This window comes from Pseudomonas sp. P1.8, assembly GCF_001269805.1.
Taxonomy (GTDB): Bacteria; Pseudomonadota; Gammaproteobacteria; order Pseudomonadales; family Pseudomonadaceae; genus Aquipseudomonas.
In genome coordinates this window covers 115344-173014 of the sequence record NZ_LHVM01000004.1, presented here as the reverse complement: position 1 = coordinate 173014, position 57671 = coordinate 115344, and the positions used below count along the sequence as shown (strand labels likewise).

Sequence of the window (57671 nt, the reverse complement as noted above, 5' to 3'; positions counted from 1 at the left end):
CCGTGGCGCTGACCAGCGCGACACGCGGATCGTCGACCAACGCCTCACCGGCATCGCGACCACCGATGATCACCTGACTCAGGTGTGGCGGCGCATCGCTGAAATTCTTCAGCACGCGGTCGAACAGCGCCTGGCAGGCCAGGGCGGTGAGCGGGGTTTTCTCCGACGGCTTCCAGATCACCGGGTTGCCGCAGACCAGCGCCAGCGTGGCGTTCCACGCCCAGACCGCGACCGGGAAATTGAACGCGCTGATCACGCCGACAACGCCCAGCGGATGCCAGGTTTCGCGCATGTGGTGACCAGGACGCTCGGAGGCAATGGTCAAGCCGTACAACTGGCGGGACAGGCCGACGGCGAAGTCGCAGATGTCGATCATTTCCTGAACTTCACCCAAGCCCTCCTGGGTGATTTTGCCGGCTTCCCACGACACCAGCTCGCCAAGGTCAGCCTTGTATTCACGCAGAATGTCCCCCAGTTGCCGGACCAGTTCGCCACGGCGCGGTGCCGGAACCTTGCGCCACAGCTCGAACGCATGATCTGCGCGACTGATGTGCTGCTCGACTTCAGCGGCGCCTTCCCAGTTCACGGCGGCGATCCTGCTGCCATCGATCGGCGAATGCACCGGCACTTTGCCGTTCTGGTACAGGGCCGGGTTCACACCAAGACGATCAAGCAATGCGGCAACCATGGGTCACTCCTCAAGCAAAAAACGGAACAGGTGCAGCCGGAATATCACGGCTGATCAGACCTGTAGTTTTAGCTCCCCGGAGGTTACTCAACAAACGACCTTTAAGAGAGATATCATTCCGTTTATTCATGCTGTGCATTGCTGGCAATAAAGAGACAAGAACAAAGGACCGCCCATGCTCAATAAACGCTACTTGCCATCGATCGCTGCGTTGCAGTGTTTCGAAGCCGTGACCCGGCATTTGAGCTTCACCCGGGCCGCCGAAGAACTGAACCTGACCCAGAGCGCTGTCAGCAAGCAGGTCGCGCAACTCGAAGAGCTGCTACAACACCTGCTGTTTCGCCGGGTACGCCGTCGCCTGCAAATGACTCCGGCCGGGGATTTGTATCTGGTTGAAGTACGAAAAATACTCACACAGGTCGAGATGTCGACCCATTACCTTCGCTCCTATGGCGGAGAGACCGAAGTCCTGCGTGTCTCGACGCCACCCACGTTCGGCGCACGGTGGCTGGTGCCGCGCTTGAAAGGCTGGCGCCTGCGTCATCCATCGATTCACCTGGACCTGTGCAGCGAGCAGGAAGCGGATGATCTGCTGCAAGGGCGCAGCGACCTGGCGTTCTACTTCGGTCAGGGTTCACGGCCGGGCACCGAATGCCTGAAACTGTTCGGCGAAGAGCTTGTTCCGGTATGCGCCCCGGGCAGCTTGCCAACCCAACCGTTTACCGATCCGACGCAATTGGCCGACCTCGTACTGCTGCAGAACGCCTCCCGCCCCCAGGCCTGGCACGACTGGTTCGAACATCAGGGCTACCACACCGAACACAGCTATCACGGTCCGCGCTTCGAAACCTTTTACATGTGCATCCGCGCCGCTCAGGTCGGCTGTGGCGTGGCGTTGCTGCCCCGCTTCCTGGTGGAAGAAGAACTCGCTGACGGCAAGTTGGTCATTCCCTGGCAGCATGCAATGCCCAGCAGCGACGCCTATTTCCTGGCGTATCCGGAGCACTCGGCGGAAGTGCCAAAGGTGCGCGATTTTGTGAAATGGATGCTGGAGCAGATCGATAGCCCGGAAGCAACCTGATGGGCGCCATCACCTTGTAAGAGCTGGCTTGCCAGCGAAGGCGGTCTTTCAATCGACATTCATATTGGATGTGCCTGCCTCTTCGCTGGCAAGCCAGCTCCTACAAGGGTCTGCGTTTGTCGAAAAAATGCTGGTAATCCCTGTCTGGGATATGCGCCACTAGCGCCACTGATCAATACCGCTGCAACGCTGGAGATTCCCGTTATGAGCGAGAGTGTATTTGCCGATCGCATCGTGCAGAACCTGCTCGACACCGACTTCTACAAATTGACGATGATGCAGGCGGTGCTGCACAACTACCCGAACGTGGAAGTCGAATGGGAGTTTCGTTGCCGTAACAGTGAGGATTTGCGTCCATACCTTGCGCAAATCCGTTTTCAGATCGAGCGCCTCGCCGAACTGAGCCTTAGCGCTGACCAGTTGAACTTTCTGGAGCGCATCAGCTTTCTCAAACCAGATTTCCTGCGCTTTCTCGGGCTGTTTCGCTTCAACCTGCGCTACATCCACACGGGCATCGAAAACGGTGAATTGTTCATCCGCCTGCGTGGCCCGTGGCTGCATGTAATCCTGTTCGAAGTACCACTGCTGGCGATCGTCAGCGAAGTGCGCAATCGCTATCGCTACCGTGAAATTGTCCTGGAGCAGGCTCGCGAACAGCTCTATCGCAAGTTCGACTGGCTGAACGCCAACGCCAGCAGCGATGAATTGGCGGAACTGCAGGTAGCCGACTTCGGTACGCGCCGTCGCTTTTCGTATCGCGTACAGGAAGAAGTGGTCAACGTGCTCAAGCACGACTTTCCCGGCCGCTTCGTCGGCACCAGCAACGTGCACCTGTCCCGGGAGCTGGACATGAAGCCGCTGGGGACCATGGCCCACGAATGGATCATGGCGCATCAGCAACTTGGCCCGCGTCTGATCGACAGCCAGATTGCCGCCCTCGATTGCTGGGTTCGCGAATACCGTGGCTTGCTGGGGATCGCTCTGACCGACTGCATCACCATGGATGCATTTCTCGGCGATTTCGATCTGTTTTTCGCCAAGCTTTTCGACGGTTTGCGCCATGACTCTGGTGATCCGGTGGTGTGGGCGGAAAAAGCCATCGCGCACTATCACAGGCTCGGCATCGAACCGATGAGCAAGACGCTGACTTTTTCCGACAGCCTGACTCTGCCCAAGGCGCTGGAGATATTCCGCGCGCTGCGTGGTCGCATCAATGTCAGCTTCGGCATCGGCACCAACCTGACGTGTGACATTCCGGGTGTCGAACCGATGAGCATCGTGCTTAAAATGGCCGCCTGCAATGGCCAACCGGTAGCGAAAATCTCCGACGAGCCCGGCAAGACTCACTGCAAGGACCCGAATTTCGTCGCTTACTTGCGACACGTTTTCCAGGTTCCTGCCGCCCTTTCCAGTCCATCAAGCAAGGAGTGAATTCATGCAAGCCGTACAGCGTGAGATTGCTGAACAGCTCAAGGTCCAGCCGCCGTTCGCCGATGAGGCCGCCCTTGAGGTCGAAATCGCTCGCCGAGTGACCTTTATCCAGGATTGTCTGGTCAATTCCGGATTGAAAACCCTGGTGCTGGGCATCAGTGGCGGCGTCGACTCCCTGACCGCTGGCCTGCTGGCCCAACGTGCCATGCGCGAATTGCGCCAACGCACGGGCGAAGAAGGCTACAAGTTCATTGCCGTGCGCCTGCCCTACGAAACCCAGTTCGATGAACACGACGCCCAAGCTTCGGTTGATTTCATCAAGCCGGATGAGCGTCACACCGTGAACATCGGCCCGGCAGTCAAATCCCTGGCCAATGAAGTAGCGGCGTTTGAAGGCAAGCATGCCGTCTCGGTGGACTTCGTCCTCGGCAACACCAAGGCGCGGATGCGCATGGTTGCCCAATACACCATCGCTGGTGCGGCTCATGGCCTGGTGATCGGCACCGATCATGCGGCAGAAGCGGTGATGGGGTTCTTTACCAAGTTCGGTGATGGCGCTTGCGACTTGGCGCCACTGAGTGGCCTGGTGAAAAACCAGGTGCGGGCTATTGCTCGCAGCTTCGGTGCGCCTGAATCCCTGGTGGAGAAAATCCCGACGGCGGACCTTGAAGACCTGTCCCCCGGTAAACCGGACGAAGCGTCCCACGGCGTGACCTACACCGAGATCGATGCGTTCCTGCACGGCGAAACGGTGCGTGAGGAAGCATTCAGGATCATCGTCGACACGTACAACAAGACGCACCACAAGCGTGTGATGCCGTTTGCGCCTTGAGGCGTGAATGAATGAAAAAGCCCGCTGAAGTGTTGAGCTTCAGCGGGCTTTTTCTTTGGCCAAAACATGCGTTGATGCTTTTGGCCCATTCGCTGGCGAGCCAGCTCCTACAGTGACTTGTGTCGTTCACAAAACCTGTGGGAGCTGGCCTGCCAGCGATGAACGATGACGCGGTGTGCCTGATTACTTCAGGGTCACAGTGCCTTTCATCATCGAGATGTGGCCTGGGAACGAGCAGAAGAAACCGTATTTTTCAGCGGCATCCAGCTTGGATACATCGAAGGTCACCGAATCGGTTTCCTTGGCGCCGATGACCTTGGTGTGGGCAATGACGCGGGCATCACCTTCTTTCAGGTAGTTCTTGTCGATGCCGGCGCTCAGGCCATCCGTCGCGATTGGCTGCATGTCGGCTTCTTTGCTCAGCACCCAGTTATGACCCATGACGTTTTTCGGCAGGCTGCCGGAGTGGGTCAGTTCGACGGTGAACGTCTTGCAGCTCTTGTCGATTTCAATGGCCTTGGTGTTGAAGGTCATTTGGTCGGTGGAGTCGATAGTAGTCTTGCACTCGGCAGCCATCAGTTGGCTGCTCGCCAGTGTCAGCAGGGATACCGCAACAAGTTTGGCAAACATGGTGAATCTCCAAGGCAGGGTTTAAGAAAACGCTAATGGACAGAAGACTGCCTGAAAACTTCGCAAGTTCATATGACTTGAATCAAAAATTGTATACAACTTTTGGGCTATGACACCTATCGAAAGAATCTACCAGCCAGGCGTCTAATCCGGCCCTATGATCCGACGGACATCATTTATCGGAGCATCTGCCATGTCCGTCAATAGCCTGTTGTGCAGTTTGCTGGCCGCCTACGCCTGCGGTGCCAGCGGAACGTACGAAACGTTCAATCGCGAAGTTTAGCGCTTGGAGCGTTGCACGCCTGCCTTTACTCTGTGGCCCTGATCTAGCATGGAGTAAGGCATGTCTTTAGCATCCGTTTGTGTATTTTGCGGTGCCAGCACCGGCACCAATCCGGCATATCGTGAAGCCGCCATTGCCTTGGGCCAGGCATTGGCCCAGCGCAAGCTGACCCTGGTGTACGGCGGCGGTGCCGTAGGACTGATGGGTATCGTCGCCGATGCAGCCTTGGCGGCCGGCGGTGAAGTGATCGGCATCATTCCGCAAAGCCTCAAGGACAAGGAGATCGGTCACAGCGGTCTGACTCGCCTGGAAGTCGTCGATGGCATGCACGCACGCAAAGCGCGAATGGCAGAACTCAGCGACGCCTTTATCGCCCTGCCCGGCGGACTTGGCACGCTGGAAGAGCTATTCGAAGTCTGGACCTGGGGTCAGCTCGGTTACCACGGCAAACCACTGGGATTGCTGGAAGTGAACGGTTTCTACGACAAATTGACGTCTTTTCTCGATCATATCGTCGGCGAAGGCTTCGTTCGCGGGCAGCACCGTGACATGCTGCAAATGAGCGAATCACCGCAAACCCTGCTCGACGCCCTGAATGCCTGGCAACCTTCTGTAGCGCCTAAATGGGCCGAGCAAAAACCCAGCTAACGGCTCGGCACCGATACAGGGCAGAATATGCGCCGCTCAACCTCACCTTCGACCCCAGAGGATCGCCCATGGCTAAACCCAATTATTCCTTCGCCAAACGTCAGAGAGACTTGGCCAAGGAGCAGAAGAAAGAGGAAAAGCTTCAGCGCAAGAAAGCTACAGCTGAAGAAACGGCACTGAACCCAGAGGGTGAAGTGGCAGCGGAAGATGATGTTGATGCACCGAAAGATCAGGCGCCCGACGCCTGAGACCCTCCGGGCCCGATAACCTGATCAGGCCCACCGGATCTGTGTCCAGGGTTGGCAGTTTTGCTGCCGGCCCTCTTCTGTAGGAGCGAGCTTGCTCGCGATGGTCGTTAACGATAACGCTGCAAGCCTGACACCCCGGCGCTCTCGGGTTTTTCGCGAGCAAGCTCGCTGCTACAGGGGACCAGCGTTAATTCAGTGGCATCACGGTGACGCGGACTTCCGGGTCATGATTCCCTCCTCCCAGAATGACGCCCCGCAACGGCGACACATCGGAAAAATCCCGCCCCCACGCCAAAGTGATGTGCTCCAGCGCCGGCTGCACGTTGTTGGTCGGATCAAAGTCCACCCAGCCCAACTCGGGGCAAAAAACCGACACCCAGGCATGCGACGCATCGGCCCCGATCAAGCGTGGCTGACCGGGTGGCGGCTGCGTCAGCAAGTAACCACTGATGTACCGCGCAGCCAAACCACGAGAGCGTACGCAGGCGAGCATCAGGTGGGCGAAGTCCTGACAGACACCACGCCGACGCTCCAGCACTTCAACCAGCGGCGTCGCCACCTGAGTCGCTTCGGCATCAAAGGTAAACTCGCTGAAGATTTTCTCCATCAAGGCCTGAACGCCCAGTAGCAGCGGCCGCCCCTCCGGGAAACAACTTTCGGAAAACTCGACGAAGTTACGTTTCAGGTGCACATAAGGTGATTCAAACCGATAACGGCAAGCTTCTAGCCGTTCGGGCGACAGAGGCTGACTGTTGTAAGTCAATGTACTGCAGGTGTCTTCCCATGCTGGAGACTGGCTGAAATCCAACGCCGGCCGAGGCAACACTTCGATCGTGAGACTCGCATTGACCAGCAGCTCATCATGCGGACGCTCGAACGCCAGCCGCGTCAGCGGGTTACCAAAGACATCCAGCTCATCGCGGCGCGACGTCGGCTGCGGGCTGATCTGCAATTGCCGGTCGGTGCAGCGCTGCCACGCACACTCACGTGGCCACAAATGGGCCAGTTGTTGGGCAAGGGAAACCGGCGTGTCGTAGTGGTAGTGAGTGTCGTGAAAAATCTGATAATGAGCACTCATCAGACGGACACCGTACGTTGGCTGACATCATCGACATGGGCGAAATGCCGCAGCGCAAGGCGATCCGAGACCTGGCTGCTGGCGTCGGCGATTTCTTGCAGCAGTTCGGCCAGCCCTTCGATGGCAGCGTGAACGCTCGCTTCACCAAACAGCGAGTTCTCAAGACAGCCCAGGTCGAACCGCGCCAGGCGTTCAGCCAAATGCGGCAACACCGTTTCACGCGGTGCGCCGAAATCGTCGTTCAGGCGCTTGACGGTTCGGGTCACCAGTTTCAATTGAAACAGCACGGCGTGTGGGTTCTGTTCGTCGAGCAACAACAGGTCAAGCACCGGGATCAATTGCGCCACCGCCAGATACCGTGAGCGGTAGGTGATGCTACTGTTCCCCAGCTCCAGCAGCCACTCCAGCCCAACCTGATCGAAGGTTTCGGTCCCACGAAGGAACGCCGCCAGACTGCCGCTGAGAAATTGCAGGCGCTCGATCCGCCGACCAATCATCAGGAATCGCCACCCCTCATCCCGAGTCATGTCATCCAGCGCAAACCCGGACAGTGCAGCCAGTGACATCACCAATCGATTGAGAAAATCCAGCAACTCGCCGAAATCCGGCTCTTCGGTTTCCAGCTCCATGGCCTCGCGTTGCAACTCCACCAGTGCCTGCCAGTTTTCCCTGGAAAGTTTGCCGCGCACCTGGGACGCCGCCCACTGCAAGCGTTGCAGATTGGAACGCAGGCTGAACGGCCAGTCATCGCCAAGCAACGCCGCCAGCAGTCGTTCAGGAAGCTCGCCTTCATCCGGCAACAACATCAGTCGCTCGCCGAGATCGACCGCGGCTTGCAGGGCTTGCGGGTCATCACCATCCACATAGCGCGCGAGCATGATGCGCAACAAACGGGCACTGTCATCGCAGCGTTCGCAGTAGCGGCCAAACCAGAACAGGTTTTCCACTACCCGCGACGGCAGATACGGATCGCGCCGCACCAGGTCATGCACGCCAATATTGCGCTGGGCTTTCCATTGTTCGCCGCTGGGTGGACGATCACCCAACACCCAAGTGTCTTTGCTTGCACCGCCGCGTTGCATCGACACCACTTCGGCATCCGCTTCGGCGGCCACGCGAGTCAAACCGCCCGGCAGCACCCGATAGCCCTCCCGACTCGCCACCGCATACATGCGCATGCCAATGGCCCGGGGTTGCAGCTGACCGTCGTCAGCCTGCCAGATCGGCGCGTGGGACAATTGCGCGAGTTCTTGCGCGACGTAGGCATAAGGCCGTGCCTGCATGCGCAGGGTGAGCTCCTGGCGCTGTTTTTCACTCAAGTCACGCCCAAAGACCGGCGCGAAGCTCTGGGAGGGGAACGCGGGCTTGATCAGCAATTCCGGGAGTTTTTCCAATGCTTGGGCCAACACGGGCGCTTCACCGCACCACCAGGTTGCGATAGACGGCAGGATCAGATCTTCGCCGAACAGGAACTGATTGATCTTCGGCAAAAAACCCAACAGCGCTGGGGACTCCAGCACGCCACTCCCAAGAGCATTGGCTACCAGCACCCTGCCCTGCCGTACAGCGTCAAGCAGGCCAGGAACGCCCAGGGCCGAATCGGTACGCAGCTCCAACGGGTCGCAGAAATCATCATCCAGCCGACGCATGACTGCGTGCACCCGACGCAGGCCACTCAATGTTTTCAAGTAGACCGTGGCATCGCGAACCGTCAGATCGCCACCTTCCACCAGCGGGTAACCGAGCTGGCGGGCCAGGTACAGATGTTCGAAATAGCTTTCATTGAAGCGCCCCGGTGTCAGCAATACCACCAAGGGTGACTCATCGCCACAGGGCGCTTGCCGGACCAGCGTTTCCTGAAGCGTGCGGAAGAATCCAGCCAGATGCTGCACCTTCAAATCACGGTACAACTCGGGAAACGCACGGGACACGATGGTGCGGTTTTCCAACGCATATCCGGCTCCGGACGGCGCTTGCGTGCGGTCCGCGGTCACCCACCAGCGGCCGTCGGGCGAGCGCGCCAGATCCACGGCATACAGATGCAGAAATGCCCCGTCAGGCGGTTTTATGCCCTGACAGGGCCAGAGGAAGTTGTTGTGTCCGAATATCAGCTCAGCCGGCAACAGACCTTCGGCGATCAGCCGTTGCGGGCCATACAGGTCCGCCAGAACCGCATTGAGCAATTGCCCCCGTTGAGCAATACCGGCGGACAAATGATCCCACTCATCCGCTGCAATCACATGGGGCAGCAGGTCCAGTTCCCACGGTCGGTCTGCGCCTTTGGGATCGGCGTAGACGTTGTAGGTCACACCGTTTTCCTGAATCTGCCGGGTCAACAATGCCTGACGCTGCACCAGTTGCGCCGGTGTGCTGCGCTGCAATTGGTCGAACAGCCGGCGCCAGTGCGGGCGCACAGCGCCGCTGTCGTCGAGCAGTTCGTGATAGGTGCCCGCCGTCAGCGGGTAGCGGTCTAGCAGGTCAGGCATGGAAAGCTCGGCAGACAGCAATGAACGGTCAGACTAACGCAGGCTCGTGACGCCCGGATATACGAAAAATCCGAGCGTCGCGTACGGTTTAGAAACGTCGTAAATCGAGAGTCATCGGCAGCTCGTCGTTGATTTCCAGATTGGGGATAGGAAGTTTCCCAGGCGTGTGTCCGATACGGAAAAAACGCGCCATGCGCCGGCTCTCGGCCTCGTTGGCATTGACCGGCAGGCTGTCGTAATTGCGTCCCCCGGGATGGGCGACGTGATACTGGCAACCGCCCAGCGACCGTCCCATCCAGGTATCGAGCAAGTCGAATACCAAGGGCGCATGCACCGCAATAGTCGGTTGCAGACAGTTCGCCGGTTGCCAGGCGCGAAATCTCACGCCCGCGACGAATTCACCTACACGTCCGGTGGGTTGCAAGGGCACGGGAATGCCGTTGCAGGTCAACAGATAACGCTGGGGTGGCAGACCGGTGAGCTTGACCTGTAAACGTTCAAGCGAAGAATCCACGTAACGCACCGTGCCACCGACCGCGCCTTCCTCGCCCAACACATGCCACGGTTCCAGTGCCTGGCGCAGCTCCAGTGCGATGCCACTGACGGCGTAGTCGCCGACCTTGGGAAAGCGAAACTCAAGGTGCGCGGCGAACCACTCGGCCCGCACAGGATACCCGGCGGCGTTGAGATCGACGATAACGTCGGCGAAATCCTGTTCGATAAAGTGCGGCAACAGGAAACGATCGTGCAGTTCGGTGCCCCAGCGCGCCAGTTTTGGCGGCGCATAGGGTTCACGCCAGAATCGTGCGACCAGTGCCCGCAGCAAAAGCTGCTGAGCGAGGCTCATGCGTGCATGGGGAGGCATTTCAAAAGCGCGCAATTCCAACAGGCCGAGACGGCCGGTGGCGCCGTCCGGCGAGTAGAGTTTGTCGATGCAAAACTCGGCTCGGTGGGTGTTGCCGGTGACATCGATCAGCAGGTTGCGCAGCAATCGGTCCACCAACCATGGAGGACATTCCTCACCGGGTTCGGGCATCTGCGCAAAGGCGATTTCCAGCTCATATAAGGCGTCGTTGCGCGCTTCATCGACACGCGGCGCCTGGGATGTCGGGCCGATGAACAATCCGGAAAACAGGTAGGACAATGACGGGTGGTTATGCCAATAACTGATCAGGCTGCGCAGCAGATCCGGGCGACGCAGAAACGGTGAGTCAGCCGGTGTCGCGCCCCCCAGTACGAAATGATTACCTCCGCCGGTTCCGGTGTGCCGGCCGTCGATCATGAATTTCTCGGTGGTCAGGCGGGTCTGCCGCGCTTCTTCATAGAGAAATTCGGTGCGCTCCACCAACTCATCCCACGACGCGGATGGTTGTACGTTGACCTCGATCACACCGGGGTCCGGCGTGATGCGCAAGTTACTCAATCGCGGATCGCTCGGCGGCTCGTAACCTTCAAGCAACACCGGGCAACGCAGTTCTTCAGCGGTGGCCTCGATGGCGGCGACGAGCTCGAGATAATCCTCGGCGCGTTCCAGCGGCGGCATGAACAGGTACAACCGCCCTTCCCGAGCTTCGGCACACAGCGCGGTGCGGGTCAGCCAGTCTGCCGACTCATCGATCTTTGGCGCTCGATCTTCAGTTTCAGCAGCCGCACCCTGGCTTTGAAGTTGCGCCGTATCCGGCAGCGGCGGGAAATCCTGATTCGGATCCTGCGGATGAATGAACGGATACTCTGCCGCTTTCACCCATGGCTGCGAACCCAGCGGCAAACGATAGCCCAACGCAGAATCCCCGGGCACCAATCGGCAATGCTCGTCACGCAGGTACCAGCGACCGCTCTGCCATTGATCACCCTTGGCGGTACGCGCCAGCGGCAGGACCTGGCCGATGACCTTGTCCAGGCCCTGGCTAAAGACTTTACGCAGCCGCGCACGCTCCAGCGGCTCTTCCAGCCGAGAGTCTTCGGCGCTGACGTTCTGCGGTAACGTCCCTTCGCGCCAGAGGTAGTAGAAATTGTCTTCGTAGGCCGGAAATACAAAGCGCGTCGGAATTTTCAGTCGTTCGGCAACGCTCGCCAGAAAACGCCCGGCCAGCACCCCATCGGCGCCGTAATCTTCCTGTTCATCGGCGACCAACGCATTGTTTTGCCAGATTGGCACGCCATCACGGCGCCAATAGCAGTTGAGAGACCAGCGTGGCAATTGCTCGCCCGGATACCATTTGCCCTGACCGAAATGCACCAGGCCCTGCGGTGCATAACGCTTGCGCATGCGCTGGAACAGTTCGGCGGACAGCTGCCGCTTGTTCGGCCCCAGTGCCGCTGTATTCCACTCGGCACCATCCGGGTCGTCGATGGACACGAAGGTCGGTTCGCCGCCCATGGTCAAGCGCACATCGCCTTCCAGCAGGTCGGCATCGATCTGCCGACCCAGGGCCTGGATCGCCAGCCATTGGTCGTCGGTGTAGGGCTTGGTAACCCGCGGCGCCTCCCAAATCCGCTCCACGGACATTTCGTGGCTGAATTCACACTCACTAGGTTCCACCAGGCCACTGATCGGTGCCGCTGACGACGGATCGGGACTACAGGCCAACGGAATATGTCCTTCGCCGGCAAACAGCCCGGAAGTCGCATCCAGGCCGATCCAGCCGGCGCCGGGCAAATACACTTCGCACCAGGCGTGCAGGTCGGTGAAGTCCACTTCAGTGCCGGACGGGCCGTCGATACTTTTGACATCAGCGGTCAACTGGATCAGGTAACCGGAGACGAAACGTGCCGCCAATCCCAGATTGCGCAGCAACTGAACCAGCAACCAGGCGGAATCGCGACAGGAACCGGACGCCTGCACGAGGGTGTGTTCAGGCGTTTGTACGCCCGGTTCCATGCGGATCAGGTAATCAATGTCATCGCTCAGGCGCTGATTGAGCGCGACGAGGAAATCAACGGCCGGCAGAGGGGTGCGATCAATGCCATCCAGATAGGCCTTGAACGTCGGCGTCAGCGGCAAGGTTTCCAGATACGGGGCCAGCTCTTTGCGCTCATCGGCGGCATAAGCAAAGGGGATTTTCTCTGCATAAGGTTCGAGGAAGAAATCGAACGGGTTGAAGATCGCCATTTCGGCCAGCAGATCGACCTCGATGCGCAGCTCCTCGGTTTTCTCCGGGAAGACCAGCCTCGCCAGGTAATTGCCCTGCGGATCTTGTTGCCAGTTGATGAAGTGCTGTTCGGGCGAGACCTTCAGCGCATAAGACAGAATCCGCGTGCGGCTGTGAGCGGCGGGACGCAGACGAACGATCTGCGGGCCGAGCTCGACAGCGCGGTCATAGCGGTAATGCGTGACGTGGTGCAATGCGACATGAATCGACACGGCGTGCCTCCTGCGAGCCCTAAGCGTATTCGAAAGCGCGCAAGACTTATGCCACCCAGCAGCGCTGGCGCTTTCTCCGGTTACTGGAGGCAGTACAGCACCAAAATCGGGCGATGCGAGGAAATGGATTGAGGTAGTTGCGCCTTAATGTGGCGAGCAGTTGCTGAAAGGTTGAATGAACCGGCCTCATCGCGGGCAAGCCAGCTCCCCCCGGTTTATCTGCCGTTCACAAAACTGTGGCGATTGAAGCTCCTTGTGGGAGCTGGCTTGCCAGCGATGAGGCCTATGGCTTCAACACCTTTCTTATGCCAGAAATGCAAAACGCCAACCCGAAGGTTGGCGTTCTTTTCAGCTCAAGTGCGGATTAGCGCGGAACGACCGGTTTGCGGGTCGGCTTGGGGCCTTTGCCCTTGGCGGCGTCCTTGCGCTCTTTGGCTGCCTGCTGGTTGCGGGCAAACGCCGCCGCCTTGGCCTGTTCGCGCTTGTCCCACGGGTTGCCGCCATCGCTGGCACGCGGCGGAAGGCCGGTGTGCTGGGTCAGGATCTTGGTGGTCTTTTCCCCTGCAACCTTGTGGCTGCCGGCCGGCGTCGAATTCTTGCGACGGGCGCTCTGGTAGCTGTCAGTTGACGGCTGATGCAAAGGAATCAACTGGTTCTTGCCCGGCCCGATCAGGTCCGCGCGGCCCATGCGTGTCAGTGCCTCACGCAGCATCGGCCAGCCTTTAGGGTCGTGATAACGCAAGAACGCCTTGTGCAGACGACGCTGCTCTTCGCTCTTGACGATAGTCACCGCGTCACTCTTGTAAGTGACCTTGCGCAGCGGGTTCTTGCCCGAGTGGTACATCGCAGTGGCGGTGGCCATCGGCGACGGGTAGAACGCCTGCACCTGGTCGGCACGGAAGCCGTTGCCCTTGAGCCACAGCGCCAGGTTCATCATGTCCTCATCGGTGGTGCCCGGGTGGGCGGCGATGAAGTACGGAATCAGGTACTGCTCCTTGCCCGCTTCCTTGGAGTACTTCTCGAACATGCGCTTGAACTTGTCATAGCTGCCGATGCCCGGTTTCATCATCTGGTTGAGCGGACCTTCCTCGGTGTGTTCCGGGGCGATCTTCAGGTAACCACCGACGTGGTGAGTCACCAGCTCTTTAACGTATTCCGGCGACTCGACCGCGAGGTCGTAACGCAAGCCGGATGCGATCAGAATCTTTTTCACGCCCGGCAACTCACGGGCGCTGCGGTACAGCTGAATCAGCGCCGAGTGGTCGGTATTCAGATTCGGGCAGATGCCAGGGAACACGCAGGATGGCTTGCGGCACGCGGATTCGATTTCCGGGCTCTTGCAGGCGATGCGGTACATGTTCGCGGTCGGGCCGCCGAGGTCGGAGATGACGCCGGTGAAGCCCGGGACCTTGTCACGAATTTCTTCAATTTCGCGAATGATCGACTCGTGCGAACGGTTCTGGATGATCCGGCCTTCATGCTCGGTGATCGAGCAGAAGGTGCAGCCGCCAAAGCAGCCACGCATGATGTTCACCGAGAAACGGATCATGTCGTAGGCCGGGATTTTTTCCTTGCCGTACGCCGGGTGCGGAATGCGCGCATAAGGCATGCCGAACACGTAGTCCATTTCTTCGGTGGTCATCGGAATCGGCGGCGGGTTGAACCAGACGTCGACTTCGCCGTGCTTCTGTACCAGCGCGCGGGCATTGCCCGGGTTGGTTTCCAGGTGCAGTACCCGGTTGGCGTGGGCATACAGCACCGCATCGCCACGGACTTTCTCAACCGACGGCAAACGGATCACAGTCTTGTCACGGGTCATGCGTGGGCTGGCCAGAATCTGTACGACCTTGGCTTCCTGCGGATCTTCGACCGGACCCTTTTCCTGCTCGATGGCACAGGCCTGGGTGTCCTGGGTGTTCACGTACGGGTTGATGATCTTGTCGATCTTGCCCGGACGGTCGATGCGCGTGGAATCGACTTCGTACCAGTCTTTCGGCGTGTCGCGACGAATGAACGCGGTGCCGCGCACATCGGTGATGTCTTCGATCTTGTGACCGTAGGACAGACGCTGGGCGACTTCGACGATCGCACGTTCGGCGTTGCCGTAGAGCAGGATGTCGGCGCAGGCGTCGATCAGGATCGAGTTGCGAACCCTGTCTTGCCAGTAATCGTAGTGGGCGATGCGACGCAGGGAAGCTTCGATGCCACCGAGTACGATCGGCACGTTCTTGTAGGCTTCCTTGCAGCGCTGGCTGTAAACCAGGCTCGCGCGGTCCGGACGTTTGCCCGCCATGCCGCCGGGAGTGTAGGCGTCATCGGAGCGGATTTTTTTGTCGGCAGTGTAGCGGTTGATCATCGAATCCATGTTGCCGGCCGCGACGCCGAAGAACAGGTTCGGCTCGCCGAGCTTCATGAAGTCGTCTTTGGACTGCCAGTTCGGCTGGGCAATGATCCCGACGCGGAAGCCCTGGGACTCCAGCAGCCGGCCGATGATCGCCATGCCGAACGACGGGTGGTCGACGTACGCATCACCGGTGACAATGATGATGTCGCAGGAATCCCAGCCGAGCTGATCCATCTCCTCCCTGCTCATGGGCAGGAACGGCGCTGGCCCGAAACATTCGGCCCAGTACTTGGGATAGTCAAATAACGGCTTGGCTGCTTGCATGTCGATAACCGGTGTTGGCTTTCATTGAATTTCGCGGGCGCGGAATATAGCACATTTTTTGACCAATTCCGACGGCTATGGTCGGAAATTGCGTCGCCCCTATCGCGAGCAAGCTTGCTGCTACAGGTACGACGCCCCCCCTGTAGGAGATGGCTTGCCGGCGATGGGGCCTTTCAGGACACTAAATACCTTACTCGTCATCATCGAAGTTATAGCTACCCGGCGCCAGGTTCTCGAATCGGGTGTACTTGCCGATAAAGGCCAGACGAATAAAACCGATCGGCCCGTTCCGCTGCTTGCCGATGATGATCTCGGCAATGCCTTTGTGCTCGGTCTCCGGGTGATACACCTCGTCACGATAAACGAACATGATCACGTCGGCGTCCTGCTCGATCGCCCCGGATTCCCGGAGGTCGGAGTTGATCGGCCTTTTGTTCGGTCGCTGCTCGAGGGAACGGTTGAGCTGGGACAGCGCCACCACCGGGCAGTTGAACTCCTTGGCCAAGGCTTTCAAGGAGCGCGAGATTTCAGAAATCTCGTTGGTTCGGTTGTCGCCGCCGGAACCTGGAATCTGCATCAACTGAAGGTAGTCGATCATGATCAGGCCGATCTCACCGTGCTCACGCGCCAGACGCCGGGTACGCGCACGCATTTCCGACGGACTGATACCGGCGGTGTCGTCGATGAACAGCTTGCGGTCGTTGAGCAGGTTCACCGCCGATGTCAGGCGCGGCCAGTCGTCATCTTCCAACTGACCGGAACGCACCTTGGTCTGGTCGATCCGACCGAGGGACGACAACATACGCATGACCAGCGATTCGCCTGGCATCTCGAGGGAATACACCAGAACAGCCTTGTCGCTGCGCAGTACGGCGTTTTCCACCAGGTTCATCGCGAAGGTGGTTTTACCCATCGACGGACGACCGGCGACGATGATCAAGTCAGCCGGCTGCAGGCCGCTGGTCTTTTCATCAAGATCGGTGTAGCCAGTGGACAGGCCGGTAATGGCGTTGTCGGTGTTGAACAGCGTGTCGATGCGATCAATGGCCTTGGTCAGCAAATCGTTCACACCCACCGGGCCACCGGTTTTCGGCCGGGCCTCGGCAATCGCGAAGATCTGGCGTTCCGCTTCGTCGAGGATCTCCTCGGCAGTGCGACCTTCCGGGTTGAAAGCGCTGTCGGCGATCTCGGTGCTGATGCCGATCAGCTGGCGCAACGTCGCGCGTTGACGGACGATCTGCGCATAAGCCTTGATGTTGGCGACGGACGGTGTGTTTTTCGCCAGCTCGCCAAGATAACCGAGGCCACCGACCTGCGACGTCTGACCTTCCTTGTCCAGTTGCTCGGCAAGGGTCACGACGTCAATCGGGGAGTTCTGATCGGCCAGTTTGGCGATCGCACGGAAGATCAGGCGGTGGTCATGTCGATAGAAATCGCCGTCGGAGACTTGATCGAGCACACGCTCCCAGGCGTTGTTGTCCAGCATCAGACCACCGAGTACAGCCTGTTCGGCTTCGATGGAATGCGGCGGCACTTTCAGCGCGGCGGTTTGCAGATCGTATTGCTCAGGAGCGGAGATTTCGTTCATGGCCACTTGAAATTGGAGGAATCAGAAAGACAAAGGGCACGACCTGTAAACAGGATCGTGCCCGATGTTACCGGCAAGCACCCGAGGGTGCCAGCCGACAAGTGCTGCTTAAGCTGCTACCACGACAACGCGTACGGTGGCTTCAACTTCGGCGTGCAGGTGCACGGCCACGTCGAATTCGCCTACGTTGCGGATGGTGCCGTTCGGCAGACGAACTTCGCTCTTCTGCACTTCAACGCCGGAGGCGGTCAGTGCGTCAGCGATGTCGTGAGTACCGATCGAACCGAACAGCTTGCCTTCGTCGCCAGCGGTGGCAGTGATAGTCACTTCCAGCTCGGCCAGTTGGGCAGCGCGGCTTTCAGCCGACGATTTACGATCTGCTGCTGCTTTTTCCAGCTCAGCACGACGCTCTTCGAACGCAGCCAGGTTGGCTGGGGTCGCAGCGGTAGCTTTGCCGTAAGGCAGCAGGTAGTTACGACCGTAACCAGCCTTAACGTTCACTTTGTCACCCAGGTTGCCCAGGTTGGTGACTTTTTCCAGAAGGATCAGTTGCATGTGAAAATCCTCTTAACTTTTAACCTTCACCGTTCGCGCTATCGGCATCTTTCGGTGCCGAACGACCGCGAAAATCAATCAGGCTGTCGACGATGGCCAGGACCACCAGCAACGGATAGATCAGCTGCATGAACAGCAACAGCGTGACGTACAACCCCACCAGCCAGAACCTGGCCAGTCGCTTTTGCGCCACCAGCCCGTGAATCAGGGCCAGCCCGGCAAACATCAGCGGTACACTGCACAACGGCGTCAACATGGCCATCTGCGAACCAAGATTGGGCCCCAGAAGCATGCACGCCAGCAGCAACATCGCCGGCAAAAGCGGGAATCGGATGGCGCGAAACTCGCGACCAAAACCACCCGGGTTGTACAACAACGCCTGCCAGTAGCGCCCGGCAAGCAGGCTCAGCACACTGACGATTTGCAACAAGGCCGCAATCAGGCCGGTCAGGACTGGTGCAATCAGGGACGCGAAACGCGCTTGCTCGTCTACCGACAACTTCTGGTAGACATCACCGAGTAGCGAAGGCATGACCTTGATCAAAGCCTGCGCCAGCATCTCGATCTGAGGACCAAAAGCCGTCCCCAGCACCACTGAAAACACCACTCCCATCGCTATGCTGACCAGCAGCACGCGGTTCCAGGACTCGCTTGCGCGCAAAACCAACGCAAGGCTCGCAGACCCCAGCAGCACCAGAAGTGCCCGTGGGTCGTCGGAGTAGAGCCACCAGGCCAAGGCCGGCAGCATTCCCAGAGCAAGAACGCCTATGGCGTCCTTCAATCCGCGCCGCAGGAGCACAAGGCATCCAGCGGCAGCACCCAACCAATACAACAACGGCAATGCCGCGCATCCAGCCACTACGAGAGTGGCCTGCATACGGCCGCGCATGATGAACTCAGCTATGGCACGCATGCATTCAATCCTTTGCTACGTGTCGACTGCCCGGTCTCAGCGGCCGTGGCTGTCGGTGTAGGCCAGCAGGGCCAGGAAGCGGGCGCGCTTGATAGCGGTGGCCAGCTGACGCTGATAACGAGCTTTGGTACCGGTGATGCGGCTTGGAACAATTTTGCCGGTCTCGGATACGTAAGCTTTCAGAGTGTTGAGATCTTTGTAATCGATCTCTTTCACGTCTTCAGCGGTGAAGCGGCAGAATTTACGACGACGGAAGAAACGTGCCATTTGATAGGCTCCTTAAAAGGTCCGTGGATTACTCGTCAGCGTTATCGCTGTTGTCGCTGTCATCACTATCAGCGCTTTCAGCGCCTTCGTGCTCAGGACGGTCGCGACGCTCACGGCGCTCACTGCGGTTTTCTTCAGCCTTGAGCATCTCGGATTGGCCGGTAACGGCTTCTTCGCGACGGATGACCAGGTTACGGATCACTGCATCGTTGTAGCGGAAGTTGTCTTCCAGCTCGGCCAGGGCCTTGCCAGTGCACTCAACGTTCAGCATCACGTAGTGAGCCTTGTGAACATTGTTGATTGCGTAGGCCAGTTGACGACGGCCCCAATCTTCCAGACGGTGGATTTTGCCGCCGTCTTCTTCGATCAGCTTGGTGTAACGCTCAACCATGCCGCCGACTTGCTCGCTTTGATCCGGGTGGACCAAAAAGATGATTTCGTAATGACGCATGAATGCTCCTTACGGGTTGTAGCCTGCCGCTCAAAAGCGGTCAGACAAGGAGTGAATGACACTTATGGACTTGCGGACGCTAGACACGTAGGTGCCTGCCATCACAGCAAGGGGCGCAATTGTAGAGAAGGGGCGAAGGAGGCGCAAGGTAATTGGTGATTATTTGAGCAGTCACCGAGACGACACAGCACTGTAGGAGCGAGCATGCTCGCGAAGGTCGTCAACGATCACGCGGGGAAACTGATTCTCCGCGGCGATCTTGAGTCCTTCGCGAGCCGTCTCGCTCCTACAGTGGGGCGTGGATCAGGACTTCTTGGCAGCCGTCTTGGCTTTGGCACTGCGCTGACGCTGCGCCTCGAACAGGCATACGCCCGTCGCCACGGAAACGTTGAGACTGCTGACGCTACCGGCCATCGGCAGGTTCACCAGATAATCGCAATGCTCACGGGTCAGGCGACGCATGCCCTTGCCTTCGGCGCCCATGATCAGGATGGTCGGGCCAGTCAGGTCCTGGTCATAAATGCTGACCTCGGCCTCTCCCGCCGTACCCACTACCCACAAACCGCGCTGCTGGAGTTTTTCCAGAGTGCGCGCCAGGTTGGTGACCGCAACCAGCGGAATCACTTCCGCTGCACCGCAGGCGACTTTTCGTACAACCGGAGTCAGCGTCGCTGATTTGTCCTTCGGCACGATCACCGCCAACGCACCCGCCGCATCGGCAGAACGCAGGCAAGCGCCAAGGTTGTGCGGATCGGTCACGCCGTCGAGCACCAACAGCAGCGGCGCGCCATCGGTGCGATCCAGCAGCTCGTCGAGCATCGCCTCACCCCAGACCTGACTCGGACTGACGTCCGCAACCACGCCCTGATGCACACCTTCTACCCAGGCATCCATTTCGCGACGCTCAGCCTGGCCGACCTGAACACGATTTTCGTTGGCCAGTTCGATCAGGGTCTGAACCCGCGGATCACTGCGACCTTCGGCCAGCCAGATCTGCTTGACGCGTTTGGGGTGGTGACGCAGCAACGCTTCTACAGCATGTACTCCGTAGATCTTTTCCAACTGACTCATGACTTGGCCTTAGGTTTACGCGCCCCGCCGCTTTTGGCTGGGGCCGAGCCCGCTTTTGGCGGGCCTTTACGATGTTTGCTCGGTTTGGCTGGCTTGCCGCCGACAGCGTTGTCAGCCGCCGACCGACTGGTCTTTCCCCCAGACGCCGCTTTACCGCCGCTTTTCGCACCGGCGAGCAACGCCTGTTTCATTTCACGACTTTTGCGCACTTCGGCGTTTTTCGCCGCTGCATCGCTTGGACGATAGGCTTCGACAGCCTTTTCCTTGACAGGACGACGACCGGTTTTCGCCGGCGCCGGTTCTGCGGCGGACTTGGAAGCAGGTGCCGCGGTTTCGGCGCCACGCTTCTTGCGACCGATCGGTGCGTTGATGGTGTTTTCAGCCATCTCGAAGTCGATTTTGCGCTCGTCGAGATCGACGCGCATGACCCGCACTTCAACTGTATCGCCAAGGCGGAAGCTGCGACCGGTACGCTCACCGGCGAGGCGGTGGTGCACAGGGTCGAAGTGATAGTAATCACCCGGCAGCGCGGTGACGTGCACCAGGCCTTCGACGTAGATATCGGTCAACTCGACGAACAAGCCAAAACCGGTTACCGCCGTGATCACACCCGGGAACGACTCGCCCACACGATCCTTCATGAACTCGCACTTGAGCCAGTTCACAACGTCGCGGGTCGCCTCGTCGGCACGGCGCTCGCTCATCGAGCACTGCTCGCCGAGCTGCTCCAGGGCCGCTTCGTCGTACGGATAGATGCGCGCCTTCGGAATGGTCATCGCACCGGCACGGCGAACGTGCGGGGTGTTCTGCTTCGAGTGGATCACGCTGCGAATCGCCCGGTGCGTGAGCAAGTCAGGGTAGCGGCGGATCGGCGAAGTGAAGTGGGTGTACGCCTCGTAATTCAGGCCGAAGTGGCCCTGGTTGTCGGCGCTGTACACCGCCTGGCTCAACGAACGCAGCATAACCGTCTGGATCAGATGGAAATCCGGACGATCCTTGATGCCGGCCAACAGTGCCTGGTAATCCTTCGGCGACGGGCCGTCCTTGCCTTTATGCAGGGACAGGCCGAGCTCGCCGAGGAAGGCGCGCAGCTTTTCCAGACGCTCAGGTGGCGGACCATCGTGAACGCGGTACAACGCCGGAATTTCATGCTTTTTGAGGAATTCGGCGGTGGCCACGTTGGCCGCCAGCATGCATTCCTCGATCAGCTTGTGGGCATCGTTGCGCACGGTCGGGCGGATTTCGGCGATTTTGCGCTCGGTACCGAAGATGATCCGGGTTTCCTGAGTCTCGAAATCGATTGCACCACGCACGTGACGTGCGGCCAGCAACACCTTGTACAGCGAGTAGAGCTGCTTGAGGTGCGGCACCACGTCGGTGTACTCGCCACGCAGCTTGCGCGCCTCGGTGGCTTTCGGCGTTTCCAGCATGGCGCTGACCTTGTTGTAGGTCAGACGGGCATGCGAGTGAATAACCGCCTCATAGAAGCAGTAGTCAGTCATTTCGCCGGATTTGGAGATGGTCATCTCGCAAACCATGGCCAGACGGTCAACTTGCGGGTTCAGCGAGCACAGGCCGTTGGACAGCTGCTCAGGCAGCATCGGGATCACGCGCTCGGGGAAGTACACCGAGTTGCCGCGAACCTGGGCCTCGGCATCGAGTGCCGAACCTAGCTTCACATAGCTTGATACGTCGGCAATCGCCACGTACAACTTCCAGCCGCCGGAGAACAGGCGCAGCTTGCCCGGACGGGCTTCGCAATAGACCGCGTCATCGAAGTCGCGAGCATCTTCGCCGTCAATGGTGACGAACGGCAGATGGCGCAGGTCGATGCGCTTCTCTTTGTCTTTCTCTTCGACTTCCGGCTTGAGCTTGGCAGCCTCTTTGAGCACGGCATCAGGCCAGACGTGAGGAATGTCATAGGTACGCAGGGCGACATCGATTTCCATGCCCGGCGCCATGTAGTTACCCACGACTTCAACCACGTCGCCTTGCGGCTGGAAGCGTGGCGTCGGCCAGTGGGTGATCTTCACCTCGACGAACTGACCGATCTGCGCGTTGGCGTTACGACCCGGCGTCACCAGCACTTCCTGCTGGATCTTCGGATTGTCGGCAACGACAAAACCGATGCCGCCCTCTTCGAAGTAACGGCCGACGATGGTTTCGTGAGCGCGGGACACCACTTCGACGATCATGCCTTCGCGGCGACCGCGTCGGTCCAGGCCGGAAACGCGGGCCAGCGCACGGTCACCGTCGAATACCAGGCGCATTTGCGCCGGGCTCATGAACAGGTCGTCGCTGCCATCGTCCGGCACCAGGAAACCGAAACCGTCACGGTGACCGCTGATACGACCGAGGATCAGGTCGAGCTTGTCCACCGGCGCATAAGTGCCACGACGGGTGTAGATAAGTTGAGCATCGCGCTCCATGGCGCGCAGACGGCGGCGCAGGGCTTCGATCTGGTCTTCTGTGGTCAGACCAAACTCTTCGACCAGCTGCTCGCGGTTAGCAGGCGAACCCCGATCAGCAAGGTGCTGAAGGATCAGTTCGCGGCTAGGAATAGGGTTTTCATATTTTTCCGCTTCACGAGCGGCCTCGGGATCGAGGGACTGCCAATCGGCCATTAGAGAGTTTTCACCTTGTCTATATACGGGTTAGTTTGGCATAGGCGTAATGAAACGGGAAATTTCAGGCTAAGACGCCCCTTCTGAAGCCCATTATCGACACCGCAATGCTGGTTTGAAGACCGCTGGCGAAATTTTCCAGGTTTTTTTGATTCCGGGGGTTTACAGTTAAAAGGACCCTCCGTATAGTGCGCGCCATCGACGACGGAGACGTTGTTGATACTGCCCAGATGGTGAAATTGGTAGACACGCCAGCTTCAGGTGCTGGTGACCGCAAGGTCGTGGAAGTTCGAGTCTTCTTCTGGGCACCAATTTCGAGCTTGAGATTAGATCAATTTCAAGGCTCACACAAAAACCCGCGAAAGCGGGTTTTTTGCATTCTGAACCTTTGTTTTATTAATTTTAAAATCAGGGGTTTACAGATCAAAACACGCTCCGTATAGTGCGCCACATCAACAGCGGCAACGCTGAAGATGATTGCCCAGATGGTGAAATTGGTAGACACGCCAGCTTCAGGTGCTGGTGACCGCAAGGTCGTGGAAGTTCGAGTCTTCTTCTGGGCACCAATTCAAATCCAAGGTTACGACCCTGGATTTCACAAAAACCCGCGAAAGCGGGTTTTTGCGTTTCTGGCCCCCCCCTGCTAGACCTGTAGGAGCTGCCGAGTGAAACGAGGCTGCGATCTTTTGACTTTTAAAATCAAAATCAAAAGATCGCAGCCTTCGGCAGCTCCTACGATGAGCCCGCCTCGCCTTGCAATGCGCATGTGAGAAACAATATCGTTTATCATTGTTACTAGTTTTTGCAATGTGACAGTGAGGAACCCTGCGAATGATGTTTCGAAATACCCTGCGCCGCGGCCTGATCACCACCCTCCTCGGCCTGGCACTCGCCACTCCCCTCACCCAAGCCGCCGACCCGGTCTCCCTGACGCTCTACAACGGCCAGCACAAAGAAGTCGGCGACGCGGTCGCCAAAGCCTTCGAAGCCAAGACCGGCATTCACGTCAATGTACGCAAAGGCAGCAGTAATCAGCTCGCCAGCCAGGTCGTAGAAGAAGGCGACCGCTCCCCCGCCGACGTGATCTACACCGAAGAATCGCCACCACTGAACAAACTCGGCGAGCAAGGCCTGCTAGCCAAGACTGACGAGTCCACCCTGGCTGTTCTGCCCAAGGAATACGTAGCCAACAACGGCACCTGGATTGGCGTCACCGCCCGGGTGCGGGTCGTCGCATTCAACCCCAAACTGATCGAGGAAAAAGACCTGCCGACATCGGTGATGGAGTTCTCCGATCCAAAATGGCAAGGCAAGGTCGGCTTTGTGCCCACCAGCGGCGCCTTCCAGGAACAAGCCGTAGCGATCATCAAGGTCCATGGCATGGATGCAGCCGAAGAATGGCTGACCGGCTTGCGCGCTTTCGGCAAGACTTACAGCAACAACATGGTCGCGCTCAAAGCCGTGGAAAATGGAGAAGTGGCCACCGTACTGGTGAACAACTACTACTGGTTCGCCTTGCAACGGGAAAAAGGCCAGCTCGACTCGAAGCTGCATTACTTCACCGGCGGCGACGTCGGCGGGCTGATCACCGTGTCCAGCGCTGCGGTCCTGAAATCCAGCAAACATCCACAAGAAGCCCAGCAATTGCTCGCCTACATGGCCAGCGAAGAAGGTCAGCGTGTGATCACCCAGACCACCGCCGAATACCCGCTGCACAAGGGTATGGAGTCGGATCGCGGGCTCAAGCCGTTCAGCGAACTGCAAGCCCCCAAAGTCACGCCCGCCGACCTCGGCAACGCTGAAGAAGCACTCGATCTGGAACGTGACGTTGGCCTGAACTGATGGGCACCTCACTGTCCGGGCATCACGCGTACGTGCCAAGGCGTAAACGGCCGTCCATCTGGCTGATACTGCCCGTACTGCTACTTGTCGTGCTCAGCCTGCTGCCCCTGCTCTATGTCGGCCTGAAAGCCTGGCAGGCGGGCTGGGCACAAGCGCTGCACTTGCTGTGGCGACCTTATGTATTCGGCCTGCTGCGCAACACACTCGCACTGATGATCGGCGTCACGCTCGCTTGCGGCGTAATCGGTTTGTCGCTGGCCTGGCTGCTGGAGCGTAGCAATTTGCCGGGCCGACGATTGTGGGGCGTGATCCTCTGCCTGCCGTTCGCCGTGCCGGCTTTTGTCAGCAGCTTCACCTGGGTTTCGCTAAGCGCTCATTTTGAGGGACTTGGCGGGGCCATCCTGGTGATGAGCCTCTCCAAATACCCGCTGATATTCCTGCCCGTGGCTGCAACGCTGCGTAACCTTGACCCGTCCCTGGAAGAATCCGCGCGCACGCTGGGACAGAATCGTTGGGGCGTGTTCTTCAAGGTCACCCTGCCCCTGCTCTGGCCTTCGCTGCTCGCCGGGTCATTGCTGATCGCTTTGCACATGCTGGTGGAGTTCGGCGCGCTGTCGATCATTGGCCTGCAAACCTTCACCACAGCGATCTATCAACAGTTCGAGCTGGAATTCAGCAACGCCAACGCCGCCATGCTATCAGCGGTACTGCTGGCGCTGTGCCTGATACTGCTATGGCTGGAGCTGCGCGTTCGCGGCAAGGGTCGACACGTGCGTACGGGGCAGGGCGCGGCGCGACAGGCAGAGCAAGTTCGCCTTGGACGATGGGCTTTGGCCGGACAGCTTTACTGCCTTTTGTTGGCGATTATCGGAAGCGGGATTCCCCTCGGCATGCTGGCGTACTGGCTGGCTGTGGGTTCGTCTGCGGCATTTCCGGTAGCTGCAATCGGTGAAGCACTGCTTTCATCCCTTGCACTGTCTCTTGGCGGCGCTGCGCTCTGCCTGGTATTGGCGGTACCGGTGGGCCTGCTGGTGGTTCGCTACAAAGGCCAATTGGCGATCTGGGCCGAGCGCCTGCCCTATCTGCTGCATGCGCTGCCCGGACTGGTGATTGCACTGACGCTGGTGTATTTCGCCCTGCACTATGTACCGGCGCTTTACCAGACATCGACGCTGCTGCTGATCGCTTATGCACTGCTATTTCTGCCGCTGGCGCAGGCGCCAATTCGCACCGCCCTGACCAAGGCCGCTCCGCAACTGGAAGAAGCGGCACGCACGCTGGGCGCTTCGTCGTTCAGCGCGTTTTGCCGGGTTACGCTGCCGATTATCTTCCCGGCACTGGGCGCGGCGTTTGCATTGGTGTTTCTGGATGCAATGAAGGAGCTGACGGCGACTTTGCTGCTGAGTCCGACAGGGCTGAATACGCTGGCAACGGAAGTGTGGGCGCATACCGCGAATGTGGAATTTGCGGCGGCGGCGCCTTATGCGGCGTTGTTGATTGTGGTGTCGGGGTTGCCGGTCTATCTGCTGACGACTCGGATGTATTTGAGTCGCTGACAAGCAAAAGATCGCAGCCTTCGGCAGCTCCTACAGGTGGCTTTACGCTTCTCTGCAGGAGCTGCCGAAGGCTGCGATCTTTTGATCTTTTACGCCCTGAACTGCCCCAGACTAGCCTTCAGCTGCGCCGCCAACCCATCCAGCACCTTGCCGCTGACCGTGGTTTCCACCACCGCCTGGGCGGCTTTCTCGGCCTGCGCATGAATGGTCTCGACCCGACCGCGCACAGCTTGCGCCCCTTTCGCCTGATGCTCGGCGGCCTGGGTCGCCAGACCAATCGCCGCATGCACCTGCTCGACCGACGCCTGTACCGATTGCTGCAACCGCGCACTGTCACGCAATACCAGCAATCCTTCACTGGCCTGGCGCCCAGCCTGACCAATCGCTGCCACCGCCTCCCGTGCCCCCTGCTGCAACGCCACGATGTGCGCCTGAATGTCGCCGGTGGAGCTTTGCGTCTTGCTCGCCAACGCCCGCACCTCATCCGCCACCACGGCGAATCCGCGCCCCGTCTCACCGGCACGCGCCGCTTCGATCGCCGCGTTCAGCGCCAACAGATTGGTCTGTTCGGCAATACCGTGTATCACCGTCAGTACCACCTCAATCTGTTCACTCTGCTGTGCCAGGCGCTCGATGACTTGCGCTCCGGTATTGACCTGACCGGCCAACTCCCCGATCAGGTTGCCGACTTTCTCCGAAGTCCGGGTGTTTTCATCGGTGGCCTGTCGAATTTCGACAACCTGCTTCAACGCAGCCTGCATCGCATGACTTTCGGACTGGGCTTCGTCAGCCATTTGCGACAGAGCCCGCAGACTTGCAGCAACCTCATCACGCTGCATGCCTGCCGCCGCATCGGCACCGGCATTGCGCAAGGTCATGGCACCAATTTCTACACCGGTACGCTGAGCCACATCACCCGCCTCGCGCACGATTGGCTGCAACTTATCCACAAAGCGATTGACCGCCGAAGCCATGTCGCCGATTTCGTCTTTGCTGTTGATCTGTACGCGCTTGGTCAGATCACCCTCACCCGCCGCCAGATCATCCATGGCCACAATCAGCATTTTCAGACGATTGACCACTCGACGACCGAGCACTACCGCCAGCAACAACAACACGCCACAGCCGACCACCGCCAGACTCAAACCAATGCGCCAACGCAAGGTGGCCGCTGCCTCCTGCACCGTACTGGTGGTGTTGGCCTTCATTTCAGATGCCATGGCCTGAGCCGACTGCAGACGCGCACCCATGACCGCCGCACTGTCCGCCGCCGCGCCCTTCAAGCTGTCGCCCACGAGCTGGTCGCTGCTGGCGATCAATGCGGAGAAACGCTTGTCCAGAGCCGCCAGATCGGTTTCCACCGAGGCCGTCGATACACCCATCAAGACCTTGCCGATTTCCACGCCATTGGGGTTGATCGAGGCTTCGATATAGAAGACCGACGGATCGTGCTTCGCCGCATCCAGCACCTTGTCCAGCGCACGCTCACCCCGACCCTTCTCCAAAAGGGCTTTGTTGATCGGGTTTTCCCGATTGAGATAGCGAGTCAGATGCTGGCCGGTGGCGTCGTCGTAGACCACGAACAGCACGTTGGGGTTGCGCTGGGCGCGACGGGCGAATTCGGACAGAGTCGGGACGTCGTTGTCCCACATGGCGCGCGGTGCAACCGAGGCCAGAAGCTGCGCCATGTCGTTGGCGGAATCCTTCAGGTCCTTTTCCAGCGTTGAGCGCAACTGCGCCTGCTCATCCTTCAGCCGAGAGGACAAACCAGCCGTCAGTCGCTGACGCGTACTGGTGGAGAGGCTGTCGAGGCTCGACGTGACTTCGCGCCCCGCCTGCTCAAGCTCACCAGAGAGTTTTTGGCTGTCCGCACCCAGGCGCGTGCCCAGATCAGCTTCAAGCGCCGTCACCGTGCTCCGGGTCAGCGCAACAGCGACCAGCACCTGCACCAAAAGGGCGATACCAAGCGTAACGAACACGGGCCGCAACAAACGGCTCTGTAACAATGAGAGAACAGCCGACACTTGATATCCCTCTGCAAAAGCGCCATTAAATTGATGGCACGCCAAAAGTGACGTTTTAAGCAAAGCTGATAGCAAAGGTCATGCCGTCCAGCAGACATAAACGACAAAGGCCCCTATCAAGGGGCCTTTGTTTTTTACATCAACAGCTTATCAAGCGAACGGATGACGCAGAACGATGGTTTCGTTGCGGTCCGGGCCCGTCGAAATAATGTCGATCGGCGCACCGATCAGCTCTTCAACGCGCTTGATATACGCACGGGCGTTGGCCGGCAGCTCTTCCAGGGTCTTGGCACCCACGGTCGACTCGGTCCAGCCCGGCACTTCTTCGTACACAGGCTGCAGGCCCACGTAGCTGTCAGCGTCAGTCGGGGCAACGGCATTGCCTTCTGCATCTTTGTAGCCGACGCAGATGTTGATGGTTTCCAGGCCGTCGAGCACGTCCAGCTTGGTCAGGCAGATACCCGAGATGCTGTTCACATCGATAGCGCGACGCAGGATGACGGCGTCGAACCAGCCACAACGACGGGCACGGCCAGTAGTCGCGCCGAACTCGTGACCTTGTTTGGCCAGGTGTGCACCGACTTCGTCGAACAGCTCAGTCGGGAATGGACCCGAACCTACACGAGTGGTGTAAGCCTTGGTGATGCCCAGGATGTAGTCCAGGAACATAGGACCAACACCCGAACCGGTAGCAACGCCGCCAGCGGTGGTGTTGGAGCTGGTCACGTACGGGTAGGTACCGTGGTCGATGTCCAGCAACGAACCCTGGGCGCCTTCGAACATGATGTCTTTGCCAGCGCGACGCAGGTCGTGCAGCTCGGCAGTCACGTCCAGCATCAGCGGCTTGAGCAGCTCAGCGTATTCTTTGCATTCGGCCAGGGTCTTGTCGAATTCGATGGCTGGCTCTTTGTAGTAACCCACCAGCATGAAGTTGTGGTAATCCACCAGTTCACGCAGTTTGTCTTCAAAGCGCGGCATGTTGAGCAGGTCGCCCACACGCAGGCCACGACGAGCGACCTTGTCTTCGTACGCCGGGCCGATGCCGCGACCGGTGGTACCGATCTTCAGCTCGCCACGGGCCTTTTCACGGGCCTGGTCCAGCGCGACGTGGAAGGACAGGATCAGCGGGCAGGACGGGCTGATGCGCAGGCGCTCGCGCACCGGCACACCTTTTTCTTCCAGCTTGATGATCTCGCGCAGCAGGGCGTCAGGTGCAACCACCACGCCGTTACCGATCAGGCACTGCACGCCTTCGCGCAGCACGCCCGACGGGATCAGGTGCAAGACGGTTTTTTCGCCGTCGATCACCAGCGTGTGACCAGCGTTGTGGCCACCCTGGTAGCGCACTACGGCGGCAGCATGTTCGGTCAGCAGATCAACGATCTTGCCTTTGCCCTCATCACCCCATTGGGTGCCCAGGACTACGACATTCTTACCCATAACACTTGTCCTCATTCGCGCAAACTTGGTGCCGGCGGCAGCCGGCAGGAAAACTCAAGAAGCCAGTGGCGATACTTGCCAAAGCCCGTTCTGCTGGATCAATTGCCGGTCGCAGTCCGCTTCACGGGCGGCGGCCAATGGTTGCCCAGGCAATGCCTGAACGACACGCTGACCCTCACTGCGCAACTGGCAAACCTGCTGCCAGAGTGCCGCATCCGTACTGTCAGGCATCCAGATACCGCCAGACGGTAGCTCGATCTCAGCACGCCCCAGGGTCACCAGGGTTTTCAAATCGGTGGAGAAGCCGGTAGCCGGACGAGCGCGACCGAAGTCGGCGCCGATATCGTCGTAACGACCGCCCTGGGCAATGGACTGGCCAACACCCGGTACAAACACCGCGAACACGACGCCGGTGTGGTAGTGATAGCCGCGCAACTCGCCCAGGTCGAAGTACAGCGGCAATTGCGGGAAACGCACGGACAAACGCTCGGCAATCGCCAGCAGATCGTCCAGCGCCGCCAGAACCGGGGCTGGGGCCTTGGCTAGACGCTCACGGGCAGCGCTCAATACTTCGCGGCCGCCACACAGGTCGACCAGGGCTCGCAGCATATCGGAAAGATCGGCAGGCAAGCCTTCGGTCAAGATAATGACCTCGTCGATGGCCTTACGTTGCAGCGCATCGAACAACTGCTGCTCGACTTCACCAGACAAACCGGCGGCGCGAGCCAGGCCACGGTAGATGCCAACATGACCGAGATCCATGTGCACATCCGGCACATCGGCCAGTTGCAGCATGGCCAGCATCAGGCTGATGACTTCCACGTCGCTGCTCGGACTGGCGTCGCCGTACAACTCGGCACCCAGTTGAATCGGGCTGCGCGAGGACGACAATGCGCGAGGCTGCGCGTGCAGCACGCTGCCGGCATAACACAGGCGGCTTGGACCTTCGCGACGCAGGGTGTGCGCGTCGATGCGCGCCACTTGCGGCGTGATGTCGGCACGGAAACCCATTTGCCGGCCCGATTGCGGATCGATGACCTTGAAGGTCCGCAGATCCAGGTCCTGACCCGCGCCGGTCAGCAGGGATTCCAGGTACTCGATATGGGGAGTCACGACAAACTCGTAACCCCAGCTCTGGAACAGATCCAACACCTGACGACGCGCGACTTCAATGCGCGCCGCTTCCGGTGGCAGTACTTCTTCGATGCCATCTGGCAGAAGCCAGCGGTCTACCGTTGCCATTACGCCTTCCCCTATATCCGGGCAGCCAGCCTGTCGGCGAGCCTTGAGTGAAGCAGAAAATGGTCAGCTCATATACAAACCACGCGCATGAGCGACGGAGCGAAAAGCCCTCTAACCGGCTTCGCCAACCACTTTCCTCGAAAAACTGTCAGGCCGTTCGGCCCGTCGGCTGCTCAAAAAACAGCAATCAAACATGCAGACGCAAAAAAGCCGGGAATTTCCCGGCTGCCGCATCATACACACGTTTTCCCAAAGGATCACCCCGCCAGAGGTTTTAGCCGCCCGGCGGGGTGATTCAGGTCAACGCCGTATCAAGGCTTGGCTTTTTCCAGGTAATGGAAGAAGTCACTACTTGGGTCGAGGACCATGACGTCGGATTTGTTCGCAAAGCTTTCACGGTACGCACGCAGGCTGCGGTAGAACGCGTAGAACTCCTGGTCTTGACCGTACGCCTTGGAGTAAATCGCTGCGGCCTGGGCATCACCGTCACCGCGAACCTCTTCAGACTCACGATAGGCTTCAGCCAGCAGTACGCGGCGCTGACGATCGGCGTCGGCACGGATGCCTTCGGCCAGCTCGTTACCCTTGGCGCGGTGCTCGCGAGCTTCACGCTCACGCTCGGTGCTCATACGTTCAAACACACTGCGGTTCACTTCTTTGGGCAGGTCGATGGTCTTGACCCGAACATCGACTACTTCGATACCCAGTTCTTTCTCGGCCATCTTGTTCAGCGATGCCGTGATATCCGCCATCAGCGCATCACGTTCACCCGACACCACTTCGTGCAAGGTACGCTTACCGAACTGGTCACGCAGGCCCGATTCCAGACGACGGGACAGACGTTCATCGGCAATCTGCTTGAGGCCGGAAGTTGCGGTGTAGAAACGCTCTGCGTCCTTCACACGCCACTTGGCGTAGGCATCGACCATTACAGCTTTCTTTTCCAGCGTCAGGAAGCGCTGCGTCGGTGCATCCAGCGTCATCAGGCGTGCGTCGAATTTACGCACCTGGTTAACGTAAGGCACTTTCACATGCAGGCCCGGCTGAACATCGGCCTGAACCACGCGACCAAACTGCAGCAACACCGCGCGCTCGGTCTGAGCCACGATGTAGAAGCAGTTCCAGGCAGCGATCGCCACGACGACGCCGACAATAAGGGCGATCAGCGATTTATTGCTCATCAGCGACTCTCCCTGGTACGTGCTTGCTGTTGCTGCAGATCAGCTGCGGCACGCGCATTCGCTTCATTGCTGGTGGCTGCCGCACTGTTCACCGGAGTGCTAGTGCTGCGGCCACTTTCGACCATTTTGTCCAGCGGCAGGTACAACAGGTTGCTCTGGCCATTTTTGTTGCCGGTCACGAGCACCTTGCTGGTGTTGCTGAAGACTTCCTGCATGGTGTCCAGGTACAGACGCTGGCGGGTGACTTCAGGTGCCTTGCGGTACTCGGCGACCAGTTTGGTGAAGCGATCAGCCTCACCCTTGGCACGCGAGACGGTTTCGTCACGGTAGCCGTTGGCGTCTTCGAGGATACGCTGAGCCTGACCACGAGCTTCCGGCACGACGCCGTTGGCATAGGTTTCAGCCTGGTTACGCGAACGCTGCTCGTCTTCACGGGCACGGATCACGTCATCGAAGGCTTCCTGGACTTCACGCGGTGCCGCTGCGCTCTGAACGTTGACCTGGGTAACGGTGATGCCGGTGCGATAGGTATCCATGAAGCGTTGCAGACGCTCCTTGATCTCGCTGGCCATCAATTCACGGCCTTCGGTCAGCACCTGGTCCATTGCGGTGGAACCCACCACGTGGCGCAAGGCACTGTCGGTCGCGTGCTGCAGGCTGATTTCTGGCTGATCGACGCTCAGCACGAAGTCCTGCAGGTTGCTGATCTTGTACTGCACGGTCAGCGGCACTTCGACGATGTTCTCGTCTTCAGTCAACATCTGGCCCTGCTTGGTGTACGCACGCTCACGCGTTACGTTTTCCATGTACTTTTTATCGATCGGCGGGAAATAGATGTTCAGACCCGGGCCAACCGTTTCGTAGTACTTGCCGAAGCGCAGCACCACGGCTTGCTCCTGCTCGTCGACGACGTAGACCGCGCTGTACAGCCATACGGCCGCCAGGACAACCAGGCCGATGCCGAGCAGGCCGCCAAAGCCGCCACTCTTGCCCGAACCACCGCCATCATCACCGCCACGTTTCTTACCACCACCGAACAACCCGTTCAGGCTTTCCTGCAGCTTTCGGAAGGCCTCGTCGAGATCCGGTGGTCCCTTGCGGTCGCCGTTATTACGACGTTTGCCACCCCAAGGGTCCTGATTATTCGAGTTGCCACCCGGCTCATTCCAAGCCATAGCGCTCTCCATCTGATAAAGCAAAGACGCACCCACGGCGCGCCGACCAATGCTACAGAATGCCTGTCACCACGGCACAACCGCTTTCTCAGGCTTTTATTGCAAAGTGTGTTGCTCGATGAATTCCATCGGCTGCAATCCTTCGCGGCTTACCAGTCGATTCAACTCGACCCGGGGCAAACGAACGGCCAGCAAACTGATGCCTTCTTCGTCGTGCTCTTCTTTCTGCACCGCACCGAGTTCGAAAAACTGCGCACGCAGTCGAGCGAATCGTTGCGGCAAACGCAAGGTACCGATAAACAAATCACTGCCAAGTAATTCAGCAATGGCTTGCTCAAGCAATTCCAGCCCCGAGCCATCACGCGCCGATAGCCAGACCCGCTGGGGCTTGCCGTTTTCGTCGCGCTGGATTTGTGGCTCAACGCCTTCAAGCAAATCGAGTTTGTTATAGACCTCGAGGATCGGCAAGTCCTGGGCACCAATCTCGCCCAGCACCACCATCACCTGCTCGATCTGCAACAGGCGATCCGGTTCGGCCGCATCGATCACGTGCAACAACAGGTCGGAATTGCTCGACTCTTCGAGGGTAGACCGAAATGCCTCGACCAGCTTGTGGGGCAAGTGACGAATGAAACCCACAGTGTCTGCCAGGACAATCGGCCCCAGGTCGTCCAGTTCCAGACGACGCAAGGTCGGATCCAGCGTGGCAAACAACTGATCAGCCGCGTACACGTCGGATTTCGTCACGTTGTTGAAGAGTGTGGATTTACCGGCGTTGGTGTACCCCACCAGGGACACGGTTGGAATATCCGCACGCGATCGGCCACGTCGCGACTGTTCGCGCTGGCTACGCACTTTTTCCAGCCGCCCCTTGATCTGTCGCAGGCGAACCCGCAGCAAACGGCGGTCGGTTTCCAGCTGGGTTTCACCCGGACCACGCATACCGATACCGCCACCCTGGCGCTCAAGGTGAGTCCAGCCACGAACCAGCCGGGTGCTCATGTGGTCGAGCTGGGCCAGTTCTACCTGGAGCTTGCCTTCATGGGTTCGGGCGCGCTGGGCGAAAATATCGAGAATCAGACCGGTACGGTCGATCACGCGACACTCGAAAACCCGCTCGAGGTTACGTTCCTGACTGGGCGTGAGGATGTGATTGAAAATCACCAGATCGGCTTCTTCGGCTTTGACGAGGTCGCGCAACTCCTCGACCTTGCCGCTGCCAATCAGGAATTTGGCGGTTGGCCGATGACGCGGCACGTTAAAAAACGCAACGGTCTCGGCGCCGGCCGAATTAGCCAATTCCTGAAACTCCTGCGGATCTTCGCGCGCCTCAGGGTCCTGTCCATCCAAGTGAACGAGAATTACTCGCTCACCACCACCGTGGCGCTCAAAGAACAAAGGAGACTCCTATCAGGCGTTACCTGGCTCAGCGTCACCCGCTTCGGATTCGGTTGCGCTAGGCAGACGAATTGGACGAACCGGCACCACTGTCGAGATAGCGTGTTTGTAAACCATTTGGCTGACGGTGTTTTTCAACAGGATAACGAACTGGTCGAAAGATTCGATCGTACCTTGCAGCTTGATACCGTTGACCAGGTAAATGGACACCCCAACTTTTTCTTTACGTAAAGTATTCAAGTAAGGGTCTTGTAGCGAATGCCCTTTTGACATGTGCCGCACTCCTTTAAGGATTCAATATAAAAAATAGATAATCAGATGGCTTCAGCCGCCCCACCCCCAAGGATAGACGGCAATTGCAAGGACTCAGCTCAATATGGAGATGGTCCCCAAGTATTTCAAGGCGCGTGGCAGATTGTCGCAATCCAGACTGTCCAGCCAATGTAAATCAGCCCAACTGCGCAACCAGGTGAACTGGCGCTTCGCCAACTGGCGCGTGGCAATGATTCCACGCTCCTGCATCTCGGCTGACGTCAGCTTGCCATCCAGGTAATCCCAGACTTGTCGGTAGCCTACCGCACGTATAGACGGCAACCCGGCATGCAGGTCACTTCGCTTACGCAGGGCTACGACCTCGTCAATGAATCCCTGTTCCAACATTAAAGTGAATCTTTGTTTAATTCGCTCATGAAGTACCTGCCGATTTGCCGGAGCAATGGCCAAGTTCGCGACAGTATAGGGCAATTGTTGCCGTCCCGAAGCGGCTGCTTCAGTACTTTGCGCAGATTGTCTCAAACGCAGGTCGGTCATGCTTTGACCGCTGACACGATAAACTTCCAGCGCTCGACTGAGACGCTGAGGATCGTTCGGATGAATTCGCGCGGCGGACACCGGATCGATCAACGCCAACTGGTCGTGCAAGGCTTGCCAGCCAAGGCGCGTGGCCTCTTCTTCGATTTGCGCACGGACTTCGGGGTCGGCCGCGGGCATTTCTGCCAAGCCTTCGACCAACGCCTTGTAGTAGAGCATCGTGCCGCCTACAAGCAGCGGGATTTTTCCGCGCGCGGTGATCTCGGCCATGGCCTGGAGGGCGTCACGACGAAAATCCGCAGCCGAATAGCTCTCTGCCGGGTCGAGAATATCGATCAGTCGATGCGGATATTGCGCCAACAACTCTTTGGAAGGCTTGGCTGTACCGATGTCCATGCCACGATAAACCAGTGCCGAATCGACACTGATCAACTCGCAAGGCAGGACTTTAGTGAGCTCGATGGCCAGGTCGGTCTTGCCGGCGGCGGTCGGGCCCATCAGGAAAATCGCAGGTGGGAGCTGGCTCATCAACGACCGCGCAAGAACAGTTTGTCCAGATCGTCCAGGCCCAATTGGGTCCAGGTCGGTCGGCCATGGTTGCATTGACCGCTGCGCTCGGTATTTTCCATGTCTCGCAGCAGACCGTTCATTTCCGGCAAGGCCAGGCGCCGATTCGCACGAACCGCGCCATGGCAGGCCATGGTCCCGAGCAGTTCGTTGATGTGCGCCTGAATACGATCACTGGTGCCGTACTCCATCAGGTCAGCCAACACGTCAGCGACCAGCCGGTTGGCTTCAGCCTGCTTGAGTAGCGCCGGAATCTGCCGGATGGCCAGGGTTTCCGGCCCAAGGCGTTGCAATTCAAAGCCCAGGCGCTGGAACCAGGCAACGTGCTCCTCGGCGCAATCGGCTTCGCGCTGACTGACCGCCAGGGACTCCGGCACCAGCAAAGGCTGGCCGCTCAGACCTTCGCTGGCCATGGCGACCTTCAGGCGTTCGTACATGATCCGCTCGTGGGCGGCGTGCATGTCTACCAACACCAGACCCTGGGCGTTTTCCGAAAGAATGTAGATGCCCTTGAGCTGGGCCAGTGCGTAACCCAGCGGCGGAATGTCGTCTTGCCCTGCGGGCAACGCTACCGCATTCGCTTCAGGCAACGGCGCAAAAAACTCGCGATACGCCGCTTGCGCTTCAGCCGCCGGGACAGCCGACTGCGGACGCGGAGTGTACTGATACTGATAGCCCGCACCAGCACCCGAACCTGCGGGCGGATTGAATGCAGGCTGAGCCTGGGGCTGCTCCAGCAGCGCATTGGCTGCCAGGCGCATTTCGCCCTGGGGTCCGAACTCGCCGGCCTCAAGGCCAGTCGGCCGGACAATGGCCGTCGCAACCGGAGCCGCCTGATGATCATCCGGCCGCACATCGCCCAAGGCACGGTGCAAAGTGCCATACAGGAAGTCGTGAACCATGCGCCCCTCACGGAAGCGCACTTCGTGCTTGGTCGGGTGCACGTTGACGTCCACGCCCGTCGGATCGACCTCGAAAAACAACACGAAGGTCGGATGCCGGCCATTGAACAGCACATCGCGATAAGCCTGGCGCACCGCGTGGGCCACCAGCTTGTCACGCACGGCACGGCCATTGACGAAGAAGTACTGCAAATCTGCCTGACTGCGGTTGAACGTCGGCAAACCGACCCAACCCCAGAGGTGCAAGCCGTTGCGCTCGATTTCGATCGGCAGCGCTTGCTCCAGGAAGCCAGGGCCACAGATTGCCGCCACACGCCGGGCGCGGGCCGCATCATCATGGGCTTCATGCAGGCTGAGAATGGTCTTGCCGTTGTGGCGCAAGTGAAACGCTACGTCGAATCGCGCCAAGGCCAGGCGCCTGATCACTTCTTGCAGGTGATCGAATTCGGTTTTTTCGGTCTTGAGAAATTTGCGCCGCGCCGGCGTGTTGAAGAACAGGTCGCGCACTTCCACCGAGGTACCGACCGGATGGGCCGCAGGCTGCACACGGGGCGCCATGTCGCGCCCCTCGGTTTCCACCTGCCAGGCCTGATCGGCGTCGCGAGTGCGTGAGGTCAGTGTCAGACGCGCAACGGAACTGATCGACGCCAGCGCCTCGCCACGAAAACCCAGGCTCATGACCTGCTCAAGGTCTTCCAGGTTGCGAATTTTGCTGGTGGCGTGCCGCGCCAGGGCCAGCGGAAGGTCATCAGCCGAAATGCCACTGCCATCGTCGCGCACCCGCAGCAGCTTGACGCCGCCCTGCTCCACATCCACATCGATGCGCCTGGCGCCGGAGTCGAGGCTGTTTTCCAACAGCTCCTTGATCACCGAAGCCGGGCGTTCTACCACCTCACCCGCGGCAATCTGGTTCGCCAGTCGCGGACTGAGCAGTTCGATGCGAGCGCTGTTGTTCACCACCTGATTCATTCTTTGGCCGCCAGGTCGGTGCCTGGAATGGTCAGGTGCTGACCCACCTTGAGCTCATCACTCGACAGATTGTTAGCGCTGCGCAGGACAGCCGGTGATATCTGGTAACGCACGGCGATCATCGCCAATGTTTCGCCCGGATTTACGCGATGGTCACGGGGACCTTGGGCAATTTTTCCCGAATCACGCAGCCAGGCAATGTAAGTGCCCGGTGGCGGGTTCTGCTGGAAGAACTGGCGCACGCCGCTGCTGATGGAACGTGCCAGCGCCTGCTGGTGGTTCGATGCTGCAAGCTTGGACGCTTCGTTGGCATTGGAGATAAACCCGGTTTCCACCAGGATCGACGGAATATCCGGCGACTTCAACACCATGAACCCGGCTTGTTCAACGCGCTGCTTGTGCAATGGCGTGACACGGCCGATGTTGCTCAAGACTTTTTGACCGACGTTCAGACTGGAGGTCAGGGACGCCGTCATCGACAAATCGAGCAATACGCCCGCGAGCATGCGGTCTTTGTCATCGAGGCTGACGTTGCCGGCGCCACCGATCAAGTCGGAACGGTTTTCACTGTCGGCCAGCCAACGGGCGGTCTCTGAAGTCGCGCCACGATCCGACAGGGCGAACACCGAGGCACCGAACGCGGCGGCCGAAGGTGCGGCATCGGCGTGAATCGAGACGAACAGGTCGGCACCCTTCTTGCGGGCGATTTCAGTACGGCCACGCAAGGGAATGAAGTAGTCGCCAGTCCGAGTCAGCTCGGCGCGGAAGCCTTTCATGCCGTTGACCTGACGCTGCGTTTCACGAGCGATCTGCAACACCACGTCTTTTTCGCGCTGACCGCGGGAGCCGGAAGCGCCCGGGTCTTCACCGCCGTGACCGGCATCGATCACCACAACGATGTCGCGCTTGCCTGCCGGTGCTGGCGGCAACTTGATAGCAGGCTCCGTTGGCGTAACCGGCACAGCCGGCACTGTAGCGACTGACGGTGTCGGCGCAGGAGACGGCGCAGCATCAGCCGGGTTGTCGAACAGGTCGACCACCAATCGGTTGCCATACTGGGCGTTTGGCGCCAGGGAGAAGCTTTTCGGCGTGACCGCTTTTTTCAGGTCAATAACCACACGCAGGTCAGTCGGCGTGCGTTGGGCCGAGCGCATAGCGGTGATTGGGGTGTTCGAGGTGTTGACGTTCAGCGGCGCGCCAAGGGTCGCACCATTGATATCGATCACCAGGCGATCCGGTGCCGTCAGGGTAAAGACGCTGTGCTGCACCGGTCCGGTCAGGTCAAACACCAGTCGTGTGTTGTCCGGCGCCCGCCACAAGCGAACGCTGTTGACCTTCGAGTCGGCCACAGCGTCGACGGTCACCGCCAAAAACAACATACCTACGGCAGCCACCAACGCGCGAAAGCGCATACCTAACCCCATCATCTAATTGGATTCCAATGCCAAAGCGGCACACCAGGTTTCGCCACGCGAGCCCTGGGACAAAATTTTCAGCGAACGCCCACTGTCTTGCGGGCTAATGGTAATGGTCAGGTCGGGCTTTGGCAAAAAGCCTGCACCTTTATCGGGCCACTCGATCAAGCACAAGGCATCATCCTCGAAGTAGTCGCGAATGCCGAGAAACTCCAACTCTTCCGGATCGACCAGTCGATACAGATCGAAATGAAAAGCGCGAATGCCGCCGATCTCGTAAGGCTCCACCAAGGTAAAGGTCGGACTCTTTACCGCCCCGACATGCCCCAAACCGCGAATGATGCCCCGCGACAGCGTGGTTTTCCCCATTCCCAGGTTGCCTTCCAGGAAGATCAGGCCGTGGCCTTCGGTGATACGGGCAATACGTGCGCCAAAGTCGCTCATGGCCTCTTCATCGGCCAGGTACAGGGTTACTTCAGACACGGTGCTTGCTCCTCCAACAACTGACGAATGGCTGGAATCAGATCACTGGCCGCCAGCCCGCGGCCCGATTTACCTTGTTGCTCTCCCGCATTGGCGTGCAACCAGACTGCCAGGCAAGCAGCGTCGAACGCCTCCATGCCTTGAGCCAGTAGCGCGCCGACCAGACCGGCCAGCACATCGCCCAAACCCGCAGTGGCCATGGCCGGGTGCCCCTGATGACATAGCGCCAGCCGCCCGTCCGGATGGGCGATCAGGCTGCCAGCCCCCTTCAAGATCACTACCGCTGTGTATTTTTTGCTCAGCGTACGGGCCGCCGCCGGACGGTCGGCTTGCAGCTCAGCCGTGCTGATCCCGAGTAACCGTGCAGCTTCGCCCGGATGCGGGGTTATCACACAGTCCCTGGGCAGGCTGACGTGCTCGTCGGCCAGCAGGTTCAACGCATCAGCGTCCCAGACTTGCGGCAACGATGCACTGGCTGCCGCCGACAGCAAGCTACGCCCCCAGGCAGCCTGCCCGAGGCCAGGGCCAACCACCAGCACAGAAATTTTTTCAAGCAGCCCCACCAGTTGATTGGCTGAAGATGCGCCCACCACCATGGCCTCGGGAATTCTTCCAAGGGCCGCTGACACATGCTCCGGGCGAGTGGCCAGCGAGACCATGCCCGCACCACTGCGCAGCGCACTTTGCGCACTCAGCAAAATCGCGCCGCCGAAACCTCGATCACCGCCAATCAGCAGCACATGGCCGAACTTGCCTTTATGGGAAGCAGGTAATCGGGGGGGCAGGCGTGGCAAATTGCTGGTCGTCAGCCGCAGCGCACTGCTCGGTGCGTCCAGCAACAGCTGAGGATCGGCGTGCAAGTTGTTGAATATCAGCTCACCCACGACATCCGCCGCATCGCCGGTGAACAACCCCAGTTTCAAGCCGATGAACGTAACCGTCAGATCGGCCCGCACTGCACAACCGAGGATACGGCCGGTATCGGCGCATAGCCCCGAAGGAATATCCACCGCCGCCACCGGCTGCTCGCTGGCATTGATCGAGGCGATGGCTGAAGCATACGGATCGCGGACATCGCCAGTCAGACCCGTGCCAAGCAGTGCATCCAGCACGATGCCACGCAATTCGGACTGTGCCGTCCAGGACTCGATGGTGACTTTTTCCGACACTGCCTCGGCATGGGCCAATGCCGCATCGCCCTGCAATCGCCGCGGTTCCCCAACCGCCAAGACCCGAACCGACCACCCGGCGCGCAGGGCCATTGCCGCCACCAGATAACCATCCCCGGCGTTGTTGCCATGGCCCGCGAGCACGCTGAGCTCATTCGCTGACGGCCACTGCCGAACCAGCGCGCGCCACGTCGCCCGCGCCGCGCGCTGCATCAATTCGAATCCCGGCGTGCCGGCCGCGATCAGGCTCGAATCGAGCCCTCGTACCTGCGCGGCGCTGTACAGCGCGTCGGGTAATTCATCTTTAGTGTGCGGCATGCGTCTTCGAGCTCCGATGTCTGGCAGAATTATACGCACCTCAGCTCCGGTTTCTCTCGCCTCATGCCCGCAATTACCCCAGACCTGCCCGCCCTCGCCCAATCCATCAAGGATTGGGGCCGTGAGCTGGGTTTCCAGCAAGTCGGCATCAGCGGCCTCGACCTGGCCGAACATGAGCAGCACCTGGAGCGCTGGCTCGCCGCCGGCTACCACGGCGAGATGGACTACATGGGCGCCCACGGCAGCAAACGCTCGCATCCGCAAGAGCTGGTGCCGGGCACGTTGCGCGTGGTGTCGCTGCGCATGGACTACCTGGCCGGCGACTCCCAAATGGCGAAAGTATTAGCCCAACCGGAAAAGGCCTACGTCTCCCGTTATGCCCTGGGTCGTGACTATCACAAGCTAATCCGTAAGCGCGTGCAACAATTGGCAGAAAAAATTCAGGGGCAGATCGGTCCGTTTGGCTATCGCGCCTTCGTCGACAGTGCTCCGGTGCTGGAAAAGGCTATCGCCGAACAGGCCGGCCTTGGCTGGATCGGCAAAAACACCCTGGTCTTGAATCGCAAGGCCGGCAGCTATTTTTTCCTCGCCGAACTGTTCGTCGACTTACCGCTGCCGGTTGACCCGCCCCATGCCACCGAACACTGTGGCCGTTGCAGCGCGTGCCTCGACATCTGCCCGACCAACGCCTTCGTCGCCCCCTACGTGCTGGACGCCCGGCGTTGTATTTCCTACCTGACCATTGAATTGAAAGGTGCCATTCCCGAAGATCTGCGGCCGCTGATCGGCAACCGAGTGTTTGGTTGCGATGACTGCCAGATCGTCTGTCCGTGGAACCGTTTTGCACGTCCGACCGGCGAAAGTGACTTCAAGCCGCGACACAACCTGGACAACGCCCAACTCGCCGACCTGTTCATGTGGGATGAAGAAAAATTCCTGAGCAGCACCGAAGGCTCGCCACTACGCCGGACCGGTTATGAGAACTGGCTGCGCAACCTGGCAGTGGGATTGGGTAACGCGCCTTCAACGATTCCGGTTATCGAGGCGTTGAAGGCACGGCAGGATCATCCGTCGGACCTGGTACGCGAACACGTCGAATGGGCATTGCGCCAACATGCCGAACGTCAGGCTTCGTCGTTGTAAACGAACTTGGGCATTTCCCAGTGGAAGCGGATCGCCAGCAAGCGCAGCAGAAAGCCGCCGAACAGTGTGATCAGAATCGCCTGTTCGCCCGGCAAGTTCAGGTAAAGACAGAGCATGTAGCACCACGCCGCCGCGAACGAGACGCTGGCGTAGAGCTCTCGCCGGAAGATCAGCGGGATATCGTTGCAGAAAATGTCCCGCAGGATGCCGCCGAACACGCCTGTGATCACACCGCTGACCGATGCGACCAACATGCCATGTCCCATTTCCAGAGCGGTCATGCAGCCGATCAGGGTGAATGCCACCAGACCAACGGCATCAAGCACCAGAAACAGTGAGCGCAGATGACGCATCCAGCGGGCAGTGAACACGGTGAACATCGCTGCAATGCTTGTCAGGACCAGATACTCAGGGTGTTTGACCCAGGTCAGCGGATAGTGGCCGAGCAGGACATCGCGCACCGAACCGCCACCCAGTGCCGTGACGCAAGCAATCAGCACCACGCCAAACCAGTCCATGCCACGACGCCCGGCAGACAGGGCACCGGTCATGGCTTCGGCAGTGATTGCGATCAGGTAGAGCATCAGCAACATGGGAAGCGGTCCTTGCAGAAAAGGCGCGCAGTCTACTCACTTCACCCAAGCACCAAAAGAGGGCGACATCATTTGTAGGAGCCGGCTTGCTGGCGATGGCGTCCTCAATTGTGCCATCGCCAGCAAGTCGGCTCCTACAGATCGGATTCCAGGCTTAGAACTTGATGAAGTGCTTGCGGTAATGCTGCAACTCGGCGATAGACTCGCGGATATCGTCCAGCGCCAGATGGGTACTGCCTTTCTTGAAGCTGTCACGCACGTCCGGCGCCCAGCGTGCAGCCAGCTCTTTGAGCGTGGACACGTCGAGGTTGCGGTAGTGGAAGTAGCTTTCCAGGGATTTCATGTGGGTATAAAGGAAGCGACGGTCCTGGCAGATGCTGTTGCCGCAGATCGGCGACTTGCCCTTGGGCACCCACTTCTCCAGAAAGGCGATGGTTTCGGCTTCTGCTTCGGCCATGCTGATGCGACTGTCACGCACGCGCTGGGTCAGGCCCGAGTTGCCGTGGGTGCGGGTGTTCCACTCGTCCATGGTGGCGAGTACTTCATCGCTGTGGTGAATGGCAATCACCGGGCCTTCGGCCAATGTGTTCAGCTCACTGTCGGTGACGATGGTGGCCATTTCGATGATGACGTCGGTGTCCGGGTTCAGACCGGTCATTTCCAGGTCGATCCAGATCAGGTTCTGCGAATTTTGCATGTGTCGGCTCCTAGGCAATGCTGCGCAGTTTAGCCTAGGCCGGTGGCCGGGCGTGCTAAACTCGCGGCCGCTTTACCTAATCGCTGCATTCTTTATACGGAACACCCATGGCCAAACGCCAACTCAATCGTCGTCAAAACTGGCGCATCGAAAAGATTCAGGGCGAACGCGCTGCCCGCGCCGCCAAACGCGAATCCTCAGCTGTCGAGGCGCTTGAGGGCGGCGACCTGGGCCCGGAACAGCACGGCCTGGTGATCGCGCACTTCGGGGTGCAGGTCGAAGTCGAGGCCCGCGATGGCGACTTGGCTGGCCAGGTATTCCGCTGCCACTTGCGCGCCAACCTCCCGGCGCTGGTGACCGGTGACCAGGTCGTCTGGCGCGCTGGCAACCAGGGCATCGGCGTAATCGTGGCGCAACTGCCGCGCAACACCGAGCTGTGTCGCCCGGACAGCCGTGGTCAGCTCAAGCCGGTGGCGGCCAACGTCGACATGATCGTCATCGTCTTCGCGCCACTGCCCGAGCCTCACGCCAACCTGATCGACCGCTACCTTGTCGCAGCCGAGCACGCGGGCATCAAGCCGCTGTTGCTGCTGAACAAATTCGACCTGATCGACGAAATTAACGCCCCGGCACTGAATGCCTTGCTCGCGGTTTACCGCACCCTCGGTTACCCGGTGCTCGAAGTGTCGGCTCACCACGGCAACGGCATGGAGCAGTTGCAGAAGCAACTGGACGGGCGCATCAGTGTGTTCGTCGGCCAGTCCGGCGTCGGCAAGTCGTCGCTGGTCAACAGCCTGCTGCCGGAAGTGGAAACCCGTGTCGGTCCGTTGTCCGAGCTGTCCGGCCAGGGCACTCACACCACGACGACCGCACGCCTGTTCCACTTCCCCGGTGGCGGTGAGTTGATCGACTCCCCGGGTATCCGCGAATTCGGCCTGGGCCACGTCAGCCGCGCCGATGTCGAGGCCGGTTTCATCGAATTCAACGACCTGCTCGGCACCTGCCGCTTCCGCGACTGCAAGCACGACCGCGAACCCGGTTGCGCCCTGCTCAAGGCCCTGGAAGATGGCCGTGTGCAGCAACAACGGATGAACAGCTACCGCTCGATCATCGCCAGCCTGCCGGAAAACGGCTACTAAACAGCTGCACCCACCGCCCGGAACCCAACCGGGCAGTGGGTCGGCGGTTCTACTGCAACCACCCCTTCGACTTGAACGTCAGACCTTTCTGTAGGCACCTGCACATGTAGTTGTAGGGCATTTCTGTTTAAGCCCCGATCCCTTGTGGCTGCCGTCAAATTGCCTAAGTTCAAACCCTCTTCGCACTGCTGCGACATCGAGGGACACTCATGCAAACCTACCATTTGTTGATCAGCCATTCGTGCACCTGCCCCCACTCCCAGTGCAACCTCGTGCGCTTGCTTGACGCGCAATCAGACCTCACTTACGGGGATTTCTGCATGCGGCGGCCTGTTCATGCGTAAGGGTCTGTTTATCGGCATCAATGACTACACCCATGTATCGCACCTGAGCGGTTGCAGCAACGACGCCATGGCCATGGCTTGCGTATTGAAGACCGACGCCAATGGCGATCCAAACTTCAAGAACATCGTGCTGACTTCTGCCGAGGATTACCTGAGTCGGGGAAAACTCGAAGACCAGATCCGCGAACTATTTTCCGGCGAATGCAATGTCGCGCTCCTCTACTTCGCCGGTCACGGCAGCTTCGATAACGAAAACGACGAAGGCATGCTGATCCCACAGGATTACAAGTCTTCCAGGGACGGAATTCGCCTGAGCGACATTCTCAATTGGGCAAGTAAAGCCACCAAAATCAAAAACAAAGTGATCATTCTCGACTGCTGCCAGAGTGGCTCGGCTGGTGAGCTGCGCGCTTTGCGTAGTGAGGACAGCGTGGTGGGCGAAGGCATGACGATTCTCACGGCCTGCAAAAAGGACGAACCGGCCATGGAGGGCACGCACCACGGCGTGTTTACCGGGTTACTGCTTCAGGCCTTGCACGGCGGTGCGGCGAATATTCTGGGCAAGATCACCCCAGGCAGCCTCTATTCCTTCGTCGACAATGCCCTCGATGCCTGGGAGCAGCGCCCGGTGTTCAAAACCAACGTCTCGCAGTTCATTTCCTTGCGCGAAGTGTCGCCGCTGATCGCCAAGGAAATCCTGCGAAAACTTCCCGAATGGTTTGCCGAAGCGGAGTCGGTGTACCCCCTCTCCCCCAGCTTTGAGCCCACCGAACCCGAGTTCAACCCGGAACAGGGCGAGGTCTTCGCACAACTGCAAAAGTGCAACCGCCACAGCCTGGTCGAACCGGTGGACGCCGAACACATGTACTACGCCGCCATCCACTCCACCGGCTGCCGTCTCACCGCGCTCGGTGCCTATTACCGCGAACTCGCCATCAAGGGACATTTCTGATGCCAGTGTTTATCAGCTACCGCCACATGGACCGCGCCCATGCGGTCAACATCAACACGCGCCTCATTCAGGCCAACATCAAGACCTACCTCGACGTACTGGATGCCGAATCCCAGACCACCGACGACATCACCGGAGTGATTACCCGCAACATCAACGAATGCACGCACCTGCTGGCAGTGGTGTCGGAGCAAACCGCACGGTCCTGGTGGGTGCCGTTCGAAATCGGCGAAGCGACCATCACCAACCGGCGCATCTGCTCGTTCAAGACCGGTCCGGCAGAACTTCCGCTGTACCTGGAAAAGTGGCCGAAGTTGACCTGCGACAAAGATATTGAGTTCTTTATTGATGCTTATCGCAACGAATCAACGCTCAAGCGCTCGATGTCGCTGGAGTCGGTGACCGGTAGCGAGTCGGTGCGTAGCGTCAACAAATCCAATGCGGATCGCTTTCATGCCGACCTCAAGTCGCGAATCATCCGCGGGTTCTGACGTCACCCCAACCCTTCGGGTTTCTTGCGCCCAACATCTGTAGGAGCCGGCTTGCTGGCGATGGATTCAGATACGCCGGGGGCATCCAGACCGCACGCGTTATCGTTGACGACCATCGCCAGCAAGCCGGCGCCTACGGGGGGCGTGCCCCTAACCTAGAAAGCCGCATAAAAAAACCGACATCGCTGTCGGCTTTTTTGTCGGTCACTGCTTCGGCGGCTCTGCCGTTTGGACGGGATCACCCGGCTTTGGCGCCGGGTCGTCGAACAGGTTAAGACGCTCACGTACTTCGTGAGCCGGCAACGGTTCCTTGTCCGCCGGCAGCGCGTTCGGGTCGACCGGCGTGGCCGGCGCTGCGCCTGGTGCAGCAGAACCTTGCGGCGTCCCGGATGCCGGCTCCGCCCCTTGCGAACCTTCGATTGCACGTTGGGCTTTCTTGGTCAGCACCACGATGTCGATTCGACGGTTGACCGGGTTGAACGGATTCTCGCGATCAAACAACGCCGACGATGCATAACCAACCACGCGCGCCACCTGCGAGTCCGGATAGCTGCCCGCAACCAATGCACGGCGAGCCGCGTTGGCACGGTTGGCCGAGAGCTCCCAGTTACCGAAATCACCGGTGCCGGTGTAAGGCTTGGCATCGGTATGACCGCTGATGCTGATCTTGTTCGGCACCGCTTTGATGGTGTCGGCCATGGCCAGCAGGATGTCTTCGAAGTACGGTTTCAAGCGGGCAGAGCCTGAGTCGAACATCGGACGGTTTTCCGCATCCATGATCTGGATACGCAAGCCGTCCTGGGTGATCTCGAACAGGATCTGATCTTTGAATTTCTGCAGCTGCGGATTCTCTTCGACCTTGTTCTGCAACTCTTGCAGCAGCAATTCGAGGCGTTCCTTCTCGACCATTTCGGCCATACCTTCGACCTGCTCGGCGTCGACTGTCACCTTGTCCGGCTGCGGCTGGGACTTCACCTCGGGGTTGAGGGTGTTTTCCGGCGCCAGGGTCGGCGTGCCGCCCAGATCGATGATGTACGGCGTGCCGCTTTCGGAAAAGCCGATCGGGTCCTTGAAGTAACCGGCGATGGCGATCTTCTGTTCCGGCGTGGCGGTAGAGAGCAGCCATAACACCAGGAAGAACGCCATCATCGCCGTCGCGAAGTCGGCGAAGGCGATTTTCCACGCACCCCCGTGATGCCCGCCGGCGTAGCGCTTGACGCGCTTGATGATTATCGGCTGATTGTTTTCCATGACTTAACGACCGCGAACCGCTTGTTCAAGCTCGGCGAAGCTAGGGCGGTGCGCCGGGTACAGAACCTTGCGCCCGAACTCCACGGCCAGCGATGGCGGCATGCCGGAAGCCGAAGCCACCAGCGAAGCCTTGATAGCTTCGTAGACGTTGAGTTCTTCTTTGGCATCGTGGGCCAGGGAATGGGCCAGCGGGCCGAAGAAACCGTAGGCGGCCAGAATACCGAAGAAGGTACCGACCAGTGCCGCGCCGACGTGCAGGCCGATGGACTTCTGATCGCCTTCACCCAGTGAAGCCATGGTCACCACGATTCCCAATACCGCCGCGACGATACCAAAACCGGGCATGGCGTCGGCGATGCCGTTCACCGCGTGGGACGGATGCTCCAGGTCTTCCTTGAGGCTGTACAACTCCATGTCGAACAGGCCTTCCAGCTCATGGGGCGCCATGTTGCCGGAGGACATGATGCGCAGGTAATCGCAAATGAACGCGGTCATGCGCTCGTCCTTGAGGACCGTTGGGTACTTGGCAAAGATCGGGCTCGCGGCGGCATCTTCGATGTCCCCCTCGATGGCCATCATGCCTTCGCGGCGGCTTTTGTTGAGGATCTCGTAGATCAGGCCCAGCACTTCAAGATAGAAGGCGTGGTTGAAACGCGAACTGAACATGCTCAGGGATTTCTTGAGCACGTGCATCGTCATGTAGCCGGGGTTGGCTTGCAGAAATGCGCCGAGGGCCGCACCGCCGATAATCATCACCTCGAAAGGCTGGATCAGGGCGGCAATCTTGCCGTGGGAGAGCACGTATCCGCCGAGCACGCTCGCGAATACGACGATGATGCCGATTATTTTAGCCATAGGTAGGAGAGTACTTACTGAGTCGGGTTCAAGGTCATATTCGGAAGTTAAAAAATCTCTTCTTCTACTTATCGGCAAAACTGCGCCAGACTATAGCCAGTTCAGGCGAAAAGCCAATTTGACCCACTCCGGGCTTAGGGAATGTTGACGATGATCGCCTTCAATCATGGCTAATGAAACGAACGTTCCAGCACCAAAACCGACCACACTCGAAGGCTGGGTCAAGCTTCTGGATGGCGTGCGCCTTCCGGTTCCACAGGCGAGCCACGACCGAGTTCGCAAGGCCATCAACGATGATCGCCGCTCGCTGCGCGATATCGCCGACTTGATACAGGACAGCCCGGCCCTGGCCCTGAGCGTGATTCGCGAAGCCAACCGGCACACCCATGGCGGCATGACCGAACCTGCGGAAAACCTTGAGGTCGCTATCAACCGCCTCGGTTTGAAGCGCACCGAAGAACTGCTCAGACGCCTGCCCACCCAGTCGCAGTCCGATATTCCGAGGGCCTTGCGTCAACTGCAGATGATCAGCCAGCACGCCACGCAACAGGCCAACGGCTTTTTTGCCAGTCGCCTGGCGCGACTGTGGCAGGACATCCATTGGGGCAGCCTGCTGTTTCTTTCACCGCTATGGCCGTTGGCGCTGACACATCCGAAATTGCTCGAAGACTGGGAGCTGCGGGTCATCCACAAAGGCGAGTCGGCGTCCAGCGTCGAGAAGCAACTGTTTGGCATGCGTCTGCTGGAAATCGGCCAGGCGCTGGTTGAAGTCTGGCGCCTGCCAATCTGGGTCCAGCAAGGCTATCGGCTGTTGCTGACCGAGCAGCGGGAACTCGTGAAAGTCTTGCGCATCGCCCGCGACAGCGAGCACCCACTGCGCCAGCAAAACCGCCTCGATGACGATCCGACCCTGCGTCGCTGGCTCAATCAGCCGGCCAACACTGTGTTGCTGGCCAATGGCCTGGCGCTGTCGGCGCAACACGCCTGGGACAGTCCGCACAGTGAGCGTTGGCAATACCTGACCAGCCTTTACCTGCAAATGCCGATCGACGAAGTCCAGCAGCAGTTGCATCAACAGGCTGCCAACAGCGCCCGTCATCACGCGATGCCCGATCTCTGGCACCCCGCCGAATCGCTGATCTGGCCGTGGGACACTCACCGTGTTCACGCCGGTTTACTGCCGGCGGCGGCACCCAGCGTCGAAAACCTGGCGAAGTGGCGCAAACAATGCGCCGAGCTGCTGGTCGAGCCCAGTCGTTTCACCAATGCCATGCATTTGACCATCGCTGCACGGGACGCGCTGGAGGCATGCGGCATGCGTCGGGGGATGATTTTGATGGCCGACCGCACCCACGCCAATTTGCGCGTGCACCAGACAGTAGGACTGCCCAAAGAAGCAGCCGGGCTGAATTTTGTGGTCAGCCAAAGCACCGTGTTGCAGCGTCTGCTCGCGCAACAGGCCCAGGTGCGCCTGACACCGGTCAACAATGCGCAATTCTCATCCTTGCTGCCCAACAGCCTGCGCGCACAATTTAGCGGTGAACATTTGTTGCTGCGCTCGTTAATCAATAATGGCCGGGTGATCATGATCATCGTGGCGGACCAGGGCGGTGGGCCGTTTTCGGAAACCACGGTCCAGGCCTTCGGCAAAACCGCGCAATGCATCGAAAAAGCACTGCACAGCTTTAGCCACCGTGGCCAATAAGCTGCGTTACAATCCCCCCTTTTGTGCTCTGGAGACCTCACATGTCTGACTTCTCTGGCTTGCCGCTGGTGATCGAACCGAGCGACTTGCTCGCCCGCCTCGACGCCCGCGAACTGATTCTGGTCGACCTGACCAGCAGCGCCCGCTACACCGCAGGGCATATTCCCGGCGCGCGCTTCGTCGACCCCAAGCGCACGCAACTCGGCCAGCCACCTGCGCCGGGCCTGATGCCAGCGCACGCGGCACTCGAAACCCTGTTTGGTGAGTTGGGGCACAATCGCGATGCGGTCTACGTTGTTTATGACGACGAAGGCGGCGGTTGGGCCGGGCGTTTTATCTGGCTCCTGGACGTCATTGGCCACAGCAAATACCACTACCTCGACGGCGGACTGCCCGCCTGGCTGGCTGAAGGGTCGCCAATGTCGATCCAGGTCCCGGCCCCCGTTGGCGGTCCGGTTGCGTTGACCCTGCACGACGAACCCACGGCCACCCGCGAATACCTGCAAAGCCGTCTCGGCGCCGCCGACCTGGCAATCTGGGATGCACGCGGGCCGCTGGAGTACTCCGGAGAGAAAGTCCTGGCGGCCAAGGGCGGGCACATACCTGGCGCGGTCAATTTCGAATGGACCGCCGGCATGGATCAGTCGCGTCAGCTGCGCATCCGCACGGACATGCCGCAGATTCTCGAACAGCTCGGCATTACACCTGACAAAGAAGTGATTACCCACTGCCAGACTCACCACCGTTCTGGCTTCACCTATCTGGTGGCCAAGGCTCTCGGTTATCCGCGGGTCAAGGGCTACGCCGGCTCTTGGGGCGAATGGGGCAACCATCCCGATACCCCTGTAGAAGTTTAAGATTTTTAAGGACCGTTAATGAACAAGCGTCTGTTTATCCTCAGCCAGTACCTGCTGCCCCATAACCTGCTCTCGCGACTGGCTGGCTGCATCGCCGAATGCCGCGTGCGCTGGTTCAAAAATGCCTTTACCGCATGGTTTGCCAAGCGCTATGAGGTGGATATGTCCCAGGCACTGGTCGAAGACCTGACCGCCTACGAGCACTTCAATGCGTTTTTCACCCGTGCCTTGAAAGACGGCGCGCGTCCACTGGACGAAACGCCGGGCGCAATCCTTAGCCCGGCCGATGGTGCCATCAGCCAACTGGGCCCGATCGAACACGGTCGCGTGTTCCAGGCCAAAGGCCACAGCTTCAGCGTGCTGGAACTGCTGGGGGGCGACACCGCCAATGCTGCGCCGTTCATGGGCGGCGATTTCGCGACTATTTACCTGTCGCCGAAGGACTACCACCGCGTGCACATGCCCCTGGCCGGCACTCTGCGCGAAATGGTCTATATCCCGGGCCGTCTGTTCTCGGTCAACCAGACCACGGCTGAAAACGTCCCGGAACTGTTTGCCCGCAATGAGCGAGTGGCGTGCATTTTCGATACCGAGCGCGGGCCGATGGCCGTGGTGCTGGTGGGTGCGATGATCGTTGCCTCGATCGAAACCGTCTGGGCCGGCCTGGTGACGCCGCCGAAGCGCGAGCTGAAAACCTTCCGCTACGACGAAGCTGCACGTGCGCCGATCCACCTGGAAAAAGGTGCGGAGCTGGGTCGCTTCAAATTGGGTTCGACCGCTGTCGTGCTATTCGGGCCGGATCAAGTGAAGTGGGCTGAAGAAATGACCGCCGGGACTGCGGTGCAGATGGGCCAGGGCATGGGTTCGCCAAAAGCATAAACCCATGCGCTAAACCTGTAGGAGCCGGCTTGCTGGCGATGGGGCCCTTGAGGACGCCATCGCCAGCAAGCCGGCTCCTACAGTGGATTTACGGGTTACAGCTGCCCGTCGCGGTCGCGAAAGCCCAGCAGATACAACACACCATCCAGACCCAGAGTCGAAATGGCTTGCTTGGCCGACTGCTTGACCAGCGGTTTGGCACGGAACGCCACGCCCAACCCGGCAATCGCCAGCATCGGCAAATCGTTCGCACCGTCGCCGACCGCAATGGTCTGCTCCAGACGCAACCCTTCCTTGTGTGCCAGCTCTTTCAGCAAATCAGCTTTACGCTGCGCATCGACAATCGGCTCTATCGCCACACCGGTGACTTTGCCATCGACCACTTCCAGTTCATTGGCGAACACATAGTCGATCCCCAGCTTGGCCTGCAATTGCTTGGCGAAGTAGGTAAAACCGCCCGACAAAATGGCGGTCTTGTAACCCAGGCGCTTGAGTTCAGCGAACAGAGTTTCAGCGCCTTCAGTCAGACGCAGCGATGCGCCGATGGAATCCAGCACGCCGACATCCAGCCCCTTGAGCAAAGCCAGACGCTCTTTGAAGCTGGCACGGAAATCCAGTTCGCCCGCCATCGCCCGCTCGGTAATTTCCGACACCTTGTCGCCGACACCCGCCGCTTTGGCCAGCTCATCGATGACTTCAGCTTCGATCAGGGTCGAGTCCATATCGAACACCGCCAGACGACGGTTGCGACGAAACAGCGAATCTTCCTGGAAGGCGATGTCGACGTTCAATTCCTGGGCGACGCTGAGGAATTCGGCCCGCAACGCTTGCGGATCTGCCGCCTCGCCACGCACGGAAAACTCGATGCAACCCTTGCCCTTGTCGGCCGGAGTGTCTAGCGGCATGCGTCCGGACAGGCGATCAATATGGTCGATATTCAGACCATATTTGGCAGTGATCGAACTGACAGCCTGCAATTGACCGGCCGTTACCTTGCGGGTCAACAGGGTCACAATGTGGCGCTTCTTGCCTTGATTGCCGACCCACTGCTGGTAATCCTCTTCGGACACCGGCGTGAAACGAACCTGTTGATCGAGTTCATAGCCCTTGAACAGGATGTCCTTGAGCACGGACTTGCCTTGTTCGGTGTCGGGAATTTCGACCAGGATGCCGAACGACAAGGTGTCGTGGATCACCGCCTGGCCAATGTCGAGAATGTTCACACCACCCTGGGCCAGAACACCGGTAATGGCCGCAGTCAGACCCGGACGGTCGACTCCCGTGATGTTTATCAGGACGATTTCGCGCAAGGCGCACCCCCGCAGGTGGAAAAAAACCGCATTCTACCCACTTTCAGTGACCATCGGGCACCGTGAGCGCTTTGACGGCCTAGGGCCTGTCGCTATACTGCGCGTCAACTTCACGGACAAAAGAGCCGAGCTCAAGTGAACCGGCCCACGCCAGTAAAAACCGATAACTTCTTTCTGCTGATCTTCCGGGCACTGCGCCACCGCCGTGTACCGATTGCATTGCGCATCGCCAGCCATAACGTGATCCTGGTCGCTCTGGCCCTGGTCATCTACGCCGGTGTGATGGGTTTGCAGTTCAAGCAGGCCATGCACGAGCAGGCGGATGCGCTGGGCGAAAGCCTGACCACGCAGACGGCCACCTCGGCCACCGAGCTATTGGTGTCCAACGACATCCTCAGTCTCAACGTGCTGCTCAACAACCTGACCAAGAACAAGCTGGTGGCCCACGCGGCCATCTACAGCATGGATAACCGCATCCTCGCCGAAGCCGGTCAGCGCCCTAAACACGGCCTGTTGGGCGAAGCCGAGGGCATCTACCAAAGCAAGATCACCTTTCAGGACGTGACTGCCGGGCAATTGCGCATCAGCCTGGACATGGATCAGTTCCAGCAGCCGATGACCATCAGCCTGCAAAGCATGGGCATTCTGAGTGCGATCCTGCTGGCCTTGTCACTGGCCTTGAGCCTGCGCATGGGCCGCTACCTCTCCACGCCACTGCTCCAACTGCGGGTGTGGCTGCGCAATATCGACGAACACACCCCGGCCACCGAGCGTAATGACGAGATCGGCGACCTGGCGCGCCAGCTTCACGCGAGTTTCGCGCCGGAACCCGCCGAGCCGGAGCCCGTGCCCGAGCCTGACCCCGAGCTCGACGACAGCGATGACGACGATGCCGAACCGGGTTTCGAAGTACGCAACCTGCGCGATCCAAGTTTCGATGAAAGCCGCCCGATGGCCGCGATGAAGGCTGCTCCACGGCGCGTTGTCAGCACCGTCGAAGACGATGAAGACGACGATGCCTTTGCCGACTTGCTCGATGACTCGACGGACAGCGCAGCCAAACCTGTCGCCAAACCTACGGTGTCCAACGTGCCGCAGCACAGCGCCGTACTGGCCGTACAACTGGGTTCCCAGGAACAACTTCGACGTTTGCCGCGTGCCCGACTCGAAGAGCTGCTCAAGCGTTATCGTGACTGCCTGGACCAGGCGGCTTCTTTGTATCAGGGCGAAGTGCAGACCTTGAACGATGGCAGCACCTTGATGCTGTTCCACACTGAAGACTGCGGCGACGACTATCTGACCAACGCGATCTGCTGCGGTGAGCTGCTGAGAGCGCTGGGCCATCAATTGCAAATCGAGGTCGCCGACAGCGGGATCACCCTGCAATTGCAACTGGGCCTGACCCTCGGTGAGGAACTGTGCGGTTTGAGCCAGATTGACTTGCTGCTGACCGACCCCGCCCAGGACGCACTGGCCCTGTCGCAGCACAGCCGCAACCTGTTGTTGGTTGAGCGCAAGATCAGTGACGATGCGCTGATTCGCCAGCGTGCACGGATCCGGCCGATTGCCAGCCCTGAAGGCGCATGTTGTGTGGAGCGGTTGATGGAGCCGTATCCGTCGATGCTTGAACGGCAACTGGCGCGAATGCATGACCGTCGAGCTTAAGCGGTAGGCGCTGCCGAAGGCAGCGATTGAGCCCTTAAACATTGAAGCCCGCAGATGAGCGATCACCTGCGGGCTTTTTAATGCCGATTCCGGCCTCATCGCGAGCAAGCTCGCTCCTACAGGGGATTTGCGAACGACACAGATCCAATGTAGGAGCGAGCTTGCTCGCGATGGCGCCAAGGCTGGCACCCGAGATTCAACCCGCAGAAACAACAAGGCCCGCATCAATGCGGGCCTTGTTCAGAAACCATCCAGGCTTAGAAGCGGAACACTTCCATATCCGTCCGGATAGGCGCAGCCATAGGGATTTTCGGCTGTTTTTCCTGCTCCGCTGCCGGGGCGACAGGCTTGGCTGCCGGTTTACGCGGCGCCTCGGCGATTGGCGGCTGATTGGCCAGCGGCTTGAGCGCGACTGACAGCTGTTCGGCCAGCTTTTGCAACAACACACCCTGAGCCTGAACCTGTGCAGCCGTGGTGCCCGCGTGCAGCTCCTGCAGATGAATGATGCGGTTGTCACGCACCTGTCCCCGACGGTCAATCAGGCGCCATTGCGCATCAAGGATCGCCGGTTGCTTTTCACCCGAGTCCAGACGCGTGATGGTCAGCAGTACTTGAACATCCGGGGTGAAGCCAACGGTGGCCGGGGCCAACACCACACGCTGGCTGTCGAGGTGGCCCGCGACCTGCCGCAACAGCAGTTGGTCGATGTCAGAAGACAGGCTGCCCGCCCAACGACCATCCGTCGCTGCTTGCAGGCTGCCATCGGGCTGGCGCTGCAACAGGGTTTCGCGTTGAAGGTAGTCGGCCACGGTTACCGGGCCCAACAAAACCGCCATGCCCGCGCTTTGCGCAGGCTGAACCGGACTTCCGCTGTCCAGTTGATACAACGACACCGGCTGGTGAACGCTGCAACCCGCCAGGCCAAGAACCCCAGCGAGCATCAGTAAAAAAGGAAGGCGCAGAGCAGTCATCGTCCCATCCAGGTGACCGCCACAAGGCTGATCACAGTGAAAATACTCAATAAATATGAAGAACGCTCGGCCACGCCGGCGCTTGAAAGGGCATATCATCCGTGAATATGCGCTCCGACTCCAGCGCCAAAGCGTCGATCTACGCGTTAAATCGTAGATCGGGCGCTCTAGGACGCTTAATTGAGGTTTTCGACGAGCAGCGCATCTACCCTCTGGAAGCCACGCGGCAACTTGTTACCACGACGTCCACGCTCACCTTTGTAGTGTTCGAGGTCGTCTGCCTTCAACGACAAGGTCCGTTTCCCGGCTTGCAACACCAGCGTTGCACCGTCCGGGATCACGGCAATGTCCGTCACATACTCTTCACGACTGGCCACGCGCTCACCGGAAATACCGATGATCTTGTTGCCTTTACCCTTACCTAATTGTGGCAGGTCGCTGATCTTGAAGATCAGCAGGCGACCTTCGGTCGTTACCGAGGCCAACCAGTTCTGCTCGCGATCGGCCACCGGACGCGGCAGGATCACTTTGGCATTGTTCGGCAGGCTCAACAGCGCCTTGCCCGCCTTGTTCTTGGCTTGCAGGTCTTCACCCTTGACCACGAAACCGTAACCGGCGTCGGACGCGATCACGTACAGCGCATCGTCTTCGGGCATCAGCACGCATTCGAAAGTGGCGCCTGGCGGTGGCGTCAGACGACCGGTCAGCGGTTCGCCCTGGCCACGGGCCGATGGCAAGGTGTGCGCGGCCACCGAATAGCTGCGGCCGGTGGAGTCGATAAATACCGCGAACTGATTGGAACGCCCGGCGGCCAGGGCCTTGAAACCGTCCCCCGCCTTGTAGGAAAGCCCGGTGGCATCGATTTCGTGCCCTTTGGCAGAACGAATCCAGCCTTTTTCCGACAGCACGACCGTCACTTTTTCGTTCGGCAGCAGATCATGCTCGGTCAGGGCCTTGGCCTCGGTGCGCTCGACGATTGGCGAACGGCGATCATCGCCGTAGGTTTCAGCGTCCTTGATCAGCTCGCTGCGCACCAGCTTCTTCAGTTTGGCTTCGCTGCTCAACAGGGCTTGCAGCTTGGCTTGTTCCTTGAGCAGTTCATCCTGCTCGGTGCGCAGCTTCATTTCTTCCAGTCGCGCCAACTGACGCAAACGGGTGTCGAGGATGTAGTCGGCCTGGATTTCACTCAGGGCAAAACGCTCGATCAGCGCGGCCTTCGGATACTCCTCGGTACGGATGATGTGGATCACTTCATCCAGGTTGAGGTAAGCGATCAACAAACCGTCCAACAGGTGCAGGCGGCGCTCGACCTTGTCGAGGCGAAATTGCAGACGACGACGAACGGTCTGCACCCGGAACTCAAGCCACTCGACCAACAGCGCACGCAGGTTTTTCAGCTGCGGCTTGCCGTCCAGGCCGATG

The 57671-nt window shown here is 59.4% G+C and carries 47 protein-coding genes and 2 tRNA genes (2 of these 49 cut by a window edge); 17 read left to right on the top strand and 32 right to left on the bottom strand.

The genetic code is table 11. From position 1 onward, the window contains the following. Nucleotides 1-688, bottom strand: partial view of an aldehyde dehydrogenase family protein gene (locus AD668_RS01750; RefSeq protein ID WP_053153751.1) — the start only. The gene continues 803 nt to the left of window position 1, outside the view; 688 of the gene's 1491 nt are visible here — the first part of the coding sequence; the start codon lies at nucleotides 686-688; its stop codon lies beyond the left edge, outside the window. Nucleotides 689-863: 175 nt separating this feature from the next. Between AD668_RS01750 and AD668_RS01745 the strand changes: the two genes are divergently transcribed. The 3 genes from AD668_RS01745 (at nucleotide 864) to nadE (ending at nucleotide 4032) form a co-directional block, all read left to right on the top strand. After that, nucleotides 864-1769: a LysR family transcriptional regulator gene (locus AD668_RS01745; RefSeq protein WP_053153748.1), complete on the top strand. Its 906-nt coding sequence runs from the start codon at nucleotides 864-866 to the stop codon at nucleotides 1767-1769. Between the two features lie 204 nt (nucleotides 1770-1973). Continuing rightward, nucleotides 1974-3200, top strand: a complete 1227-nt coding sequence (gene pncB, locus AD668_RS01740; protein ID WP_053153745.1) for a nicotinate phosphoribosyltransferase — start codon at nucleotides 1974-1976, stop codon at nucleotides 3198-3200. Nucleotides 3201-3204: 4 nt separating this feature from the next. Next, a complete protein-coding gene (gene nadE, locus AD668_RS01735) occupies nucleotides 3205-4032 on the top strand; it encodes an ammonia-dependent NAD(+) synthetase (protein ID WP_053153742.1) in 828 nt (275 codons plus the stop codon). A 183-nt stretch (nucleotides 4033-4215) separates the two neighbouring features. Here the strand turns inward: nadE and azu are convergent, their stop codons facing one another. Continuing rightward, nucleotides 4216-4662, bottom strand: a complete 447-nt coding sequence (gene azu / locus AD668_RS01730) for an azurin (protein WP_053153739.1) — start codon at nucleotides 4660-4662, stop codon at nucleotides 4216-4218. A gap of 343 nt (nucleotides 4663-5005) precedes the next feature. Between azu and AD668_RS01725 the strand changes: the two genes are divergently transcribed. Together AD668_RS01725 and AD668_RS01720 are read left to right on the top strand one after the other, a co-directional pair. After that, a complete protein-coding gene (locus AD668_RS01725) occupies nucleotides 5006-5593 on the top strand; it encodes a TIGR00730 family Rossman fold protein (RefSeq protein WP_053153737.1) in 588 nt (195 codons plus the stop codon). Nucleotides 5594-5661: 68 nt separating this feature from the next. Continuing rightward, the gene (locus AD668_RS01720) at nucleotides 5662-5841 is read left to right on the top strand and encodes a hypothetical protein (RefSeq protein WP_053153734.1); all 180 of its coding nucleotides are present in this window, start codon (nucleotides 5662-5664) and stop codon (nucleotides 5839-5841) included. A 187-nt stretch (nucleotides 5842-6028) separates the two neighbouring features. Here the strand turns inward: AD668_RS01720 and AD668_RS01715 are convergent, their stop codons facing one another. From AD668_RS01715 to rnr, 11 genes are all read right to left on the bottom strand, one after another. After that, on the bottom strand, nucleotides 6029-6919 hold the full coding sequence (locus tag AD668_RS01715) for a transglutaminase family protein (protein ID WP_053153732.1): 891 nt from the start codon (nucleotides 6917-6919) through the stop codon (nucleotides 6029-6031). Beyond that, on the bottom strand, nucleotides 6919-9405 hold the full coding sequence (locus AD668_RS01710; protein ID WP_053153729.1) for a circularly permuted type 2 ATP-grasp protein: 2487 nt from the start codon (nucleotides 9403-9405) through the stop codon (nucleotides 6919-6921). The genes AD668_RS01715 and AD668_RS01710 overlap by 1 nt, the downstream gene beginning before the upstream one ends. 88 nt (nucleotides 9406-9493) lie before the next feature. Further along, entirely contained in the window at nucleotides 9494-12769 is a 3276-nt protein-coding gene (locus tag AD668_RS01705; protein ID WP_053153726.1) for a DUF2126 domain-containing protein, read from the bottom strand. A 364-nt stretch (nucleotides 12770-13133) separates the two neighbouring features. Continuing rightward, a complete protein-coding gene (locus AD668_RS01700; protein ID WP_053153723.1) occupies nucleotides 13134-15437 on the bottom strand; it encodes a YgiQ family radical SAM protein in 2304 nt (767 codons plus the stop codon). Between the two features lie 190 nt (nucleotides 15438-15627). Beyond that, on the bottom strand, nucleotides 15628-17025 hold the full coding sequence (gene dnaB, locus AD668_RS01695) for a replicative DNA helicase (protein ID WP_053153720.1): 1398 nt from the start codon (nucleotides 17023-17025) through the stop codon (nucleotides 15628-15630). Between the two features lie 108 nt (nucleotides 17026-17133). Further along, complete coding sequence (gene rplI, locus AD668_RS01690; RefSeq protein WP_034149636.1) at nucleotides 17134-17580, bottom strand: 50S ribosomal protein L9; 447 nt, start codon at nucleotides 17578-17580, stop codon at nucleotides 17134-17136. A 19-nt stretch (nucleotides 17581-17599) separates the two neighbouring features. Next, nucleotides 17600-18493: a hypothetical protein gene (locus AD668_RS01685; protein ID WP_053153717.1), complete on the bottom strand. Its 894-nt coding sequence runs from the start codon at nucleotides 18491-18493 to the stop codon at nucleotides 17600-17602. A 36-nt stretch (nucleotides 18494-18529) separates the two neighbouring features. Beyond that, the gene (gene rpsR / locus AD668_RS01680; protein ID WP_002551829.1) at nucleotides 18530-18760 is read right to left on the bottom strand and encodes a 30S ribosomal protein S18; all 231 of its coding nucleotides are present in this window, start codon (nucleotides 18758-18760) and stop codon (nucleotides 18530-18532) included. Nucleotides 18761-18788: 28 nt separating this feature from the next. Beyond that, on the bottom strand, nucleotides 18789-19211 hold the full coding sequence (gene rpsF / locus AD668_RS01675) for a 30S ribosomal protein S6 (protein WP_003217491.1): 423 nt from the start codon (nucleotides 19209-19211) through the stop codon (nucleotides 18789-18791). 303 nt (nucleotides 19212-19514) lie between these two features. Continuing rightward, entirely contained in the window at nucleotides 19515-20282 is a 768-nt protein-coding gene (rlmB, locus tag AD668_RS01670) for a 23S rRNA (guanosine(2251)-2'-O)-methyltransferase RlmB (protein WP_053153714.1), read from the bottom strand. Further along, entirely contained in the window at nucleotides 20279-22906 is a 2628-nt protein-coding gene (rnr, locus tag AD668_RS01665; RefSeq protein ID WP_053153711.1) for a ribonuclease R, read from the bottom strand. Before rnr ends, rlmB begins: the two co-directional genes overlap by 4 nt. A gap of 224 nt (nucleotides 22907-23130) precedes the next feature. Between rnr and AD668_RS01660 the strand changes: the two genes are divergently transcribed. The 4 genes from AD668_RS01660 (at nucleotide 23131) to AD668_RS01645 (ending at nucleotide 26304) form a co-directional block, all read left to right on the top strand. Next, nucleotides 23131-23217, top strand: a tRNA-Leu gene (locus AD668_RS01660). 168 nt (nucleotides 23218-23385) lie between these two features. After that, a tRNA-Leu gene (locus AD668_RS01655) sits at nucleotides 23386-23472 on the top strand. A gap of 265 nt (nucleotides 23473-23737) precedes the next feature. After that, nucleotides 23738-24748 (top strand): extracellular solute-binding protein, encoded by a 1011-nt coding sequence (locus AD668_RS01650; RefSeq protein ID WP_053153707.1) that lies wholly within the window; start codon nucleotides 23738-23740, stop codon nucleotides 24746-24748. Beyond that, nucleotides 24748-26304 (top strand): iron ABC transporter permease, encoded by a 1557-nt coding sequence (locus AD668_RS01645; protein WP_053153704.1) that lies wholly within the window; start codon nucleotides 24748-24750, stop codon nucleotides 26302-26304. The genes AD668_RS01650 and AD668_RS01645 overlap by 1 nt, the downstream gene beginning before the upstream one ends. Nucleotides 26305-26393: 89 nt before the next feature. Here AD668_RS01645 and AD668_RS01640 read toward each other — a convergent pair whose 3' ends face one another. The 12 genes from AD668_RS01640 to AD668_RS01585 all read right to left on the bottom strand — a co-directional run bounded on the left by AD668_RS01640 (nucleotide 26394) and on the right by AD668_RS01585 (nucleotide 41397). Then, nucleotides 26394-28328, bottom strand: a complete 1935-nt coding sequence (locus AD668_RS01640) for a methyl-accepting chemotaxis protein (protein WP_053153701.1) — start codon at nucleotides 28326-28328, stop codon at nucleotides 26394-26396. Nucleotides 28329-28478: 150 nt separating this feature from the next. Further along, the gene (locus AD668_RS01635; RefSeq protein WP_053153698.1) at nucleotides 28479-29768 is read right to left on the bottom strand and encodes an adenylosuccinate synthase; all 1290 of its coding nucleotides are present in this window, start codon (nucleotides 29766-29768) and stop codon (nucleotides 28479-28481) included. Between the two features lie 54 nt (nucleotides 29769-29822). Continuing rightward, complete coding sequence (locus AD668_RS01630; RefSeq protein ID WP_053153695.1) at nucleotides 29823-31010, bottom strand: ATP phosphoribosyltransferase regulatory subunit; 1188 nt, start codon at nucleotides 31008-31010, stop codon at nucleotides 29823-29825. Between the two features lie 311 nt (nucleotides 31011-31321). Further along, nucleotides 31322-32191, bottom strand: coding sequence for a protease modulator HflC (hflC, locus tag AD668_RS01625; protein WP_053153692.1), 870 nt, complete (start codon nucleotides 32189-32191; stop codon nucleotides 31322-31324). Next, entirely contained in the window at nucleotides 32191-33366 is a 1176-nt protein-coding gene (gene hflK / locus AD668_RS01620) for an FtsH protease activity modulator HflK (protein WP_053153689.1), read from the bottom strand. Before hflK ends, hflC begins: the two co-directional genes overlap by 1 nt. A gap of 96 nt (nucleotides 33367-33462) precedes the next feature. Continuing rightward, nucleotides 33463-34764 carry a ribosome rescue GTPase HflX gene (gene hflX / locus AD668_RS01615; RefSeq protein WP_053153686.1) on the bottom strand — a complete coding sequence of 434 codons (1302 nt, stop codon included), beginning with the start codon at nucleotides 34762-34764 and terminating at the stop codon, nucleotides 33463-33465. Between the two features lie 12 nt (nucleotides 34765-34776). Beyond that, nucleotides 34777-35037 carry an RNA chaperone Hfq gene (gene hfq / locus AD668_RS01610; protein WP_007902656.1) on the bottom strand — a complete coding sequence of 87 codons (261 nt, stop codon included), beginning with the start codon at nucleotides 35035-35037 and terminating at the stop codon, nucleotides 34777-34779. Between the two features lie 93 nt (nucleotides 35038-35130). Next, nucleotides 35131-36102: a tRNA (adenosine(37)-N6)-dimethylallyltransferase MiaA gene (gene miaA, locus AD668_RS01605; protein ID WP_053153684.1), complete on the bottom strand. Its 972-nt coding sequence runs from the start codon at nucleotides 36100-36102 to the stop codon at nucleotides 35131-35133. Continuing rightward, nucleotides 36102-38012 (bottom strand): DNA mismatch repair endonuclease MutL, encoded by a 1911-nt coding sequence (mutL, locus tag AD668_RS01600; RefSeq protein ID WP_053153681.1) that lies wholly within the window; start codon nucleotides 38010-38012, stop codon nucleotides 36102-36104. Before mutL ends, miaA begins: the two co-directional genes overlap by 1 nt. Then, a complete protein-coding gene (locus tag AD668_RS01595; RefSeq protein WP_053153678.1) occupies nucleotides 38009-39439 on the bottom strand; it encodes an N-acetylmuramoyl-L-alanine amidase in 1431 nt (476 codons plus the stop codon). Before AD668_RS01595 ends, mutL begins: the two co-directional genes overlap by 4 nt. Beyond that, nucleotides 39440-39910 carry a tRNA (adenosine(37)-N6)-threonylcarbamoyltransferase complex ATPase subunit type 1 TsaE gene (gene tsaE / locus AD668_RS01590; RefSeq protein WP_053153675.1) on the bottom strand — a complete coding sequence of 157 codons (471 nt, stop codon included), beginning with the start codon at nucleotides 39908-39910 and terminating at the stop codon, nucleotides 39440-39442. Further along, nucleotides 39898-41397: an NAD(P)H-hydrate dehydratase gene (locus tag AD668_RS01585; RefSeq protein ID WP_053153673.1), complete on the bottom strand. Its 1500-nt coding sequence runs from the start codon at nucleotides 41395-41397 to the stop codon at nucleotides 39898-39900. The genes tsaE and AD668_RS01585 overlap by 13 nt, the downstream gene beginning before the upstream one ends. A gap of 63 nt (nucleotides 41398-41460) precedes the next feature. Between AD668_RS01585 and queG the strand changes: the two genes are divergently transcribed. Then, nucleotides 41461-42540, top strand: coding sequence for a tRNA epoxyqueuosine(34) reductase QueG (gene queG, locus AD668_RS01580; RefSeq protein WP_053153670.1), 1080 nt, complete (start codon nucleotides 41461-41463; stop codon nucleotides 42538-42540). Here queG and AD668_RS01575 read toward each other — a convergent pair. Further along, entirely contained in the window at nucleotides 42522-43133 is a 612-nt protein-coding gene (locus AD668_RS01575) for a trimeric intracellular cation channel family protein (RefSeq protein WP_053153668.1), read from the bottom strand. The genes queG and AD668_RS01575 overlap by 19 nt on opposite strands. A gap of 154 nt (nucleotides 43134-43287) precedes the next feature. Further along, nucleotides 43288-43830 carry an oligoribonuclease gene (orn, locus tag AD668_RS01570; RefSeq protein ID WP_053153665.1) on the bottom strand — a complete coding sequence of 181 codons (543 nt, stop codon included), beginning with the start codon at nucleotides 43828-43830 and terminating at the stop codon, nucleotides 43288-43290. A gap of 107 nt (nucleotides 43831-43937) precedes the next feature. Between orn and rsgA the strand changes: the two genes are divergently transcribed. The 3 genes from rsgA to AD668_RS01555 all read left to right on the top strand — a co-directional run bounded on the left by rsgA (nucleotide 43938) and on the right by AD668_RS01555 (nucleotide 46756). Beyond that, complete coding sequence (gene rsgA, locus AD668_RS01565; protein WP_053153662.1) at nucleotides 43938-44969, top strand: small ribosomal subunit biogenesis GTPase RsgA; 1032 nt, start codon at nucleotides 43938-43940, stop codon at nucleotides 44967-44969. A gap of 336 nt (nucleotides 44970-45305) precedes the next feature. Continuing rightward, on the top strand, nucleotides 45306-46265 hold the full coding sequence (locus AD668_RS01560) for a caspase family protein (protein WP_053153660.1): 960 nt from the start codon (nucleotides 45306-45308) through the stop codon (nucleotides 46263-46265). Continuing rightward, on the top strand, nucleotides 46265-46756 hold the full coding sequence (locus AD668_RS01555; RefSeq protein ID WP_053153658.1) for a toll/interleukin-1 receptor domain-containing protein: 492 nt from the start codon (nucleotides 46265-46267) through the stop codon (nucleotides 46754-46756). Before AD668_RS01560 ends, AD668_RS01555 begins: the two co-directional genes overlap by 1 nt. Nucleotides 46757-46960: 204 nt before the next feature. Here AD668_RS01555 and motB read toward each other — a convergent pair whose 3' ends face one another. Both motB and motA read right to left on the bottom strand, forming a co-directional pair. Then, nucleotides 46961-48007, bottom strand: a complete 1047-nt coding sequence (gene motB, locus AD668_RS01550; protein WP_053153655.1) for a flagellar motor protein MotB — start codon at nucleotides 48005-48007, stop codon at nucleotides 46961-46963. Nucleotides 48008-48010: 3 nt separating this feature from the next. Continuing rightward, complete coding sequence (motA, locus tag AD668_RS01545; protein ID WP_053153652.1) at nucleotides 48011-48862, bottom strand: flagellar motor stator protein MotA; 852 nt, start codon at nucleotides 48860-48862, stop codon at nucleotides 48011-48013. Nucleotides 48863-49028: 166 nt separating this feature from the next. On the opposite strand from motA, the gene AD668_RS01540 reads away from it, so the two are divergent. From AD668_RS01540 to asd, 3 genes are read left to right on the top strand one after another with little or no spacing between them, the layout of a single operon-like run. Continuing rightward, a complete protein-coding gene (locus AD668_RS01540) occupies nucleotides 49029-50567 on the top strand; it encodes an HDOD domain-containing protein (RefSeq protein WP_053153649.1) in 1539 nt (512 codons plus the stop codon). Between the two features lie 41 nt (nucleotides 50568-50608). Beyond that, nucleotides 50609-51424: a thiosulfate sulfurtransferase gene (gene rhdA, locus AD668_RS01535; protein ID WP_053153646.1), complete on the top strand. Its 816-nt coding sequence runs from the start codon at nucleotides 50609-50611 to the stop codon at nucleotides 51422-51424. Between the two features lie 18 nt (nucleotides 51425-51442). Beyond that, a complete protein-coding gene (gene asd / locus AD668_RS01530) occupies nucleotides 51443-52303 on the top strand; it encodes an archaetidylserine decarboxylase (RefSeq protein ID WP_053153643.1) in 861 nt (286 codons plus the stop codon). A gap of 95 nt (nucleotides 52304-52398) precedes the next feature. On the opposite strand, the gene serB is transcribed toward asd, so the two are convergent. Beyond that, nucleotides 52399-53613: a phosphoserine phosphatase SerB gene (gene serB, locus AD668_RS01525; RefSeq protein ID WP_034148725.1), complete on the bottom strand. Its 1215-nt coding sequence runs from the start codon at nucleotides 53611-53613 to the stop codon at nucleotides 52399-52401. A gap of 135 nt (nucleotides 53614-53748) precedes the next feature. Between serB and AD668_RS01520 the strand changes: the two genes are divergently transcribed. Next, nucleotides 53749-55278 carry an AhpA/YtjB family protein gene (locus AD668_RS01520; RefSeq protein WP_053153640.1) on the top strand — a complete coding sequence of 510 codons (1530 nt, stop codon included), beginning with the start codon at nucleotides 53749-53751 and terminating at the stop codon, nucleotides 55276-55278. Between the two features lie 257 nt (nucleotides 55279-55535). Here AD668_RS01520 and AD668_RS01515 read toward each other — a convergent pair whose 3' ends face one another. Together AD668_RS01515 and parC are read right to left on the bottom strand one after the other, a co-directional pair. Next, complete coding sequence (locus AD668_RS01515) at nucleotides 55536-56249, bottom strand: membrane integrity-associated transporter subunit PqiC (RefSeq protein WP_053153637.1); 714 nt, start codon at nucleotides 56247-56249, stop codon at nucleotides 55536-55538. A 176-nt stretch (nucleotides 56250-56425) separates the two neighbouring features. Beyond that, nucleotides 56426-57671: the 3' portion of a DNA topoisomerase IV subunit A gene (parC, locus tag AD668_RS01510; RefSeq protein WP_053153634.1), read on the bottom strand. 1022 nt of this gene lie beyond the right edge of the window; 1246 of the gene's 2268 nt are visible here — the last part of the coding sequence; its start codon lies beyond the right edge, outside the window; its stop codon occupies nucleotides 56426-56428.

What these genes read in the sequence shown, in the direction of transcription:
- AD668_RS01650 (WP_053153707.1), top strand. Translation starts at nt 23,738, where the DNA reads ATGATGTTTCGAAATACCCTGCGCCGCGGCCTGATCACCACCCTCCTC.
- AD668_RS01645 (WP_053153704.1), top strand. Translation starts at nt 24,748, where the DNA reads ATGGGCACCTCACTGTCCGGGCATCACGCGTACGTGCCAAGGCGTAAA.
- AD668_RS01715 (WP_053153732.1), bottom strand. Translation starts at nt 6,919, where the DNA reads ATGAGTGCTCATTATCAGATTTTTCACGACACTCACTACCACTACGAC.
- AD668_RS01585 (WP_053153673.1), bottom strand. Translation starts at nt 41,397, where the DNA reads ATGCCGCACACTAAAGATGAATTACCCGACGCGCTGTACAGCGCCGCG.
- AD668_RS01635 (WP_053153698.1), bottom strand. Translation starts at nt 29,768, where the DNA reads ATGGGTAAGAATGTCGTAGTCCTGGGCACCCAATGGGGTGATGAGGGC.
- hflC (WP_053153692.1), bottom strand. Translation starts at nt 32,191, where the DNA reads ATGAGCAATAAATCGCTGATCGCCCTTATTGTCGGCGTCGTCGTGGCG.
- AD668_RS01700 (WP_053153723.1), bottom strand. Translation starts at nt 15,437, where the DNA reads ATGCAAGCAGCCAAGCCGTTATTTGACTATCCCAAGTACTGGGCCGAA.
- rplI (WP_034149636.1), bottom strand. Translation starts at nt 17,580, where the DNA reads ATGCAACTGATCCTTCTGGAAAAAGTCACCAACCTGGGCAACCTGGGT.
- miaA (WP_053153684.1), bottom strand. Translation starts at nt 36,102, where the DNA reads ATGAGCCAGCTCCCACCTGCGATTTTCCTGATGGGCCCGACCGCCGCC.
- motA (WP_053153652.1), bottom strand. Translation starts at nt 48,862, where the DNA reads ATGGCTAAAATAATCGGCATCATCGTCGTATTCGCGAGCGTGCTCGGC.
- motB (WP_053153655.1), bottom strand. Translation starts at nt 48,007, where the DNA reads ATGGAAAACAATCAGCCGATAATCATCAAGCGCGTCAAGCGCTACGCC.
- azu (WP_053153739.1), bottom strand. Translation starts at nt 4,662, where the DNA reads ATGTTTGCCAAACTTGTTGCGGTATCCCTGCTGACACTGGCGAGCAGC.
- AD668_RS01630 (WP_053153695.1), bottom strand. Translation starts at nt 31,010, where the DNA reads ATGGCAACGGTAGACCGCTGGCTTCTGCCAGATGGCATCGAAGAAGTA.
- AD668_RS01720 (WP_053153734.1), top strand. Translation starts at nt 5,662, where the DNA reads ATGGCTAAACCCAATTATTCCTTCGCCAAACGTCAGAGAGACTTGGCC.
- AD668_RS01595 (WP_053153678.1), bottom strand. Translation starts at nt 39,439, where the DNA reads ATGATGGGGTTAGGTATGCGCTTTCGCGCGTTGGTGGCTGCCGTAGGT.
- nadE (WP_053153742.1), top strand. Translation starts at nt 3,205, where the DNA reads ATGCAAGCCGTACAGCGTGAGATTGCTGAACAGCTCAAGGTCCAGCCG.
- mutL (WP_053153681.1), bottom strand. Translation starts at nt 38,012, where the DNA reads ATGAATCAGGTGGTGAACAACAGCGCTCGCATCGAACTGCTCAGTCCG.
- hflK (WP_053153689.1), bottom strand. Translation starts at nt 33,366, where the DNA reads ATGGCTTGGAATGAGCCGGGTGGCAACTCGAATAATCAGGACCCTTGG.
- hfq (WP_007902656.1), bottom strand. Translation starts at nt 35,037, where the DNA reads ATGTCAAAAGGGCATTCGCTACAAGACCCTTACTTGAATACTTTACGT.
- asd (WP_053153643.1), top strand. Translation starts at nt 51,443, where the DNA reads ATGAACAAGCGTCTGTTTATCCTCAGCCAGTACCTGCTGCCCCATAAC.
- AD668_RS01745 (WP_053153748.1), top strand. Translation starts at nt 864, where the DNA reads ATGCTCAATAAACGCTACTTGCCATCGATCGCTGCGTTGCAGTGTTTC.
- pncB (WP_053153745.1), top strand. Translation starts at nt 1,974, where the DNA reads ATGAGCGAGAGTGTATTTGCCGATCGCATCGTGCAGAACCTGCTCGAC.
- rsgA (WP_053153662.1), top strand. Translation starts at nt 43,938, where the DNA reads ATGGCCAAACGCCAACTCAATCGTCGTCAAAACTGGCGCATCGAAAAG.
- queG (WP_053153670.1), top strand. Translation starts at nt 41,461, where the DNA reads ATGCCCGCAATTACCCCAGACCTGCCCGCCCTCGCCCAATCCATCAAG.
- rhdA (WP_053153646.1), top strand. Translation starts at nt 50,609, where the DNA reads ATGTCTGACTTCTCTGGCTTGCCGCTGGTGATCGAACCGAGCGACTTG.
- AD668_RS01560 (WP_053153660.1), top strand. Translation starts at nt 45,306, where the DNA reads ATGCGTAAGGGTCTGTTTATCGGCATCAATGACTACACCCATGTATCG.
- orn (WP_053153665.1), bottom strand. Translation starts at nt 43,830, where the DNA reads ATGCAAAATTCGCAGAACCTGATCTGGATCGACCTGGAAATGACCGGT.
- AD668_RS01725 (WP_053153737.1), top strand. Translation starts at nt 5,006, where the DNA reads ATGTCTTTAGCATCCGTTTGTGTATTTTGCGGTGCCAGCACCGGCACC.
- rpsF (WP_003217491.1), bottom strand. Translation starts at nt 19,211, where the DNA reads ATGCGTCATTACGAAATCATCTTTTTGGTCCACCCGGATCAAAGCGAG.
- AD668_RS01515 (WP_053153637.1), bottom strand. Translation starts at nt 56,249, where the DNA reads ATGACTGCTCTGCGCCTTCCTTTTTTACTGATGCTCGCTGGGGTTCTT.
- rlmB (WP_053153714.1), bottom strand. Translation starts at nt 20,282, where the DNA reads ATGAGTCAGTTGGAAAAGATCTACGGAGTACATGCTGTAGAAGCGTTG.
- rnr (WP_053153711.1), bottom strand. Translation starts at nt 22,906, where the DNA reads ATGGCCGATTGGCAGTCCCTCGATCCCGAGGCCGCTCGTGAAGCGGAA.
- AD668_RS01575 (WP_053153668.1), bottom strand. Translation starts at nt 43,133, where the DNA reads ATGTTGCTGATGCTCTACCTGATCGCAATCACTGCCGAAGCCATGACC.
- AD668_RS01710 (WP_053153729.1), bottom strand. Translation starts at nt 9,405, where the DNA reads ATGCCTGACCTGCTAGACCGCTACCCGCTGACGGCGGGCACCTATCAC.
- dnaB (WP_053153720.1), bottom strand. Translation starts at nt 17,025, where the DNA reads ATGAACGAAATCTCCGCTCCTGAGCAATACGATCTGCAAACCGCCGCG.
- AD668_RS01540 (WP_053153649.1), top strand. Translation starts at nt 49,029, where the DNA reads ATGGCTAATGAAACGAACGTTCCAGCACCAAAACCGACCACACTCGAA.
- rpsR (WP_002551829.1), bottom strand. Translation starts at nt 18,760, where the DNA reads ATGGCACGTTTCTTCCGTCGTCGTAAATTCTGCCGCTTCACCGCTGAA.
- AD668_RS01555 (WP_053153658.1), top strand. Translation starts at nt 46,265, where the DNA reads ATGCCAGTGTTTATCAGCTACCGCCACATGGACCGCGCCCATGCGGTC.
- AD668_RS01685 (WP_053153717.1), bottom strand. Translation starts at nt 18,493, where the DNA reads ATGCGTGCCATAGCTGAGTTCATCATGCGCGGCCGTATGCAGGCCACT.